Genomic DNA, 57,531 nt, shown 5'->3' on the forward strand with positions numbered 1-57,531 from the left:
CCGCGGTCTCCTCCCACATCCCGTAACCGGCCTGCTCCGCCGAGGCGAGGCCGCCGCGCAGCAGGTCCGCGAGCCGCTGCTCCAGCTCGCTCGCGCCCGCCGTGACCCGCTCGGCTCGGCGCTCGGCCCTGCGGCGCGCTGCCTCGGGATCAGCGGCCGCGCCCCCGGCCGTGTCCGCATCCCGCTTGGTCTGCGCCCGCTTCCTGCGCCCTTCGGCCCACTGCTCCGCCCAGTCCGGAAGGGTCCGCACGTCCGGCACCGAACCGTCCGCCCCCGCCCACAGCAGGAGCAGCCCGAGCGCGTGCTTGCACGGGAACTTACGGCTCGGACAACTGCACTTGTAGGCCGGGCCCGCCGCGTCCGCGACATCCACGACCGTCTGATACGGCTTGCTGCCACTGCCCTTGCAGAGCCCCCACACCATCCCCTCGTCCGAACTTCCCGCCTCCGACCACGGTCCGGCGACGCCGAGTTTGCCGCCCGCCTTGCGTGACGAGACGTCAGGCGCCAGTGCCAGCACCTGGTCCGCCGTCCAGCGCACCCCCTGCTGAGTCATGTCCTCGAAGGTAGGTCCCGCCACTGACAATCACCGGTGGCGCGGGTGTTGGCGCAGGTCAGCGGCGTGCGGCCGGTGATTGTCAGTGGCGTGGTGCACGGTGGAGTCACATCCCGGCCGAGTGCTCGGGATGTGCCGGACGTGCCGGCCGAGCCCGGCCGAAATCGAGGGGGATCGCCATGACCGTGTCCGTCGAACCGACCGAGAAGAGCGCCGCGTCCGCGGGGGATCGGGGAGCCGCGCAGGCGCTGCGGCCGCATGCCGAAGACGCCTTCGCCGCCGAACTCGCGGCGCTGGCAGCTCAGGACGACCGGCCGCGCCCGGAGCGCTGGCGCCTGTCGCCGTGGGCCGTCGCCACGTATCTGCTCGGCGGGACGCTGCCCGACGGGACCGTCATCACGCCGAAGTACGTGGGGCCGCGCCGCATCGTCGAGGTCGCCGTCACCACGCTCGCGACGGACCGCGCCCTGCTGCTGCTCGGTGTGCCGGGCACCGCGAAGACATGGGTCTCCGAACATCTCGCGGCGGCCGTCAGCGGAGACTCGACGCTGCTCGTGCAGGGCACGGCGGGCACTCCCGAGGAGGCGATCCGGTACGGGTGGAACTACGCGCGGCTGCTCGCCCACGGCCCCAGCCGCGACGCCCTCGTGCCCAGCCCCGTCATGCGCGCCATGTCCGAGGGCATGACGGCCCGGGTCGAGGAGCTGACCCGCATCCCGGCCGACGTACAGGACACGCTGATCACGATCCTGTCGGAAAAGACCCTGCCGATACCGGAGTTGGGTCAGGAGGTGCAGGCCGTCAGGGGCTTCAATCTGATCGCCACGGCGAACGACCGGGACCGGGGGGTCAACGACCTGTCGAGCGCGCTGCGCCGCCGCTTCAACACCGTGGTGCTTCCGCTGCCGGAGAGCGCCGAGGCGGAGGTCGACATCGTCTCGCGCCGCGTCGACCAGATCGGCCGCTCCCTCGAACTGCCGGCCGCTCCGGACGGTTCGGACGAGATCCGCCGCATCGTCACGGTGTTCCGCGAGCTGCGCGGCGGCGTCACCGAGGACGGGCGTACGAAGCTGAAGTCACCGAGCGGCACGCTGTCCACGGCCGAGGCGATCTCCGTGGTGACGAGCGGACTCGCGCTGGCAGCCCACTTCGGGGACGGTGTGCTGCGGCCGTCGGACGTCGCGGCGGGCATCCTCGGCGCCGTCGTCCGTGACCCGGCCGCGGACCGGGTGATCTGGCAGGAGTATCTGGAGGCCGTGGTGCGTGAGCGGGACGGCTGGAAGGACTTCTACCGCGCGTGCCGTGAGGTGAGCGTATGAGCGAGCGGGGCAGGGGGCCGCTGCTGCTCGGGGTGCGCCATCACGGCCCCGGTTCGGCCAGGGCCGTGAGGGCCGCGCTCGACGCGGCCGCTCCGGGTGTCGTCCTGGTCGAGGGGCCGCCCGAGGCGGACGCCCTGGTGTCGCTCGCCGCCGACGAGGACATGGTGCCGCCGGTCGCGCTGCTGGCGCATGTCGTGGACGAGCCGGGGCGTTCCGCGTTCTGGCCGATGGCCGAGTTCTCCCCGGAGTGGGTCGCGATCCGCTGGGCCCTGGGGCGGGGCGCGGCGGTCCGTTTCATCGACCTGCCGGCGGCGCACAGTCTGGCCCTGCGCACGCAGGCCGTGACGCCGGACGATCCCGAGGGGGCCGGGGGCCAGGGCGAGGACCAGGGCGAGGACCAGGGCGGCGATGACGTCAGGGAGACGATGCGTGTCGATCCGCTCGCCGTACTCGCCGAGACCGCGGGACACGACGACCCGGAGCGCTGGTGGGAGGACGTCGTCGAGCACCGGGCCGGGGCGGGGGACGTGTTCGCGCCGTTCGAGGCGCTCGGCGAGGCGATGGCGGCGCTGCGGGAGGAGTTCGGCGACGGGGGACACGAGCGGGACCTCGTCCGGGAGGCCTATATGCGCCTTCAACTACGCGCAGCACAGAAGGAGTTCGCGAACGGGATCGCGGTGGTGTGCGGTGCGTGGCACGTTCCGGCGCTGCGCGTGAAGACGACCGTCGCCGCGGACCGGGCCGTTCTCAAGGGACTGCCCAAGGCCAAGGTCGACATGACCTGGGTGCCCTGGACCCACCGCCGTCTCGCGCGGGCCGGGGGATACGGAGCGGGCATCGACTCGCCCGGGTGGTACGGGCATCTGTTCAGTGCCCCTGACCGGCCCGTCGAACGCTGGATGGCCAAGGTCGCCGGGCTGTTCAGGGACGAGGACAAGGTCGTGTCGTCGGCCCACGTCATCGAGGCGGTGCGGCTGGCCGAGACGCTCGCCGCGATGCGGGGCCGTCCGCTGGCCGGGCTGACCGAGACGACGGACGCGATCCGTGCCGTGATGTGCGAGGGGTCGGACGTACCCCTGTCGCTCGTCCACGACAAGCTCGTCGTGGGGGACGCGCTCGGCGAGGTCCCCGACGCGGCGCCCGCCGTGCCGCTGCAGCGCGACCTCACACGGCTCCAGCGCTCCCTGCGGCTCAAACCGGAGGCACTGGAGCGGGAGGTGGAGCTCGACCTGCGCAAGGACACCGACGCGGCGCGCAGCCGGCTTCTGCACCGGCTCCGCCTCCTCGACGTCGGCTGGGGCGAGCCGGCGCGGTGCGCGCGCGCCTCCACCGGTACGTTCCGGGAGACCTGGCGGCTGCGCTGGGAACCCGAGCTGTCCGTGCGCGTGGCCGAGGCGGGCGTCTGGGGCACGACCGTGCTCTCGGCCGCCACCGCCAGAGCCGAGGCGGACGCGATCGGCGCACAGGCCCTCGCCGACATCACGGCCCTCGCCGAGCGCTGCCTCCTCGCCGAACTGCCGCAAGCCCTCCCGGTGGTGATGCGCGTACTGGCCGACCGCGCCGCGATGGACACGGACGTCGGCCATCTCGCCCAGGCCCTGCCCGCCCTCGTCCGATCCTTGCGCTACGGCGACGTACGGGGCACGGACACCCGGGCATTGAGCGAGGTCGCGGCCGGTCTCGCCGAGCGCGTCTTCGTGGGCCTGCCACCCGCGTGCGCGGGGCTCGACGCGGACGCCGCGGCAGAGATGCGCGGACATGTGGACGCGGTCCACGCGGCGGTGGGGCTCCTGGAGGACGACGGGACGGCCGGACACAGACGCCGCTGGCACTCCGTGCTGCGGGTCCTCGCCGCACGTGACAGCGTGGCCGGCGTGATCCGGGGGCGGTGCGCGCGACTCCTCCTCGACGACGGACAGCTGGCCGAGGGCGAGGCCGCGCGGCTGATGGGGCTCGCCCTCTCGCCCGGCACCGGACCCGCCGAGGCCGCCGCCTGGATCGAGGGGTTCGTCGGCGGCGGCTCCGGCGGCGGGCTGCTCCTCGTGCATGACGAGCGGCTGCTCACGCTCGTCGACGACTGGCTGACGGGCGTCTCCGCCGACGCGTTCACGGACGTACTGCCGCTGCTGCGCCGCACCTTCTCCGCCTACGAGTCCGGTGTGCGCCGCACGCTGGGCGAGCTGGTGCGGCGCGGGCCCGCGGGGGCGGGACCCACGGCAGCCGTGGGCACGGCACCGCCGGGGTTCGCGCCCGGGCTCGACGAGCCGCGCGCGGACGCGGTGCTGCCCGTGCTGCGGCTGCTGCTCGGGGCGGACGACGCGGACACCGGCGCCACATCCGGCGCCGGCGCCGGCGCCGGTTTCGGTTTCGGCTCCGGTTCCGGCCGGGGTGACAACGACCTTGTGGGGGTGGCCTGATGGCGGTCGACCAGGTGGACGAGCTCAGCGGGGGAGCCCGGGGCGAGCGGATGCGGCGCTGGCGGCTCGTGCTCGGCGGGGACGAAGCGGACGGCACCGGCTGCGCGCTCGGCGGTCAGGACGCGGCGATGGACGGCGCGCTCACCGCGCTCTACGGCGGAGGGGACAAGAAGAAGGAGGGGCGGGGGCGCGACCGTTCGGCCGGCCTCGGGGCGTCCGCGCCGTCCGTGGCGCGCTGGCTCGGCGACATCCGGACGTACTTCCCGTCCTCCGTCGTCCAGGTCATGCAGCGCGACGCCATCGACCGCCTCGGTCTGTCCGCGCTGCTGCTCGAACCGGAGATGCTGGAGGCGGTCGACGCCGACGTGCACCTCGTCGGCACGCTGCTCTCCCTCAACAAGGCGATGCCGGAGACGACGAAGGAGACCGCACGCGCCGTCGTGCGCAAGGTCGTCGAGGACCTGGAGAAGCGGCTCGCCACGCGGACCCGCGCGACGCTCACCGGCGCGCTCGACCGCAGCGCCCGTATCAACAGGCCCCGCCACCACGACATCGACTGGAACCGCACGATCGCGGCCAACCTCAAGAACTATCTGCCGGAGTACCGAACGGTCGTCCCCGAGCGGCTCATCGGATACGGCCGTGCGTCCCAGTCGGTGAAGAAGGAGGTCATCCTCTGCATCGACCAGTCGGGCTCGATGGCGGCGTCCGTCGTCTACGCCTCCGTGTTCGGCGCCGTGCTGGCCTCGATGCGGTCCATCAACACGCGGCTCGTCGTGTTCGACACGGCCGTCGTCGACCTCACCGACCAGCTCGACGACCCGGTCGACGTCCTGTTCGGCACGCAGCTCGGTGGCGGCACCGACATCAACAGAGCGCTCGCGTACTGCCAGTCGCAGATCACCCGCCCCGCCGAGACCGTCGTCGTCCTCATCAGCGACCTCTACGAAGGCGGCATCCGGAACGAGATGCTGAAGCGGGTCGCCGCGATGAAGGCGTCGGGAGTGCAGTTCGTCACGTTGCTCGCGCTGTCCGACGAGGGGGCTCCCGCTTACGACAGGGAACACGCGGCGGCGCTCGCGGCCTTGGGGGCACCGGCCTTCGCGTGCACTCCGGATCTCTTCCCGGAGGTGATGGCGGCGGCGATCGAGAAGCGGCCGCTGCCGATACCGGACGCCGGACACCCGATGAACGGGACGCCGTAAATCCGGACATGACTACCCATCGGTAACAGGGGGCTTGCGCAACCTCGGGCGTCCCGTGCAAGGATCGGCGCGGCTGTTCTCATCCCCGCGCCCACGCGTCCCGCGTCGCCGCGCCCCCTCGTACGGGAGGGTTCCCCCACCTTGACTTCCCCGATCGCTCTGCCTGGTGCCGCTTCGCGCGTCGTGCGCGCAGCGGCCGGGCGGCGTGCGCTGAACGTGGCGCTGCGGGTGATGTTCCTGGTGGGCGGCCTGATCGTGCTGGGCTTGCTGTGCGGAGGAAGGGCGCATGCGGCGGAGGGAGTCGTGCCGCCGACGGAGGCCGCCGGTGAGCAGACGGTTCACACAGCCGTGCACGCAACCGCTCACGCGGCGGATCACGCATCCGTCCCCGAGCGGGCGGCGCGCCACACGCCTCCCGCCACCGGTTCCCGAGCAGACGGGGCCGTGCGGGAGCAAGCCGTGGAGCCCGTCAGGAAGCGCCTGGTCGAGCCCGTCAGGAAGCGTGTGGCCGAGCCGGTCCGGACCCAGGTCGCCGCACCCGTCGTACGAGAAGTGCGCGAAGTGCGGGGGACGGTCCGGGACGCCGTCCGTGAAGAGGCCCGGGAAGCGGGTGAGTTCGCCACAGGGCTCGTCGGCGAGCTCGCCGACGAGGCTCCGCCGCGGTTCCTGCCCGCGCCGCCGTCGATGCCGGGCCTGCCCGGCGTCCCGGTCCGGCCCGGCCGACCCGGCACCCCCGGCCCGGCAGGGGACGGCGCCCACGCGGCGCCGACTCCGAGCGCGGGAACCCATGCGGCCGCCGGGCACAGCGATGCCGCGCGGCCCGGTGAGCGAGAGGCGGCCGAAGCCGTCGGCGACGTGTTCGCCCCGGCAGGCCTCAACGCGGTACCCGCACGGACCCCGGCCGCAAAGGCGGCCGGAGCCTCGGCTCCCGCCCCCACCCCCGCGTTCCCCAGCGGCAGCGCGGTCGGCCAGTCCGCGGGGGACGGCAGTACGACGCGGCATTCCGACCTCGCGGCGGCGGCCTTCGGCAGCGGCGGGACGGCCCGGCTGCTGCCCGGGGCGACGGCGTCCTCCCACGCCGCACCCACCCGCGACAGGCACCGAGACATCCCCGAATTCCCCGGCTAGGGCAGCCCGTTCCCCGCACGTGACCTGCCGCGCGGGGGCGGCACAGGTCTGCCCGCCGACCGGACCACTCCGGCCGGACGCCGCCGGCCCACCGCTGGACCACTCCAGCGCGGGACCGGACATGAGAATTCGAAGGATCTGACGCAAGCATGAACAAGAACATCCGCCGTTCCATCGTGATAGCCGCCGGCGTCTCCGGTGCGTGGGCGCTCGGCTCCGCCGCCGCCAGCGCCGACGAACTGCCCGCCCACTCCGTGGCGGTGCCGGACCTCGCCGGTGACGTGGTCGCCGATGTGCAGGGCACGGTCTCCCACGTCCAGGCCACCGTCGACGACGTCACCCACGGCACCGTCGGCTCGGTCACCGGCAAGGCCCAGGACACCGTGGCGGGCGTGACCGGCCAGGCCCGGACCACCGCGTCCGGCGCCGCCTCCACCGTCTCCGGAACCGTCCACGGCACGGTCTCCGGCACCGCCGCCAAGGCCGCTCCCCAGGCCGGTCCGGCTGTCACCGGCGCCCAGGGCACCGTCCGGCACACCGACGCCCGGGTCGAGGCGGCCGCCGCGCACGCCAAGCAGCAGGCCCGCACCTACGTCGAGGGCGTCACCGGCATCGCCGACACCGCCCGCAGCGCCGCCGCGCGCGTGGCGCACGCCCACACCGCCGGGGTCCCGCACGTGTCGGCCGACGCCGTCGCGCGGAACGCCGGCGACCGGACCGCGGCCGTCCAGGACGGTGCCACCCAGGAGATCGACTACCTGTTCGGCCCCCTGTCCGCGTTCGCCCCCGACGTCGACCGCACGGTGACCGGCGCGCAGGGCCGGGTCCAGGGCGCCACCGCCCAGGTCCAGGACATCGCCGCCCAGGCGTACGGCACCGCGGCGCAGGTCCCGGGCCACGCCCAGAACGTCCCGGCCACCGCCTCCGGCGCCGTGGGCGGAGTGACGACCGCCGCCGGTCCCGTCGTCGACGAGACCTCGGCCGCGGTGCTTCCCCCCATCGCCGCGACCGCCGTGCACGGCGTGGTCCCGGTCGCCGGACAGGCCGTCGGCGACGTCGGCAGGCTCGCGGGCGGTGCGGTCGGCGACGTGACGCCGTTCGCCGGTGGCGTCGTCGGCCACGTCACGCCGTTCGCGGACGGGGTCGTGGGCCAGGTCCAGCCCTTCGCGCAGTCGGTCGTCGCGGACGACGTGACGCCCTTCACGGGCGGTGTCGTCGGCGCGGTCCAGCCCCTCGTGCAGGCCGTGTACGACCAGGTGCAGCCGGTCGTGCAGGGCGTCGGCGGCAGCGCGGCGTACCTGGCGCAGGGCGTCGTGGGCGACGTCGCGCCGTTCGCCGGTGGTGTGGTCGGCGACGTGACGCCGTTCGCCGGCGGGGTCGTCGGTGAGGTCTCGCCGTTCGCGCAGGACCTGACCGGCACGGTCGGAGCCGACGCCCAGCCGCTCGCCGCGAACGCGGTCCAGGGCGTCCAGGGTGTGGCCGCCTCGGTCGCCCCCAGCTACTTGACGAACGCCACGGACGCCGCCGCCAACGGCTTCGGCATCTGAGGTTCCGCAACTGAGAAGTCCGCCTCCGCAACCGCGGGACGAGTCGGCGGACTGAAGACGTCGTCTGCGGGCAGCCGGGGACCGGAGTGACAGGCCGGGCCCGGCCCGGCAGATGGCGGCGGGTGGTCCCCATTGGGGTGAGGATCACCCGCCCGGGCCCTTCCCGGTCCGGCGGCAGGGCTCTCCAGGTCCTCCCACCGGGTCTTTCAGGGGCTCTCAGGGGCCCCACCGGGCGCACCCCAGGCCGGTGGGGCCCCGCTCTGTGACTGTTATCACCGCTCAGGTGTGATCTGCGATTTAGGGACCCCGGGCGAGCGGCGATAACCTGCGAGACGGACATGCCGCGTACCGGACTCCGTCCTACGCCTCCCCTGTGACAGCGCAGTCACGTTGCCCTTCGCGGCACGCCCACGCAGACAGCTGACCGCAAAGCAGCGAGATCGCAGCGAGATCACGGAAAAGGGACGGACGCGCGTGGACCTGTTCGAGTACCAGGCGAGGGACCTCTTCGCCAAGCACGGTGTACCGGTGCTGGCCGGTGAAGTCATCGACACGCCTGAGGCGGCGCGCGAGGCCACCGAGCGACTGGGCGGCAAGTCGGTCGTCAAGGCGCAGGTGAAGGTCGGCGGCCGCGGCAAGGCCGGCGGCGTCAAGCTCGCCGCCACCCCGGACGAGGCCGTCGCCCGCGCGACGGACATCCTCGGGATGGACATCAAGGGCCACACGGTCCACAAGGTGATGATCGCCGAGACCGCTCCGGAGATCCTCGAGGAGTACTACGTCTCGTACCTCCTCGACCGCACCAACCGCACCTTCCTCGCCATGGCGTCCGTCCAGGGCGGCGTGGAGATCGAGGTCGTCGCGGAGGAGAACCCCGACGCCCTCGCGAAGGTGCCGGTCGACGCCAACGAGGGTGTCTCCAAGGAGAAGGCCCAGGAGATCGTCGCCAAGGCGAAGTTCCCGGCCGAGGTCGCCGACCAGGTCGCCGACATCCTCGTCACCCTGTGGGACACCTTCATCAAGGAGGACGCCCTCCTCGTCGAGGTGAACCCGCTCGCCAAGGTCGCCTCCGGCAAGGTCATCGCCCTTGACGGCAAGGTCTCCCTCGACGAGAACGCGGACTTCCGCCAGCCCGAGCACGAGGCGCTCGAGGACAAGGACGCAGCCAACCCGCTCGAGGCTGCCGCCAAGGCCAAGAACCTCAACTACGTCAAGCTCGACGGCGAGGTCGGCATCATCGGTAACGGTGCCGGTCTGGTCATGTCGACCCTGGACGTCGTCGCGTACGCCGGTGAGAACCACGGCGGCGTGAAGCCGGCCAACTTCCTCGACATCGGTGGCGGCGCGTCCGCCCAGGTGATGGCGAACGGCCTGGAGATCATCCTCGGCGACCCGGACGTCAAGTCCGTGTTCGTCAACGTCTTCGGTGGCATCACCGCCTGCGACGAGGTCGCCAACGGCATCGTGCAGGCCCTGGCGCTCCTCGCCGACAAGGGCGAAGAGGTCACCAAGCCGCTGGTCGTGCGACTCGACGGCAACAACGCGGAGCTGGGTCGCAAGATCCTCAGCGACGCCAACCACCCGCTCGTCCAGCGTGTGGACACCATGGACGGCGCGGCCGACAAGGCCGCCGAGCTCGCCGCGGCTGCGAAGTAAGGAAGAGGGACTCAGACCACCATGGCTATCTTCCTCACCAAGGACAGCAAGGTCATCGTCCAGGGCATGACCGGTGCCACGGGCATGAAGCACACCAAGCTCATGCTCGGTGACGGCACGAACATCGTCGGCGGCGTGAACCCGCGCAAGGCCGGCACCTCCGTCGACTTCGACGGCACCGAGGTCCCGGTCTTCGGGACGGTCAAGGAGGCCATGGAGGCGACGGGCGCCAACGTGTCCGTCCTCTTCGTGCCGCCGGCCTTCTCCAAGGCCGCCGTCGTCGAGGCGATCGACGCCGAGATCCCCCTCGCGGTCGTCATCACCGAGGGCATCGCCGTCCACGACTCCGCCGCCTTCTGGGCGTACGCGAAGTCGAAGGGCAACAAGACCCGCATCATCGGCCCGAACTGCCCCGGTCTCATCACCCCGGGCCAGTCGAACGCCGGCATCATCCCGGGCGACATCACGAAGCCGGGCCGCATCGGTCTGGTCTCGAAGTCCGGCACGCTGACGTACCAGATGATGTACGAGCTCCGTGACATCGGCTTCTCGTCCGCCGTCGGCATCGGTGGCGACCCGGTCATCGGTACGACGCACATCGACGCCCTCGAGGCGTTCGAGGCCGACCCCGACACCGACCTGATCGTCATGATCGGCGAGATCGGCGGCGACGCCGAGGAGCGTGCGGCGGACTACATCGCCAAGCACGTCACCAAGCCGGTCGTCGGCTACGTCGCGGGCTTCACCGCCCCCGAGGGCAAGACGATGGGCCACGCGGGCGCGATCGTGTCCGGCTCTTCTGGCACCGCACAGGCCAAGAAGGAGGCCCTCGAGGCCGCCGGCGTGAAGGTCGGCAAGACGCCGACCGAGACGGCCAAGCTGGCGCGCGAGCTGCTCTCGTAGTTCCGCCACCTGCCTGACGACAGTGGGCCCGCACCCTTTGGGGGTGCGGGCCCACTGTCGTTCGCCCGTACGGAGATCCCATACGCAGATCCCGTACGCAGAGCCCGTAGGGGGAGACCGTACGGAGAGCCCGTGGGGGCTCAGTCGACCTCGGGGACGAGGCGGTGCGGGCCGCTCTTGGCCGACTTGTGCAGCTTGTCGCGCAGCTTCTTGTCCGCGCGGGTGAGCGGTCCGGGCCCCGTCCGAGGCGGTACGCCGCTGATGGTGGCGCCGGGGGCGGGGACGGGTTCGTAGCGGGTCGGGGCGGTGCGCAGCGTGAGGGCCGTCGCGCCGACGATCAGGACGGTGAAGGCGACGGCCGAACGGGTCCAGAACCGGGTCCGGCGCTCGCCGTCCGTGCGGACGTGGGTCGACTTGGGGGCCTGGAGCTTCTCGGCGCCCGCGAGTTCGGTCAGGCGCCGGTGGAGCTGGTCGGGCACGGAGAGGGCGGGCAGCTGCTCGGCGACTGCCTCCCTCGCATGGAGCAGCCGCTGCGCCGCCGCGGGCGTGGTGGCCTCCGTCTCGGCCGCGGTCTCGGGCAGATCGAGCCCGACCCCGTCGTAGAGGAGCAGGGTGCGACGGTACGAGGACGGCAGGCTCAGGAGTGCGTCGAGCAGCGCGCGGTCGTCGGCGTCGGCGGGCGGCGCCTCGGGGTGCCGGTGGCTCGGGCGGAGCCGGTGCCAGGGCGACACGGCGTACTCGTACGCGGCGGCCCTGACCCAGCCGGCGGGATCGCGGTCCACGGCGACCTCGGGCCAGCGCTGCCAGGCGAGTTGGAAGGCGCGCTCCACGGACTCCCTGGCGAGGGTGCGGCGGCCGGTGAGGAGGTAGGCCTGGCGGACCAGGCCGGGGGCCGCATGGGCGTAGAGCCGGTCGAAGGCGTCCGTGGCGTCATTCGAGGACGCGGCGGGGCCGGAGCTCTCGCCCGCCTCGGCCTCGCCCGCGGGCCGCGCCCACAGTCCGCCGCGCTCCTGGCCCCGGTCGAGCGGGGCGGTGTCCCAGTGTCCGACGGATCGTCTGCTCCGGACGGGCGTCGTCGTGGCGAGGGCAGCGGCCTCGGTGGCCGGCGCTTGTTCCTCCGCCTCGAGGCTCGCCAGGAGCTTCGCATACGTCTCCCTCTTGTGGCCTCTCGGGGTGCTGCGGCCGGATTCCCATGCGCGGACCGTTTCGCGGGTGACGCCTACTTTCGCGGCGACCTGAGCCTCGGTCAGGGACTTCGACTCGCGGAGCCTGCGGCGCTCCTTGGGGGCCGGCAGCGGGGAGGCAGGGCTCTGTGTCATAGGGAATTCAACACACCCTTTCGCGTGAAAAACTATATAAACGTATCTTGGGCGACACATCCGGTCTTCGCCTCTTACGCGAATAAAGCGTGTGTCATTGGGAGCATGGCCGCGTGACCCAAATGACCGACCGTGGCCTGTCGTTGCCGCTCCTGCTCTCCCGCGTGCGTGACCGCTCCGGGGGGCCTGCCGCCTGCTTCTTCGGCGGGGTCCTCGCGGCCGGGCTGGGGCTCGGCGCGTCCGCCGTGCTCGTCATGGTGCTGTGGATCAGTTCGCCCTATCCGGACAGCGGTCCCGGCGGTGCTCTGCACGCCGCCTCGGCGCTGTGGCTGCTCGCACACGGCGCCGAGGTCATCAGGACGGACACGCTCTCCGGGACCCCGGCGCCGATCGGTGTCGCGCCACTGCTCCTTCTGGTGGTTCCGGTGTGGCTGCTGCACCGTGCGGCGCGTGACGCGGTGGAGGGCGAGGACGACGGGGACGCCCCGCGGATGGTCTGGTGGACAGCGTGGTGCGGGGTCGTGGCCGGGTATCTGCTGGTGGGCGGCGGCGCCGCGTTCTACGCGTCGGGCGGTGAGCTGCGGCCGTCCTGGCCGAGCGTCACCGCGCATCTGACGGTCGTCGCCCTGGCCGCCGCGGGTGCCGGGATCTGGACGGCCCACGGCCGCCCGCCCGCCCCGCTGCCCGCACGCCTGCGCCATCGCCTCGACGCCCTGCCGTACGGCAGGCGCGAGGCATTCGTACGACGTCTGCTGCCGGCGGCCGCGCGGGCGGCGGCGGCCGGGGTGCTCGTACTGGTGGCGGGCGGCGCGCTGGTCGTGGCGGCGTCGACGGTGTGGCACATGGAGTCGGTGCGGCAATCGTTCGAGCAGATGACGAACGTGTGGTCGGGCCGGCTGGCGGTGCTCCTGCTGGCCGCCGCGCTGGTGCCCAACGCGGCGGTGTGGGGCGCCGCGTACGCGCTCGGGCCCGGCGTCGTGCTCGGCGGGGGCAGTGTCGCCGGGCCGCTCGGGGTGTCGTCGGGGCCGCTGCTGCCCGCGTTCCCGCTGCTCGCGGTGGTGCCGGAGCCGGGCCCCGGGTCGCCGCTCACCTGGTCGGTGGGCGCGGTGCCGGTCGTGGCCGGGCTGACGGTCGCGTGGTTCGTGGCGGGGGCGGCGGCGCCCCGGCACGGGGAGCGGGACGAGGCGTGGTCGCGGGGGAGCACGGCGTTGGCGGTGGTCCTCGCGGCGGTGCTGTGCGGGCTGTCCTTCGCAGGGCTCGCGAGGGCGGCCGGCGGGCCGATGGGCGTCGCGGGGCTCGCGGAGTTCGGGCCCGTGGGCTGGCTCACCGGGCTCGCGGCGACGGGGTGGACGGCGCTGGTGGCGATGCCGGTGGCGATGGGACTGCGGGCCCGACGGGTCTGGGTGCCGCGCGACGAGCGGGTCGGTGAGCCGCGCGAGAGGCGGTCCGGGGACTCGATCGAGGAGCGGGCCGGGGAGTCGCCGCAGGAGCGGGCCCCGTCGTGGTGGCGGCGCCGGATCCCGTCCCCGAAGAGTCGGCCGCCGCGTCGGAGCCGGGAGGGCGCGGCGCGGGCCGGACAGGCGAAGTCGGTCGACGCCGCGTTCGAGCCGTACGACTTCTTCCCCTCGGACCCGTTCTCCGCGGATCTGTTCCCCGCGGACCCCTTCGCGGGCGGGCCCTGGCCTGCCGATGCCACGAGGGAAGCACGCTGGGCGGCGCTCAAGGAGGCGTCGGACACGAGCAGGGACACGGACACGAGCAAGGACACGGGCACGACCAGGGACACGAGCACGAGCAAGGACACGAGCACGAGCAATGGCCCGGCCCTGGACCGGGACCCGGACGTGGGTGGCGGTGAGGGCGGAGGCGCGGCCCCCGAAGAGCCGCCGAACCCTTCCTAGTCCCGCGTGCCGAGCAGCGTGCGCAGTTCCTTCGGGAGCTTGTCGTTGCACGCCTTCTGGGACGCGCTGGTCAGCGCGTCGTTCACGCACGTGTAGTAGTCGCTGTAGACCAGCTGTGCCGTGAACGTGGCGGCGACCAGTGCCAGCGCGAGGGAGCCGGTGACCAGGCCGCTGACGGCCGCCGTGGTCTGCGGTCTCGATCCGGTGGCGGGACCCGTGGGTGCCGGAGCGTCCGGGTTCGGCTTGCGGGGCTTGGCGCGCAGGGCGCTGATGCCCCAGTACAGAGCGAGCGCGCCGAGCAGCAGCGCCACGTAAGGCCAGCTGAACAGGGCGAAGAAGAAGCCCCACATGCCGGAGAGCAGGGCGTAGCGCGCGCGGCGCTGGGCCGGGTCCGTCGGGTCCCAGCGCATGCCGGAGCCGGGGCCCTGGGGGCCTTCGGGTCCGCCCTGGCCGCCGGGTCCGCCGCCCTGACCGGGGCGGTCGCCGAAGCCGCCGCCCTGGGCGCGGCCCGGCTGCCGGTCGCTCCACTGACCGCCCCACGGGTTCCGGTTCCCGCCCGACCCGTCGCCCTGGCCGTTCTGGCCGCCCTCGGGACGGCGCGGCTGCCACGGGCGGTCGGGCGAGCCCTCGGGCGGCGGCGCGAACGGGTTGTCGTCCTTGGAGGGCTTGGAGAGCTTGGGCGACTCAGGGGACTTCTCGGGGGAATCCGAGGACTTGGGCGGTGTGTCCTGAGGCTGAGGAGGCGTGGGACGGCCTTCGCGCAGCAGGGTCGAGCCGGCGGGCAGCAGCGGCAGGCGGAGGCTTCGGTCCGGCATCAGGTGTGCGTCTTCCCCTAGGTCGATCGTGGCGCGGCTGCGGGCGAGTCCGTCCTGAAGTGAACGTCCCGCGAGCGGGCGGCGTTCCTTCGGTCGGCGAATCCGCCACAGACGCTACCTTCCGGCCGCGCCCCCGTCCCGTGGGGGCCGCTCCATGTGCCGGTATCGTTGCTGACGGTCGACCGCTTCGTAGAGTTCCCCGTATCGGGAACCGTGAAGCCTTTGTGCGACCCTACAAACGCACTCCCGAGAAAGGCCCTCGCTGTGGCCAAGCGGCTCGTCGTGCTGGTCTCCGGATCAGGCACGAATCTGCAGGCTCTGCTCGACGCCCTCGCGGCCGAGGGCGCGGAGGGTTACGGCGCCGAGATCGTGGCGGTCGGCGCCGACCGTGACTCCATCGCCGGGCTCGAGCGCGCCGAGCGCGCCGGGCTGCCCACCTTCGTCTGCCGGGTCAAGGACTTCGCCACCCGCGAGGAGTGGGACCGGGCGCTCGCCGAGGCCACGGCGGCGTACGAGCCGGACCTCGTGGTCTCGGCCGGGTTCATGAAGATCGTGGGCAAGGAGTTCCTCGCCCGGTTCGGCGGGCGGTTCGTGAACACGCACCCCGCCCTGCTCCCCAGTTTTCCCGGAGCCCATGGTGTGCGCGACGCGCTCGCGTACGGCGCCAAGGTCACCGGATGCACCGTCCACTTCGTCGACGACGGCGTCGACACCGGCCCGATCATCGCCCAGGGCGTGGTCGAGGTCCGGGACGAGGACGACGCGAGCGCTCTGCACGAGCGCATCAAGGAAGTCGAGCGCAGGCTGCTCGTCGATGTCGTGGGGCGTCTGGCCCGCAACGGCTATCGCATTGAGGGACGAAAGGTAGTTATCCAGTGACCGCCGAGAGCAACAAGCGGCCCATTCGCCGGGCGCTCGTCAGCGTCTACGACAAGACCGGTCTGGAAGACCTCGCGCGCGGGCTGCACGAGGCGGGCGTGGAGCTGGTGTCGACCGGCTCGACCGCTGCGAAGATCGCCGCCGCCGGGGTTCCCGTCACCAAGGTCGAGGAGCTCACGGGCTTCCCCGAGTGCCTCGACGGGCGCGTCAAGACGCTGCACCCGAAGATCCACGCGGGCATCCTCGCCGACCTGCGCCTGGAGGACCACCAGCGCCAGCTCGCCGAGCTCGGCGTGGAGCCCTTCCAGCTCGTCGTCGTGAACCTGTACCCCTTCAAGGAGACCGTCGCCTCGGGCGCGACTCCCGACGAGTGCGTCGAGCAGATCGACATCGGCGGCCCCTCGATGGTGCGCGCCGCAGCCAAGAACCACCCGTCGGTGGCCGTCGTCACCAGCCCCTCCCGGTACGCCGACGTCCTCGCGGCCGTCCGCGACGGCGGCTTCGACCTGACCGCCCGCAAGCGTCTCGCCGGTGAGGCCTTCCAGCACACGGCGGCGTACGACGTCGCGGTGGCCTCCTGGTTCGCCGACGGCTACGCGGCTGCCGACGAGAGCGGCTTCCCCGAGTTCCTCGGCGCGACGTACGAGCGCAAGAACGTCCTGCGCTACGGCGAGAACCCGCACCAGGGTGCCGCCCTCTACGTCGACGGCACCGGCGGTCTCGCCGAGGCCGAGCAGCTGCACGGCAAGGAGATGTCGTACAACAACTACACGGACACGGACGCCGCGCGCCGTGCCGCGTACGACCACGACGACCCGTGCGTCGCGATCATCAAGCACGCCAACCCGTGCGGCGTCGCGGTCGCGTCGAGCGTCGCCGAGGCGCACCGCAAGGCGCACGCCTGTGACCCGGTCTCCGCGTACGGCGGTGTGATCGCCGTGAACCGTCCGGTCACCAAGGAGATGGCCGAGCAGGTCGCGGAGATCTTCACCGAGGTCATCGTCGCGCCCGAGTACGAGGACGGCGCGCTCGAGGCCCTCACCAAGAAGAAGAACATCCGCGTGCTGCGCGCCCACCGGGGCCCGTCGGCGGTCGTCGAGACGAAGCAGATCGACGGCGGTGCGCTCCTCCAGGTCACCGACCGCGTCCAGGCCGACGGCGACAACCCGGCGAGCTGGACCCTCGCCACGGGCGACGCGCTGTCCCCGGGCGAGCTCGACGAGCTGGCGTTCGCCTGGCGGGCGTGCCGCGCGGTGAAGAGCAACGCGATCCTGCTGGCCAAGGACGGCGCCTCGGTCGGCGTCGGCATGGGCCAGGTCAACCGCGTCGACTCCTGCAAGCTGGCCGTGGAGCGCGCGGGCGCGGAGCGGGCGCGCGGCTCCTTCGCCGCGTCGGACGCGTTCTTCCCGTTCCCGGACGGGCCGCAGATCCTGATCGACGCCGGTGTGAAGGCGATCGTCCAGCCCGGCGGTTCCATCCGTGACGAGCAGGTCATCGAGGCCGCGAAGAAGGCGGGCGTGACGATGTACTTCACCGGCACGCGCCACTTCTTCCACTGAGCGGACCCCTCGCACACGACCGCGGGCCGTGCCTTCCCCTGTGAAGGCACGGCCCGCGGTCGTTCCCGTGGCGCTCAGGCTGTCAGCCGTGGCGAGCCCTGCCGGGCTCGGCAGGGCTCGTAGGCCGTCGACGTCCGGCGGACGCTGCCGTCACCGCGAAGGGCCGCGCTCCCCTTGTGACGGGAGAGAGCGGCCCTTACGGGTCTTACGGGTCTTACGGGTCTTCCGGGTCTTCCGGGTCTTACGGGTGCAGGGTGGGAAACCCCTGCTTCGCCGCGAACTCGATCAGTAGCGCGGGCGGTTGAACCAGGTGGACGCGGCGCTGTTCACCATGGAGCCGAGGATGATGCCGGCGATGGCGAGCGAGATGAGTCCGCCGAAGGTCGCCGAACCGCCGCCGCCGTTGATGGTGTTGACGAGACCACCGATGATCATCAGCGACGCGTAGACGATCGTCGTGATGCGGATGCCGCTTCCGCCGTTCTTGAACTTGACGCCCAGGAAGATCGACAGGGCGCCGAGGGCCACCATGAGGGCCGCGATGAGGAAGCCGAGCCCGGCCAGCGTGTCCGTGGCGTCACCGGACCCGACGCCGTTGGACACGTCCTGGGCCGCACCGATCGCGATGCCCGCGATGATGCCGAAGAGGAGCTGGAAGCCGGCGAGGATGAACAGGAGCACGCGCGCGGTCTTCATCAGGCCGGGCATCTCCATCGGCATGGCATTGCCGCCGGGGAAGCCGGGGTACGCGGGCTGGCCCTGCGGGTAGCCGTAGCCGGGCTGCTGCGGGGGCTGGCCCTGCGGGTAGCCGTAGCCGGGCTGGCCCTGGGGAGCCTGGGGCGCCTGCGGCGGGTAGCCGGGCTGCTGGCCCTGCGGCGGACCGTAGGGGTTGTTCGGGTCGCCGAAACTCATGGCTTTTTCCTCCGTTGCCTTAGTGCGGGGACAACGCGCGGCACCAAGTGGAGGAAAGGTCACAGAGCGGTCGTCCCCCCGGTACTGCCCGCGGCACTGTTGCCGCTCATGGTTCTTTAGGTGCGGCTTATTTGTCCAGCCGCATTCCGTATGCGTTGTGGAAGTGCAACAACGGTGATCAAGCTGGGACGCCCGGATTGGAACCGGGGCGGTGCCATCCGCGAAGATGGGGGCATGACCGCCCAGATTCTCGATGGCAAGGCCACCGCAGCCACGATCAAGTCCGATCTGTCCGCCCGTGTGGCGGCCCTGAGGGAGAAGGGCGTCACGCCCGGCCTCGGCACCGTCCTCGTCGGTGAGGACCCGGGCAGCCAGAAGTACGTCGCGGGCAAGCACCGCGACTGCGCCCAGGTGGGGATCGCCTCCATCCAGCGCCATCTGCCGGCCACCGCCACGCAGGAGGAGATCGAGGCGGTCGTCCGCGAGCTCAACGAGGACCCCGCCTGCACCGGCTACATCGTCCAGCTCCCGCTGCCCAAGGGCATCGACGAGAACCGCATCCTGGAGCTGATGGACCCCGCCAAGGACGCGGACGGCCTGCACCCGATGAACCTCGGCCGCCTCGTCCTGAACGAGCCGGCGCCGCTGCCCTGCACCCCCTTCGGCATCATCACGCTGCTGCGCGAGCACGGCGTGGAGATCAACGGCGCGGAGGTCGTGGTCGTCGGCCGCGGCGTCACCATCGGCCGCCCGATGCCGCTCCTGCTCACCCGCAAGTCCGAGAACGCGACCGTCACCCAGTGCCACACCGGCACCCGTGACCTGGCCGCCCACCTCAGGCGCGCCGACATCGTCGTCGCCGCCGCGGGCGTCCCGCACCTGATCAAGCCCGAGGACATCAAGCCGGGCGCCGCCGTGCTCGACGTCGGTGTCTCGCGCGACGAGAACGGCAAGATCGTCGGCGATGTCCACCCGGGCGTCACCGAGGTCGCCGGATGGATCTCCCCGAACCCGGGCGGCGTCGGCCCCATGACCCGCGCCCAGCTCCTCGTGAACGTCGTCGAGGCCGCGGAACGGAACGCGCACGGTGTCGGCTGACGCCGGCGCCGGCACCCCGGAAGGCGCCGAGGGGGCCGTGAGTGCTCCCGGCGCCGACGGGCAGCCGCGGCGCGCCTCGCGCCGGTTCCCGCTCTTCACCAGGGACACCGCGCGCCCCGAGGGCGGCGGTCGAGCGGCGCCGGGTGACGCCCCGGCCCCGGCGCGGCAGTGGCCGATCCTGGCGGTGATCTCGCTGGTGGGCCTCGGACTGCTGCTCACCGCGTTCGACGCGTTCCGCGTCGGGACGCTGCTGATCGGCGTCGCGCTGATCGGCGGCGCGGTGCTGCGCTGGACACTCCCGTCCGTGGGCATGCTCGCGGTGCGCTCCCGTTTCACCGACATGGTGACGTACGGGTTCCTGGGCGTCGTCATCGTGCTGCTCGCGCTGATGGTGCAGCCGAATCCCTGGCTGGTCATCCCGTTCCTGAACGACACGCTGCACTTCACGATCAGCTGACATCCGCGGCACACACACGAAGACGGCGCCCGTCCTCTCCCCCGAGGGAGGACGGGCGCCGCCGGTCTTTGGGGTCCGGGTCGTCCACGTGGGCCCCGCCCTCGCCGTGGAGATCTCCTCGCCGTGGTCACCAGAGTCATGGACGCGTCAGGTGTCCTTCAAGGTTGAGCGGCCCGCTGTGGCACGGAAGTGACCATTCCGCCACGGTGTGCGAGGGCGGCAACGATCGGTCGCCGGACACTTTCCGTAATGCGCCGTTCCTACTGTGTCGAAGCATGTTGATGTATCGACAAGTTCACGTATTTGCCATCTGTTGCCTCAACAGTGGGGTTAACGTGGGCAATTGGCACGGCCCGGGGCAACCTCGGCGCTGAGCTGGGACGTTCGGGGTTCCACGGGGTGCGGTGGACCCCGATGGGACACTGGACCGTGGGTCTCCGGTTGTGCAACGGTGCACGCCGGTGGGCCGAACGCCGTCGAATGCCCCTGTGCGCCCCCGCCCCCGGAACTGACATCCTGGCTTCGCGCATCCCACTGGGTAGCCAGAGGGGGTCGGCGCAGCTGGCGCCGGCCGGGACCGGCGCGAGGGGTGCGGCGCGGCGCGGGGGATCAGGGCACGTACGGGGGGAATAGGGGGAAGTGATGCCTCGTTGGAGGGCGCTACCGGATGAACTCGACCCGCAGGTCCGGGAGTTCGCAAGCCAGCTCCGCAGGCTCGTCGACCGCAGCGGACTGAGCATCGCCGCGGTCGCGGACCGCACCGGGTACAGCAAGACGTCCTGGGAGCGGTATCTGAACGGCCGGCTGCTCGCGCCGAAGCGGGCGATCGTGACCCTGGCCGAGGTGACGGGCACCAATCCGGTCCATCTGACCACCATGTGGGAGCTCGCGGAGCGCGCCTGGAGCCGCTCCGAGATGCGTCACGACATGACGATGGAGGCGATACGGATATCCCAGGCGCGCGCAGCGCTCGGGGAGTTCGGGCCTACGGCCACGAAGAGCGGCAGGAACGGCAGCGCGGGCGACGGCGGCAGGACGGCGGCCAGGCCGTCCGGCGGCGGCGCGACCGGCGTCGCGGGGCCCGCGGACGTCGCACCGACCGTGCCGCCGCAGGGGAAGGCGCCCCTGGCGGACTCGCTGCCGTACGGGAGCGAGAGGGAGCAGGTGTTCCGTCCACGGGAGCGCGCCGGGGGCGGCGTTGCGTACGCGGACGGGGCGGGGGCCCACGCGGGCGGCGACAGCGGGCCGGCCGGGCAGCCGGGGGCCGGCGGCGGCTCGCCGGACCGGCAGCGGCGCAAGCGCCGGCTGACGATGCTCCTCGCGGGTGTCGTGGGCGCGCTCGTCGTCATCGCCGCGGCGGTGTACCTCACGGGCGCGGGCAGGGGCGACAAGAACGACGACGCGAAGCCGGAGGCGACGCCGACCAGCAGCGCCCCCGAGCTGCCCGTGGGAGTTCAGTGCAGCGGCAAGGACTGCACCGGCAAGGACCCCGAGGCGATGGGCTGTGGAGGCGAGTTCGCGCGGACCACGGACTCCGTGCTCGTCGGCCAGGCCAGGATCGAGGTCCGCTACAGCAAGACGTGCGGGGCCGCGTGGGCGCGCATCACGCAGGCGGCGCCGGGCGACGAGGTCCGGATTCAGCAGGCCGGCGCGACCGGTGCGCAGAAGGGCACGGTCGACGCGGACCTCGACGCGTACACCCCGATGGTGGCCGTCACGAAGGCGAGTGAGGCGAAGGCCTGCGCGTCGCTGAAGGCCGGCCAGAAGGGCTGCACGCGGTAACGGCTCGGGTGTCGCAAAATTCCATGCGCAACGGGGGCATGCCTGCCCCGGTCCGGGGCAGGCGGATCAGTACCCCCACGGGAGCGGTCACCAAGTGGCGCCCCCCACAAGCGGCCGTCTGCCCACCTCTCCCGAGCAGGCGGCCGCTTGCCGTCGCGTCAACCTCTCGCGTCGCGACGCCCCTCCTGTCGCGCCGCCTGCCGCTACGGGGAGTGGGTGTTCTGTGGGGCGGGCCACATGCACCCGGAGGTGCGGGGGGTCCGGGGCGCGATAGCCTGACGGCGGATCTCTTGATGCCGAGAGATCGATCAAAAAAAGCCCTGCTGTCATACGGAGAACGCCATGACCCGCACTCCCGTGAACGTCACCGTCACCGGCGCAGCCGGCCAGATCGGCTACGCACTGCTCTTCCGCATCGCCTCCGGCCAGCTGCTCGGCGCGGACGTGCCGGTCAACCTGCGCCTCCTGGAGATCACCCCGGCGCTCAAGGCCGCCGAGGGCACCGCCATGGAGCTCGACGACTGCGCCTTCCCGCTGCTGCAGAACATCGAGATCTCGGACGACCCGAACGTCGCGTTCGACGGCGCCAACGTCGCCCTCCTCGTCGGCGCCCGCCCCCGCACCAAGGGCATGGAGCGCGGCGACCTGCTCTCCGCCAACGGCGGCATCTTCAAGCCGCAGGGCAAGGCGATCAACGACAACGCCGCGGACGACATCAAGGTCCTCGTCGTCGGCAACCCGGCCAACACGAACGCGCTCATCGCGCAGGCCGCCGCCCCGGACGTACCGGCCGACCGCTTCACGGCCATGACGCGTCTGGACCACAACCGCGCGCTCACGCAGCTCGCGAAGAAGACCGGCACGACGGTCGCGGACATCAAGCGCCTCACCATCTGGGGCAACCACTCCGCCACCCAGTACCCGGACATCTTCCAGGCGTCCGTCGCGGGCAAGCCGGCCATCGAGGCCATCGGCGGCGACGAGCAGTGGCTGGCCGACGACTTCATCCCGACCGTCGCCAAGCGCGGCGCCGCGATCATCGAGGCCCGTGGCGCGTCCTCGGCTGCCTCGGCCGCGAACGCCGCGATCGACCACGTCCACACCTGGGTCAACGGCACCGCCGAGGGCGACTGGACCTCCATGGGCATCCCGTCGGACGGCTCCTACGGCGTCCCGGAGGGCTTGATCTCCTCCTTCCCCGTCACCACCAAGGACGGCAAGTACGAGATCGTCCAGGGCCTGGACATCAACGAGTTCTCCCGCGCCCGCATCGACGCGTCGGTGAAGGAGCTCGAGGAGGAGCGCGCCGCGGTCCGCGAGCTCGGCCTCATCTGATCCACGCGTCCCGCAGGTGCCCGTGGTCACCTGCACGCGGCCTCACCCGCGCCCCCGTCCGTCCGGTCGATCCGGAGGGGCGGGGGCGCGGCGTTCGTACCGGGCGTGTGCGTGCTTGGCGTGCTCGTACCGGACTTCTCGTGCTCGGCGTGTCTGTACGGGGCATGTTTGTACGGGGCATGTACCCCGAGTAGTCGCGTCAGTGGTGACTTTTCGGACTTATTGCTCATGTATGCGGTGACGCAGGCCACTTTCGGCCACGGGTTGTGCATGCTTTCCGATCCCCAGGGCAGGGGCTTCCGACGTCGCAGGCTCTTCGTGAAAAGGGAGTCCCGCGATGTTCAGGGGGACTGTTCGGGAACGGAAGGCAAAACGGGACGTGTCTGAAAACCAGAGCATTTTCGTGGACGGAGAGTGGCGCGGTGCCGTCTCCGGGGCCACGCGCGAGATCCTCGACCCGGCGGATGCCCAGCCGTTCGCACTGATCGCCGAGGGCGGCACGCAGGACGCGGACGCCGCGGTCGCCGCCGCCCGCCGCGCCTTCGACGAAGGAACGTGGCCGGCGACGCCCGTCGCCGAGCGCGCCGCTCTCCTGCGCCGCGTCGCCGACCTCCTCGTACGCGACCGGGAGAAGATCGGTCTGCTCGAGAGCCGCGACGCGGGCAAGACCGTCGAGGAGGGGCGCGTCGACGTCGACTGTGTCGCCGACGCCTTCCGGTACTTCGCCGATCTGGTCGTCGGAGAGGGCGGCGGACGCGTCGTCGACGCCGGGTCAGACGAGATCCACAGCGTGGTCGTGCACGAGCCCGTCGGCGTCTGCTCCCTGATCACGCCGTGGAACTACCCGCTCCTGCAGGCCAGTTGGAAGGTCGCCCCGGCCCTCGCCGCCGGAAACACCTTCGTCATCAAGCCGAGCGAGATCACGCCGCTGACCACCGTGGTCCTCATCGAACTCCTGGCGGAGGCCGGTCTTCCCGCGGGCGTCGCCAACATCGTGACCGGACCCGGCCACACCGTGGGAGCCCGGCTCGCCGAGCACCCGGACGTCGACCTCGTCTCCTTCACCGGCGGCCTGATCAGCGGCACGAAGGTCGCGCAGGCCGCGGCCGCCGACGTGAAGAAGATCGCCCTCGAACTGGGCGGCAAGAACCCGAACGTCGTCTTCGCCGACTCCTGCGAGACCGAGGACGGCTTCGACACCGCCGTCGACCAGGCCCTGAACGCCGCCTTCATCCACAGCGGACAGGTCTGCTCCGCCGGTGCCCGGCTCATCGTCGAGGAGTCCGTGCGCGAGCGCTTCGTCGCCGAACTCGCCCGCCGCGCCGAGAGGATCAGGCTCGGCCGCGGCACCGAGGACGGCGTCGAGTGCGGCCCCCTCGTCTCCGCGCAGCAGCGCGACAAGACCGAGTCGTACGTGGCGTCGGCCCTCGCCGAGGGGGCCGTGCTGCGCAGCGGCGGCAAGCGGCCCGAGCCCAGCGACGTACGGCCCGCCGACGGGTACTTCTACGAGCCGACCGTCCTCGACCAGTGCCACCGCGAGATGCGCGTCGTCCGCGAGGAGGTCTTCGGGCCCGTCCTGACGGTCGAGACGTTCCGCACCGAGGACGAGGCCGTCGCGCTCGCCAACGACACCGAGTACGGACTCGCCGGCGCCGTCTGGACCGCCGACGCGGGCCGCGCACGGCGCGTCGCCGGACGCCTTCGCCACGGCACCGTCTGGATCAACGACTTCCACCCCTACCTCCCGCAGGCGGAGTGGGGCGGCTTCGGCAAGAGCGGCATCGGCCGCGAACTGGGCCCGGCCGGGCTCGCCGAGTACCGCGAGACCAAGCACGTCTACCAGAACCTGGCGCCGAAGCCCGTGCGCTGGTTCGCGGGCTGACCATCGACCCTTCGCACCGGGCTGACCACCCGTTTCTTTCGCGCTGGGCCGGCCGACCGCACTTCGCACTGCCCATTACGCGCAGAACCTTGGAGTTGACGCATGCCTGAGAAGTCCGTGAACACCTACGACTACGTCGTCGTCGGCGGCGGCACCGCCGGATCCGTCATAGCGTCCCGGCTGACCCAGAACCCCGACGTCACCGTCGCCGTCATCGAGGGCGGCCCGAGCGACATCGACCGCGACGACGTCCTGACCCTGCGCCGCTGGCTCGGCCTCCTCGGTGGTGACCTCGACTACGGCTACACCACCACCGAGCAGCCGCGCGGCAACTCGCACATCCTGCACAGCCGCGCCAAGGTGCTCGGCGGCTGCTCGTCGCACAACACGCTCATCTCGTTCAAGCCGCTGCCCGGCGACTGGGACGAGTGGGCCGCGGCCGGTGCCGAGGGCTGGGACCACAAGGCGATGGACCCGTACTTCGACAAGCTGCGCAACAACATCGTGGCGGTCGACGAGAAGGACCGGAACGCGATCGCCCGCGACTTCGTCGACGCCGCGCAGGCCGCCACGGGTGTGCCGCGCGTGGACGGCTTCAACAAGGCGCCGTTCAAGGACGGCGTCGGCTTCTTCGACCTCGCGTACCACCCGGAGAACAACAAGCGCTCCAGCGCCTCCGTCGCCTATCTGCACCCGCACATGGAGGCCGGCGACCGGCCCAACCTGACGCTCCTCCTGGAGACCTGGGCGTACCGGCTGGAGATGGACGGCACGCGGGCGCGGGGCGTCCACGTGCGGACGAAGGACGGCGAGGAACTGCTCGTCGAGGCGCGGCACGAGGTCGTCGTGTGCGCCGGCGCCGTCGACACGCCCCGGCTGCTCATGCACTCCGGCATCGGGCCGAAGGCCGACCTGGAGGAGCTCGGGATCCCGGTCCTGCACGATCTGCCGGGCGTCGGCGAGAACCTGCTCGACCACCCCGAGTCCGTGATCGTGTGGGAGACGGACGGGCCGATCCCCGACAACTCCGCGATGGGCAGCGACGCGGGCCTCTTCGTGCAGCGTGATCCGGAGGCGAGCGGGCCGGACCTGATGTTCCACTTCTACCAAATCCCGTTCACCGACAACCCGGAGCGCCTCGGCTACGTCAGGCCGGAGCACGGGGTGTCGATGACGCCGAACATCCCCAAGCCGCGCAGCCGCGGCCGCCTCTACCTGACCAGCGCGGACCCGAAGGAGAAGCCCGCCCTCGACTTCCGTTACTTCACGGACGAGGACGACTACGACGGCCGCACGCTGGTCGACGGCATCAGGATCGCGCGGGAGATCGCGAAGACCGAGCCGCTCGCCGGCTGGCTCAAGCGCGAGGTGTGCCCCGGGCCCGACGTCGTGGACGACGAGGAACTCGGCGAGTACGCGCGCAAGGTCGCGCACACCGTCTACCACCCCGCCGGGACCTGTCGCATGGGTGCGAAGAATGATGAACTCGCCGTTGTGGACCCGGAGTTGAGGATTCGGGGCCTGGAAGCGATCCGCATTGCCGACGCGTCCGTCTTCCCGACGATGCCGGCGGTGAACCCGATGATCGGGGTGCTCATGGTCGGGGAGAAGTGTGCCGAGCTGCTGGGTGGTGATGCGTGATGAGTACGAACACGACCGCGAACGCCGAGGTGACGGACGCGCAGGCGGGATCGCCGGTGTTCTCCGTGAACAACCTGTGGAAGGTCTTCGGGCCGAAGGCCGACCGGGTGCCGGGTGACGCCGAGCTGGCCGCCCTGAGCGCCGCCGAGCTGCGCGCCCGCACCGGGTGCACCGCCGCGGTCCGCGACGTCAGCTTCGACGTGCGCAAGGGCGAGGTCTTCGTCGTCATGGGCCTTTCCGGCTCCGGCAAGTCCACCCTCGTCCGCTGCCTGACCCGGCTCATCGAGCCGACCTCCGGCGGCATATCCATCGACGGCGAGGACGTCCTCGGCATGGACAAGGGGCGCCTGCGCGAACTGCGCCGGCACCGCGCCGCCATGGTCTTCCAGCACTTCGGGCTCCTTCCGCACCGCACGGTGCTCGACAACGTCGCGTACGGCCTGGAGATCCAGGGTGTGGGCCGCGCCGAGCGGCGCGCCAAGGCGGCGGAGGTCGTCGCGAAGGTCGGCCTCGACGGCCTTGAGCAGCGGCGGCCCGGGCAGCTGTCCGGCGGTCAGCAGCAGCGTGTCGGGCTCGCGCGCGCCCTCGCGGTCGATCCCGAAGTGCTGCTGTTCGACGAGCCGTTCAGCGCTCTCGACCCGCTGATCCGCCGCGACATGCAGGAGGAGGTCATCCGGCTCCACCGCGAGGAGGGCCGGACCATGGTCTTCATCACGCACGACCTCAGCGAGGCGCTGCGGCTCGGCGACCGGATCGCGCTGATGCGCGACGGCCGGATCGTGCAGCTGGGGACGCCCGAGGAGATCGTCGGCTCGCCGGCCGACGACTACGTACGCGAGTTCGTCCGGGACGTGCCGCGCGAGCAGGTCATGACGGTGCGCCGCGCGATGCGGCCCGCCGACGCCGACGAGGAGGGCCGCGGCCCGGCCATCGCGCCCGGCGCGACCGTGTCGGAGGCGATCGAGGCGGTCGCCAGGACCGGGTTCGCGGTGCGGGTCATGGACGACGGGCGCTGCCTGGGCGTCGTGGACCATGCGCGGCTGCTGGATGTGGTGGCGGGGACGGACGGGGCCTCCGGGGAGGGGTTCTTCGGCGAGGCGGGCATGGCCGGGGCCGATGCTTCCGGTTCGGGTTCCGGTTCGGCCAAGGCCGACGCCTCCGGTTCGGGTTCCGGTTCGGCCGTGGCGGGCGCTTCCGGTTCCGCTGCGGCAGGCGCCGACGCCGACGCGCCCGCGCCCGTCACGCCGCCGGGCGAGGAGGTCGCCTGATGGCTGCCGCCAGTACCGCCACCGCCCCCGCGGCGGACACCCCGCGCTTCGGCGCGCTCCTGCGCAACCGCGTCCTCGGCAAGCTCCTGCTGCTCGCCGTCGTCGCGGCCGTACTCGTACCGATCGTGAACGCCAAGTGGGCGAGCGGCAGCTGGCCGCACGCGCTCACCGTCGACCTGACCGGACCGCTGGGGAAGACCAGTGACTGGATCATCGACAACCGGGACAGCCACCCGCTGTTCCTCTACTTCTTCGGCCACATCAGCAACGTCGTCGTCGTGAGCGTGCGCGGCGTCTACCTGGTGCTCCTCGCGGCAGGCTGGGCCGGTGTCACCGCCGCGGCCGGGCTCGTCGCCTGGCGGGTCGCGGGCCTGAAGCTCGCGGCGTCCGCCGTCGCCGCGATCCTCGTGTGCGGCTGGTTCGGCATGTGGGTGCCGACCATGCAGACCCTCGCGCTGATGATCGTCGCGGTCCTCGCCTCGGTCGTGCTCGGCATGCTCCTGGGACTCGCGGCCGGACTCTCCGACCGCACGTACCGGGCGCTGCGGCCCGTCCTCGACACGATGCAGGTCTTTCCCGCGTACGCGTATCTGCTGCCGGTCGTCCTGGTGTTCGGCATCGGCGTGCCCGCGGCCGTCCTCGCGACCGTCGTCTACGCCGCCCCGCCGATGGCCCGTCTGACGGCGCTCGGCCTGCGCGGCGCCGACGGCGGCGTGATGGAGGCCGTCGCCTCGCTCGGCGCGACCGCGCGGCAGCGCCTCCTGACGGCCCGGCTCCCGCTCGCCCGCAAGCAACTCCTCCTCGGCCTCAACCAGACGATCATGATGGCGCTCTCGATGGCCGTCATCGCGTCGGTGATCGGCGCGGGCGGCCTCGGTGACCGCGTGTACCAGGCACTGGCCTCCGTGGACGTCGGCGCGGCCCTCGCCGCCGGCATCCCGATCGTGCTGCTCGCCGTGATCCTGGACCGTACGACGGCCGCGGCGGGGGAGCGGCTCGGCGCCGCCGAACCCGACGGCCGTCGCCTGCAGGGCGCGTACGGCTGGGGCGTCGCCGCTGTCCTCACGGTGGCCGTCGCCCTCGTGGCCCGTCTCGCGGACCGGATCGACTGGCCCGAGGCCTGGACCGTGAACATCGCGGACCCGGTCAACAACGCCGTCGACTGGATGACCGACCACCTCTACTCCGGTGTCCCCTACATCGGCGGCACCGCCGACTGGGCCGGGCACTTCACCACCTGGGTCCTCGACCCGCTGCGCGACGGGCTGCAGTGGCTGCCCTGGTGGTCCGTGCTCCTCATCGTCGCCGCGCTGGCCTGGCTGATCGGCACCTGGCGCACCGCCCTGACGGCCGTGCTCGCCATGGCCGCGATCGGTGTCCTCGGTGTGTGGAAGCCGTCCCTCGACACGCTGTCGCAGGTGCTCGCGGCCGTCGCCGTGACGCTCGTCGTCGGCTTCGCGGTCGGGATAGCGGCGGCGCGCAGCGGACGGCTCGAACGCCTGCTCAGGCCGGTGCTCGACGTCTTCCAGACGATGCCGCAGTTCGTGTATCTGATCCCCGTGGTCGCGCTCTTCGGCGTCGGCCGAGCCCCCGCGGTCGCCGCCGCCGTCGTCTACGCGCTGCCGGCCGTCATCCGCATCACCACGCAGGGGCTCCGCCAGGTCGACGGGGCCGCCATGGAGTCGGCCCGGTCGATGGGCGCGACGAGCGGGCAGCAACTGCGTCAGGTCCAGCTGCCACTGGCCAGGCCCGCGCTGCTCCTGGCCGTGAACCAAGGTGTCGTCCTCGTCCTCGCCGTCGTGATCATCGGCGGTCTGGTGGGCGGTGGCGCGCTCGGCTACGAGGTCGTGTTCGGCCTCGCCCAGGGCGACCTGGCGACCGGGCTCGTCGGCGGCGCGGCGATCGTGTGCCTCGGTCTCATGCTCGACCGGGTCACCCAGCCGACCGAACGCCGCGCGAAGAAGGGAGCGTGATCGCGATGCGAGCACTTCGATCTTTCCGTCCGGCGCGGGCACGAGGGACGACCACGTCGCGCCCCGTGCGGGCGCGCAGGGCGGCCATGGGGCTCGCGGCCGCGGGCACCCTGTTGGTGGCGACCGGTTGTGGCGCCGCCGACATGACCAAGCAGTCCTCTCCGTACGCCAACGCGCAGGGCGCGAAGACGGTGACCCTGTCCGTGCAGTCCTGGGTCGGTGCGCAGGCGAACATCGCCGTGGCCGAGTACCTGCTCAAGCACGAGCTCGGCTACCGCGTCGACACCGTCCAGGTCGACGAGGTCCCCGCGTGGGACGCGCTCAGCCAGGGCCGCGTCGACGCGATCATGGAGGACTGGGGCCACCCCGACCAGGAGCAGCGGTACGTCAAGGACAAGAAGACGATCGTGAACGGCGGCGACCTCGGCGTCACCGGACACATCGGCTGGTTCGTCCCCACGTACTTCGCCAAGCAGCACCCGGACGTCACCGACTGGAAGAACCTCAACAAGTACGCGTCCCAGCTGCGGACCGCGGAGAGCGGCGGCAAGGGCCAGCTCCTCGACGGCTCCCCGAGTTACGTCACCAACGACAAGGCGCTGGTCAACAACCTGAAGCTGAAGTACCAGGTCGTGTTCTCCGGTTCCGAGGCGGCTCAGATCACCCAGATCAAGCAGTTCGCCAAGGCCAAGAAGCCGTTCCTGACGTACTGGTACCAGCCACAGTGGCTGTTCAAGAAGGTGCCCATGACGGAGGTGAAGCTGCCGGCCTACAAGGACGGCTGCGACGCCGACCCGAAGAAGGTGGCCTGCGCCTATCCGAAGACGCCGCTGCAGAAGTACCTCAACGCGGACTTCTCGAAGAACGGCGGCAAGGCGGCGGCCTTCCTGAAGAACTTCAAGTGGACCACCGAGGACCAGAACGAGGTCTCCCTGCTCATCGCCGACCAGAAACTGTCGCCGGACGAGGCGGCGAAGAAGTGGATCGACGAGCACGAGTCGACGTGGCGGTCCTGGCTGCCCAAGTAGCCGTCCGGCTCCTCCCCGCGCGCGTGCCGGGTGCCTTTCCTGACGGGGGCACCCGGCACGTCACCACTGCGGTCCGCCCGGCTCGATCCGGCGGCTCACCATGATCCGGTTCCAGCTGTTGATGACGGTGATCACGCCGAGGAGATGGGCGAGCTCGTCCTCGTCGAAGTGCCTGGCCGCCGCGTCGTACGTCTCGTCCGGCACGAAGCCGTCGGTGAGGACGGTGACGGCCTCGGTGAGTGCGAGCGCGGCCCGCTCACGCTCGGTGAACTGCTCGGGGGCGTCCGCCCACGCGTCGAGCAGCGCGATCCTTCCCCAAGCTCTCGACTTCGCCCGGGCGGGGGATACCCCTTCGGCACTCTCGCCGCTCTTCTCGACGGCGATGTCCACGTGCATGTCCAGGCAGAACGCGCACTCGTTGATCTGCGACGCCCGGATCATCACCAGCTCGGCGAGGACCGGGTCGCCGAGCCCCTTCTTCGCGGCGGCGCCGAGCGCGATCATCGCGTCGCGCACGCCTGCGTCCAGGTGCGTCGTGCGGGCTGTCACTTGAAGTCGCCCGCGGTGTAGTGCCCGGGCACCATCCGCGTCGTCACACCGAACCGGTTCCACGCGTTGATCACCGTGATCGCGGCGATCAACTGCGTCAGCTCCTTCTCGTCGTACAGCTTCGCCGCCTTCTCGTACGTCTCGTCCGGCACGAACCCGTCCGTGAGCACCGTGATCGCCTCGGTCAGCTCGATCGCCGCGATCTCCCTGGGCGTGTAGAAGTGCTGCGACTCCTCCCACGCGGCGAGCTGGATGATCCGCTCCACGCTCTCGCCCGCGGCGAGCGCGTCCTTGGAGTGCATGTCGAGGCAGAACGCGCAGTGGTTGAGCTGCGAAGCGCGGATCTTGACCAGCTCCAGCGTCACCGGATCGACGCCCTTACGGGCCTCCGCGTCGAGCCGGATCATGGCCTTGTAGACCTCCGGAGCGTGCTTGGCCCAGGCAAGCCGGGGCGCGTGCTCGTGGACGTACTCCTTGGTCTCCTCGGCGGTTCGGCCGGTGTTGTCGGTGGTGTTCTCGTTCGTCGTCATGACATCGACCCTACGAGCGGAGTAGCCCACGGGTATGGTCCAGTTCCATGGCAGAATCCTGGGCCACTTCGCCCTCCGGTCAGGCGCTCGGTATCGATCTGCACGTCGAGCCGACCGGCTCCGGCCTGCGCAAAGGCCTCACCGACGCGCTCCGTGAGGCCGTACGCGGCGGACGTCTCGCCCCCGGTGTCCGCCTCCCTTCGTCCCGCACACTCGCCGCCGATCTGGGCATCGCCCGCAACACGGTCGCCGACGCCTACGCAGACCTCGTCGCCGAGGGCTGGCTCACCGCGCGCCAGGGCTCGGGGACGCGCGTCGCGGAGCGACCGGTCGAGGCGCCGCGGCCGGCCTCGCCCCGCGGGCGGCGCGCCCCGGCGGGCCTCCGCCACGACCTGCACCCCGGCACCCCCGACCTCTCCTCGTTCCCCCGCGCCGAATGGCTCAAGGCCTCGCGCCGTGCCCTCAACGCCGCCCCGAACGAAGCGCTCGGCTACGGCGATGCCCGTGGCCGCATCGAACTGCGCACCGCGCTCGCCGGCTACCTCGCCCGCGCCCGAGGCGTTCACGCCGACCCGGACCGCATCGTCGTCTGCTCCGGCTTCGTCCACGGCCTGATGCTGCTCGGCGAGGTGCTGCGCAACAGGGGCGTGCGCGACGTCGCCGTGGAGAGCTACGGGCTCGACGTCCACTGGAACGTCCTGACGCGGTCGGGCCTGCGCACCCACCCCCTTCCCCTCGATCAACTCGGCACCCGCACCGACGAGTTGGCGACCGGCGAACCGGCTGTGGGTGCCGCCCTCCTGACCCCCGCCCACCAGTTCCCGATGGGCGGGGCCCTGCACCCCGACCGCCGCACCGCCGTCGTCGACTGGGCCCGCCGCACCGGCGGACTGATCCTGGAGGACGACTACGACGGCGAGTTCCGCTACGACCGCCAGCCCGTCGGCGCCCTCCAGGGGCTCGACCCCGACCGCGTCGTCTACTTCGGCACGGCTAGCAAATCGCTCGCACCCGGCCTGCGCCTCGGCTGGCTGGTACTGCCGCCCTCCGTCATCGGGGAGGTGATCGAGGCGAAGGGTGTCGCCGACTGGTCGTGCGGCGTCCTCGACCAGTTGACCCTCGCGGAGTTCATCGACTCCGGCGCCTACGACCGCCATGTCCGCGGCGCCCGTCTGCGCTACCGCCGCCGCCGCGACCAGCTCGTCGCCGCCCTCGCCGAACGCGCCCCCGACGTGCGCGCCACCGGAATCGCCGCCGGTCTGCACGCCGTCCTCCAACTCCCGCCCGGCACCGAACAGTCCGTGGTCCGCGCCGCCGCCTGGCAGCGCCTCGGAGTTTCCGGCCTCTCCAGCTTCCGCCACGACGCGGCTACCACCGAACCACCCCTGGACGCCCTGGTGGTCGGCTACGGAACCCCACCGGACCACGCCTGGGCCAGCGCGCTGGAGGCCTTGTGCCGCGCGCTGCCGTAAGGGACCGGCATCGGACGGCCTCCTGGGCCGGGGCGGCCCGAGGTCGGGTCAGACCCGGGCCGGTGCGGACGCGTCCTCCACCGGCGCCTCCCCGAAGCGCGCCAGCGCCAGCGCCCCCGCCACGGCCACCAGGAACCCGAGAACCGCCAGCCAGCCCAGCCCCTCGCGTGTGCGGTCCCCGAGCCAGATCACCCCGACCAGCGCCGGCCCCACCGTCTCGCCCACGACCATCCCCGCGGTGGCCGTGGTCACCGACCCCTTCTGCAACGCCGAGGTCAGCAGCAAAAACGCCGCACCCCCACCGAGCAGCAGTGCGTACGTCGCCGGATTGCTCAGCAGCGCGCCGGGCGACACGTCGTCGATGAGACGTACCGACACCTCCACCACCCCGAACCCGAACCCCGAGCCCAGCCCCAGCGCGAGAGCCCGCCCCCGCCCCGGCAGCCGCCCGGCCACCGCCCCGATCGCCAACACCCCGAGCGCCGTCCCGAGCATCGCGTACCGCAACACGTCCGAACCGGTCTGCTCTCCCTCCGCCCCCGACGCCAGCCCCAACATCGCGAGCCCCGCCACGACCACCCCGACAGCGCCCCACTCGACGCCGCTCAGCGGTACGTCCAGCAGCCGTGTGGAGACCACCGCCGTCACCGCCAGACTCGAGGCGAGCGCCGCCCCGACGGCGTAGATCGGAATGGACCGCAGCGCCACGACCTGCAACGCGAACCCGAGCAGGTCGAGCCCCAGCCCGGCGACATAACGCCACTGCCGCAGCGCCCGCAGCAACAGCGCGGCGTCGACACCCGACCCCGACCCCGGCTCCGCGGCCCGCGCGGCCATCGCCTGAAACACAGAAGCCGTACCGAAACAGACCGCCGCCCCGAGCGCGCAAAGCATTCCAAGAAGCACAAAGCGACTGTAGAGGGTGTGCCTGAGCCGACCGGCCCGTGAGCGGTTCCTCCGCCGGCGGTGCCCCAGTCAGCGGCTCTCCCCCGGCCGTGCCCCCGTGAGCGGCCGGACGACCGCGAGTCGGCCGCCCATGCGTCGGAGGCACACCGCCGTCAGGCCGCCAGGACTGCCCGGAGCTGGTCGAGCCCCCAATCCAGGTCCTCCTTACTGATCACCAGCGGGGGAGCGATCCGGATCGTGCTGCCGTGGGTGTCCTTGACCAGGACGCCCTTGGCCAGCAACTTCTCCGAGATCTCTCTTCCCGTCCCGTACGACGGATCGATGTCGACCCCCGCCCACAGCCCGCGTCCCCGCACCTGCGTCACCTTGCCCGTGCCCGTCAGCAGCCCGAGCTCCGCATGGAGATGCTCGCCCAGCTCGGCCGCCCGCTGCTGGAACTCCCCGGTGCGCAGCATCGCGATGACCTCGAGCGCCACCGCACAGGCCAGCGGATTCCCGCCGAACGTCGACCCGTGCTCACCCGGCTTGAACACCCCGAGCACCTCGCTGCTGGACACCACCGCCGACACCGGCACGACCCCACCGCCGAGCGCCTTGCCCAGCACGTACATGTCGGGCACCACGCCCTCGTGCTCGCAGGCGAACGTCCGCCCGGTCCTCCCGAGCCCGGACTGGATCTCGTCCGCGATGAACAGCACGTTCCGCTCGCGGGTCAACTCCCTTACCGCCGGCAGGTATCCGGCCGGCGGCACGAGGACACCGGCCTCGCCCTGGATCGGTTCGAGCAGCACCGCGACGGTGTTCTCGGTGACAGCGCCGCGCAGCGCCGTCAGATCGCCGTACGGCACGATCTCGAACCCCGGCGTGTAGGGACCGAAGTCCGCGCGCGCCTCATGGTCCGTGGAGAAGCTGACGATGGTCGTGGTGCGCCCGTGGAAGTTGTTGCCCGCCACGACGATCTTCGCTCTTCCGTCGAGCACCCCCTTGACCTGGTACCCCCACTTTCTCGCCGTCTTCACGGCGGTCTCGACCGCCTCCGCCCCCGTGTTCATCGGCAGCACCATGTCCATGCCGCACAGCTCCGCGAGCTGGGTGCAGAACGCGGCGAACCGGTCGTGATAGAAGGCGCGGGACGTCAGCGTCACCCGCTCCAGCTGCGCTTTGGCGGCCTCGATGAGCCGCTGGTTCCCATGGCCGAAGTTGAGGGCCGAGTAGCCGGCGAGCATGTCGAGGTACCGGCGCCCCTCGACGTCCGTCATCCAGGCGCCCTCCGCCGTGGCGACCACGACGGGCAACGGATGGTAGTTGTGCGCACTGTGCGCTTCGGACGCGGTGACGAAGGCTTCCGTTGCGGCATTCGGAGGAGTCGCAGCAGTCACGGGATCTCCGTTCTTACAGCTCTGATGGCGCGAAGACGTGGGCTTGTGACCCCTTCCTATCGTCGCTCGCATCGTGGACCGGGAAACCTCGTCCTGCGGCGCGCCCGGTAGTGTGGCCCGCAGGGCCGTGACTGGCGCGCTGGGATGGGACCGACCATCGGGGAGCGGCCTGTGAACTGTGTGCCGTGCGCCTGGGCCGACCCGTGAACCTCCTGCTCTCGACCTCGATCGAGCGGGGGAGGTCCCATCCGTCCGGAGGTCAGTCATGTCAGAGCCCACCCTCTCCACCGAATCCGTAGCGTTCCGCAGTGCCCTCGACGTGATCCGCGCCGTCGAGCCCCGCGTGGCCGACGCCATCGGCCAGGAGATCGCCGACCAGCGCGAGATGCTCAAGCTGATCGCCAGCGAGAACTACGCGTCCCCGGCCACCCTCCTCGCGATGGGTAACTGGTTCAGCGACAAGTACGCCGAGGGCACCGTCGGCCGCCGCTTCTACGCCGGCTGCCGCAACGTCGACACCGTCGAGGCACTCGCCGCCGAACACGCCCGCGAGCTCTTCGGCGCCCGCCACGCCTATGTACAGCCGCACTCCGGCATCGACGCCAACCTCGTCGCCTTCTGGGCCGTCCTCGCGCAGCGCGTCGAGGCGCCCGCCCTGGAGCTGGCCGGCGTGCGCAACGTGAACGACCTCTCCGACGCCGACTGGGCCGAGCTCCGTCAGGCCTTCGGCAACCAGCGCATGCTCGGCATGTCCCTGGACGCCGGCGGCCACCTCACCCACGGCTTCCGCCCTAACATCTCCGGCAAGATGTTCGACCAGCGCAGCTACGGCACCGATCCGCAGACCGGCCTCGTCGATTACGAAGCCCTGCGCGCCACCGCCCGCGACTTCAAGCCGCTGATCATCGTCGCCGGCTACTCCGCGTACCCCCGCCTGGTGAACTTCCGCATCATGCGCGAGATCGCCGACGAGGTCGGGGCGACCCTCATGGTCGACATGGCGCACTTCGCGGGCTTGGTCGCGGGCAAGGTCCTCACCGGCGACTTCGATCCGGTGCCGCACGCCCAGATCGTCACCACCACGACGCACAAGTCGCTGCGTGGCCCGCGTGGCGGCATGGTGCTCTGCGACGACTCGCTCGCCGACCAGGTGGACCGCGGCTGCCCGATGGTCCTCGGCGGTCCCCTGCCGCACGTCATGGCCGCCAAGGCCGTCGCCCTGGCTGAGGCCCGCCGTCCCGAGTTCCGCGAGTACGCCCAGTCCGTCGTCGACAACGCCCGTGCCCTCGCCGAGGGCCTGACCCGCCGTGGCGCCACCCTCGTCACGGGCGGCACGGACAACCACCTCAACCTGATCGATGTCGCGACCTCCTACGAGCTCACCGGCCGCCAGGCCGAGAACGCGCTCCTCGACTCCGGCATCGTCACCAACCGCAACTCCATCCCCTCCGACCCGAACGGTGCCTGGTACACGTCCGGTATCCGTATCGGCACCCCTGCCCTGACCACCCGTGGCCTGGGCACCGCGGAGATGGACGAGGTCGCGGGCCTCATCGACCGCGTGCTCACCTCCGCCGAAGCGGGCACCACCAGCAAGGGCACGCCCTCCAAGGCGCAGCACGTCCTGGACGAGAAGGTCGCCGACGAGGTCTCCACGCGAGCGTCCGACCTGCTGAGCGGCTTCCCGCTCTACCCGGAGGTCGACCTCACCTGATCGCTTGACCGGCCCGTCATCAACCGCACCGACGGGCCGGTCAGTGCGTTCCCCCAGCCGTGAGAGCTGGAGCGCGCCCCCTCAGGAATCGATCAGCTGCTGCCGCGGCCCCGCGTCGGGTGGGGTCCCGCCCGTCCCGCGACGACCCGGCAGCCTGTCTGCCAGAGGACGCAGCACCAGAGCCAGCGCGGCACCCGCCACCAGCCCCGGTATCGCCCACCACCAGTCCACCTCGCCGTTCGCCCGGGTTGCCACGGCCCGCGCGCCTCCGGAAGGCCCGGCATCGCGGCCGTCGGCTGTCGGAGCCGGAGCTCCACCGAGCGCTCCCTTGGACCGGTCGGGCGACTGCCAGGGCACCGGGAAGATCGGACTCCCGCCCTTTTCGGACCGCGCGCCCATGACTTTGAGGTCCTTCAGCAGCGCGCGCAGCTCACCCGGCTTACGCGCCTTGTGCCAGTACCCGTTGTAGGAGTCAGGCACGTGCGTCGCTGTGTGTATCCAGACGTCCTTCGTGCCCGGCGAGTCCGGATAGACCCGGTCGACCCGCCACGGCAGCACGTCGTGCATCAGCCATGTGACATTGAGCTGACGCCCCGTGCCTATGCCCAAGCCGGGCGGCTCCTCCCGTCGCCCCTGGTCCGGCTCGCCCAGGAGACTCTCCAGCGGCCCGTACTTCTTGTTGCTGAAGTAGAGCGACGCGCTCTGGCCGCTCTCGGGCGAGACCACCAGAACGCTCGTCGGTCCGCCCGCTGACGCCCCCGACGCGCTCAGCAGCATCGCGGCGAGCGCCGCCGTCAGTGCCACCGCCAGCGCGGCCGCCCTTCGTACTGTTCGCATCCGTTCCCCCAGCCGCTCCCGGCACGGCCCGCCCGTGTCGATTCACTTCTGGTACACCGCTCGATGCGACCGGGTTCCCAACTTCGGTGTGCGAGTTCTCGGTTGTGTGAATTCGCCTGCCCAGCACGCGAACATCAGCGCAGGGCGTCCGGCTTGCCTACCGACCGTGCGATCTCCGTCGCCCGCTCCTGGGAATCGACTCCCTCCAGGCGGAGCGTCAGCTCCTGACGGCGGGTCCACAGGAGCGTCGGGCCCGCGGTCCGTTCAGAACGGGTCCACCGGTCGCCGTGGCCGTCGAGCATCCAGAAACTGAGCAGATGGGGCTGGGCGAACCACAGCCCCGAATCCCGGCCGAGGTCGACCCAGTGCGGCTGTGTGGGCACCGATTTCGTGTACCCGATGTCGAGCCGCGCCGGGTACTCGTCGAGTCGGATCGTGTGTCCGTCCTCGCGCCAGCACAGTGTGATCAAGAAGCGCGACTTCGGTTCTCGTGTCACCGTCACGGCGTCCGGCATCCCCAGCTCGCCCGGCACCAGCGGCTCGAATCCGGCGTCTCGTCGTGCCTCGCCCAGCGAGAGCGACGTGCCGCACCCGGGGACGCGCACACCTGACGACGGCAGGGCCGAGGGGTCGTACCGGACCTCCACCCCGCCGAAGCCGAACCACTCGGCGACCGCGGCCCGCACCGGGGGCGTGAGCACGAGCACGGCCAGCACACCGCACAGCCCCGCCGTGAGCATCCGCCAACGCTTCCGTATCCAGCGCCGCGCCCGCCGCCCCCGGACAGAGCCCGCCGTCGGCTCGGACACCGGCGCCGGAACCGACTCGGCGAGTATCTGCGCCAGCACTCGCTCGGCCATCGACTCGCCGCCGGGGCCCAGACCGTCCAGGGACCTGCCCAGCGCCCGCAGCTCGGCCGGCAGCCCACGGTCCGCGCCGAGCCCGTGCTCCTTGCCGGGGCGCCGGCTCCCGTCGTCCTCGTGAAGCGGCTCACTCATGCCCGTCACCTCCCTCCCGCGGGTCCAGCTCCGCCGGAAGAATCCGCTTCAGCTTCCGCAGCGCGCGATTGAGCCTCGACTTCACAGTGCCGCGCGGCCAGCCCAGCGCCTCGGCCGTCTCCGTCTCGTCCATCTCGAGCAGATACCGGTACGTGACGACCAGCCGATGCTCCTCGCTCAGCTCCTCCAGCGCGGCAAGCAACGCCGTCCGCCGCTCGTCGTGGACGGCCGCGACCGCCGGATCCGTGGTCTCGGGTATCAGCGGCTCGGCCTCTGCCAATGTCGCTTCCCGCCCCACGACCGAACGCTGTCGTACCGCCGAGCGCACTGTGTTCCTCGTCTCATTGGCGACGATCGCGAGCAGCCACGGCTTGAACGACGAGTCGTCCCGAAACTTCCCCAGGGCGCAGTACGCCTTGAAAAAGGCCTGCTGCACCACGTCCTCCGCGTCCGCTCCTGCCCCTAGGGCCCGGGCCGCCCGCAGCGCCAGTCCGGTGAAGGCGCGCACCAGCACCGCGTACGCCTCCACATCTCCGGCGCGCACGCGAGCAATCACCGCACGCTCGTCGTCGACGACGCGGCCCCCCTCCAGGACCTCCCCCTGTGTCCTCACATGGTTGATACACCGCACCCCGCGCATCGGTTCCCACCCGTCGCACAGGTTTTTCCGAACTCGCTCCGGAGCGCAGATTCGAAGGGAGGCTGTGGCCAGATCCGAGGTCAGGTTCGGTGGCCGGGTTCGGTGGTCAGGGTCCGAGGCCAGGTTGTGTGGCGCGGTTCCGGCGACACGCCGGGCGGGGTGGGCGACAGCGCTCCGTACACGGTTTCAGCACTTGTCGTGCACCCGTCTCCCACCTGTTTCCATCCAATGAGAGACACCTGAGAGAATGAGGAGCATGGCCTCTGATCGTCCCCGCGTGCTCTCCGGAATCCAGCCCACTGCCGGCTCGTTCCACCTCGGCAACTACCTCGGCGCGGTCCGCCAGTGGGTGGCGCTGCAGGAGTCTCACGACGCGTTCTACATGGTTGTGGACCTGCACGCGATCACCGTGCCGCAGGACCCCACGGAGCTCCGGGCCAACACCCGGCTCGCTGCCGCGCAGCTCCTCGCCGCCGGCCTGGACCCGGACCGCTGCACGCTGTTCGTGCAGAGCCACGTCCCCGAGCACGCACAGCTCGGCTGGGTCATGAACTGTCTGACGGGCTTCGGCGAGGCCTCCCGCATGACGCAGTTCAAGGACAAGTCCGCCAAGCAGGGCGCCGACCGCGCGACTGTCGGCCTCTTCACGTACCCGATCCTCCAGGTCGCGGACATTCTGCTCTACCAGGCCGACCAGGTGCCCGTGGGAGAGGACCAGCGCCAGCACATCGAGCTGACGCGTGACCTCGCCGAGCGCTTCAACGGCCGCTTCGGCGAGACCTTCACCGTCCCGGCGCCGTACATCCTCAAGGAAACGGCGAAGATCTACGACCTCCAGGACCCGTCGATCAAGATGAGCAAGTCGGCGTCGACGCCGAAGGGGCTCGTCAACCTTCTCGACGAGCCGAAGATCACCGCCAAGAAGGTCAAGAGCGCGGTCACCGACACCGACACGGTGATCCGGTTCGATCCGGCGGGCAAGCCGGGCGTCAGCAACCTCCTCGCCATCTACTCCACCCTCACCGGCACAGGTATCCCGGAACTGGAGCAGAACTACGAGGGCAAGATGTACGGTGCGCTCAAGACGGACCTGGCAGAGGTCATGGTGGACTTCGTGACACCGTTCCGGACCCGTACGCAGGAGTATCTGGACGACCCGGAGACGCTCGACTCGATCCTGACCAAGGGCGCGGAGAAGGCGCGTGCTGTCGCTGCCGAAACCCTCGCCCAGGCCTACGACAAGGTCGGACTGCTGCCCGCGAAGCACTGAGCCCCAGCCCGGCCCGAACCGCCACCCGCCCACCACACGACGACAGGAGTACGACGTGGGGACCGTAACGATCGGCGTTTCGATCGCGGTCCCGGAGCCACACGGCAGCCAGCTCCAGGAGCGGCGCGCGGGCTTCGGTGATCCCGCTGCGCACGGCATCCCCACGCACGTCACTCTGCTCCCGCCGACCGAGGTGGAGGACAGGTCGCTGCCTTCGGTCGAGGCCCATCTCGAGGCGGTCGCCGCCGCGGGGCGGAACTTCGCGATGCGGCTCGCGGGGACGGGAACCTTCCGTCCCCTGTCTCCCGTTGTGTTCGTACAGGTCGTCGAGGGCGCCGAGGCCTGTACATGGCTGCAGAATCAGGTCCGTGACCCGTCCGGTCCGGTCGCGCGCGAGCTGCAGTTTCCGTATCACCCGCACGTCACGGTGGCGCACGGCATCGCGGAGGAAGCGATGGACCGGGCGTACGCGGAGCTCGCCGGGTACGAGGCGGCCTGGCCGTGCACCGGTTTCGCGTTGTACGAGCAGGGCGCCGACAGTGTCTGGCGCAAGTTGCGTGAGTTCCCCTTCGGCGGCCCGGCGGTTCCCGCGCAGGGCCCCGACCGCTCGAAGCGGGGCCGGCAGCCGGCTCGCTGACGCGAAGCGAGTCGGCCGGTCGCCGTGCGACGCGGCCTACATCGGCAGGCGCCGGAACACCGGACGCGGGACATGCCGCAGCGCCGACATCACCACGCGCAGGGCCCCCGGCACCCACACGGTCTCCGACCGGCGCCTGACTCCCGTCTCGATGGCCTGTGCCACCGCCTCCGGGGTGGTGGCCATGGGTGCCTCCGCCATGCCCGCCGTCATCTTTGACCGTACGAAGCCGGGGCGCACGACCATCACATGCACGCCGGTGCCGTGCAGCGCATCGCCGAGGCCCTGCGCGAAGGCGTCCAGGCCGGCCTTGCTCGACCCGTAGATGAAGTTGGACCGGCGGGCCCGCTCACCCGCGACCGACGAGAGCACCACCAGCGAGCCGTGGCCCTGGGACTGCAGGGCGCGGGCGCAGACGAGGCCCGCCGACACGGCGCCTGTGTAGTTGGTCTGCGCGACGCGCACCGCGGCCAGCGGCTCGTCCTCGTCGCGGGCCTGGTCGCCGAGGATCCCGAACGCCAGCAGCACCATGTCGATGTCGCCCTCGGCGAACACCTTGCCCAGCGTCACCTCGTGCGCCTCGGAGTCGAGCGCGTCGAAGGCGACGGTACGGGCGTCGGCTCCCATGTCGCGGAGTTCGGCAGCCGCACGGTCGAGTGCCGGGGACGGCCGGCCGGCCAGCCACACCGTTCGGGTCCGCCGGGCCACGAGGCGTCGGGCGGTGGCGAGCGCGATCTCGGACGTGCCGCCGAGGACGAGCAAGGACTGGGGGGTGCCGAAGGCGTCCTTCATGAGAACCAAACTCCAAAGGGGCGGGACCGAAATCGGTGAGGGCGGGATGGGAACCCGGACGGCCCGAGCGGTGTACCAAAAGTGAATCGGTGCGGAGGGGCCGTGCCAGGTGAGGGGGATACGACGTGCATGCGATGTGGGGGAGCGGGACTGTCGGTGAGTGCGAGGGCCCCGGTCACGGCACTCGGTCCCGCTCCGGTCAGAGGCCGAGACGCCGGGAAAGATCCGAGCGGAACACGCCTTGTGGATCCAGCTGAGCTCGCAGGGCGCGGAATTCATCGAGATGGGGATACATCGTCGAGAGCAGTTCGGGCCTCAGCCGTGAGTCCTTGGCGAGGTAGACGCGCCCGTCTGCCGCGGCCACCTCCTCGTCGAGTTCGTCGAGGAACACGCCGAGTCCTGGCAGGTTCGCGGGAACGTCGAGGGCCAGCGTCCAGCCGGGCATGGGAAAGGACAACCAGCCGGGATCCGCGTCGCCGAAGCGCTTGAGGACTGCCAGGAAGGAGGGGCACCGGCGCTCGGAGATGCGCCGCACGATGCGGCGAAGTGCTTCCTCGTGGCCGTATCCGACGACGAATTGGTACTGGACGAATCCACCGCGTCCGTAGATGCGATTCCAGTGCGGTACGCCGTCGAGGGGGTGGAAGAAGGAAGAGAGACGCTGGATCTCGCCGACGCGCGACGTGGGGGCCTTGCGGTACCAGAGCTCGTTGAAGAGGCCGACGGTCCTGCGGCTCAGAAGTCCTTCGGGTACGAATCCGGGTGCGGCCGGAAGCTGTCTGGGGCGGAACGTCAGTGGCGCCCTGCGCGCCCGTGCGGGAACGGCATCCAGCGGAGCGTGATCACCGCGGGTCAGTACCGAGCGGCCCATCGAGGCTCCGCGGGCCAGGAGGTCGATCCAGGCGACCGAGTAGCGGTAGAGGTGATCGGTGTCGGTCAGGCGGGCCATCAAGTCGTCGAGGTCAACGGCACGTTCGGTGTCGACCGACATGAACGAGGTTTCGACAGGGAGGAGTTGGATGGTGGCGGTGAGGATGATCCCGGTGAGTCCCATACCGCCGGCCGTCGCGTCGAACAGCTCACTGCCGCGCTCGACGATCCGCACTTCGCCGTCAGCCGTGAGCAGCTCCAGGGCGAGCACGTGGCGGGAGAACGATCCCGAGACGTGGTGGTTCTTGCCGTGGATATCGGCGCCGATCGCGCCGCCCACCGTGACATAGCGCGTGCCGGGCGTCACGGGGACGAACCAGCCCAGGGGGAGAAGGACTTCCATCAGGCGGTGCAGTGAGACGCCCGCGTCGCACAGCACGGTCCCGCCGGACGCGTCGATCGCGTGGATGCGGTCCAGGGCGGTCATGTCCAGGACGCTGCCGCCGGCGTTCTGTGCCGCGTCTCCGTAAGCACGGCCCAGGCCGCGGGCGATGTTGCCCCGGTGGCCCGGCGTCCCGCACGCACGAACCACGGCTGCCGCCTCCGCATAGGAGCGGGGGCGCACGATACGGGCGGCGGTGGGGGCGGTGCGGCCCCAGCCGGTCATGGGGACGGTGTCGAGGATGCCGACGGAGGGGCCGTCGTGGGCGGAGTCGGGGGAAGGCGACGTGGTGTGGGGAGCGCCAGGTGCCGGGACGGCCGGTGAGATGAGCGCGGGCGCGGGCTCAGAGGTGGGCGCAGTTGTGGACGGCGCGGCAGGGGCGGCCGACCCGGTAGGTGTGACGCCGGGGGAGACGGCGGGTGTGTGGGCGGTGGGTGGAGCGGGATCGGCAGCCATGACCGCGACCGTATCGCCCATAGATGGGACCTTCATCCCAAACAAACCAAGCTCTCACCGAAATGGGTGATTGAATGGGTGTCACCCAAAATTGTCTGAATTATACAAGTTTCGGCCCGCAGAGTGAGCCACATGGACGACATGGACCGCCGATTGCTGTCGGCCTTGCGTGACTGCGGTACGGACTGGCGCGTGGCAGCGGCCGCGCGCGCACTGTCCTGGAGCGGGGAGCACGGGGCGCTCTGGCTAAGCGCAGGGCTGTTGGGGGCGGCCCTCGACCGGGAGCGGCGAGGGGCGTGGCTGCGCGGTACGGCGCTGACCGCCGCGGCGCACGTGGCCAGCATGGGGGTCAAGCGGGTCGTCCGGCGGCCGCGGCCGGGGGCACAGAGTGGCGTGGAGCCGCTCGTGCGGACAGCGGGGCGGCATTCCTTCCCCAGTTCGCACGCGGCTTCGGCGGCCGCGGCGGCGGTCGTGTACGGGGCGTTGCGGCCGGCGGGGGCGCGGCTCGTCCCGCCGTTGGCGGCGGCGATGTGCGTCTCGCGCATGGTCGTCGGGGTGCACTACCCGTCGGACGTGGCGGCGGGAGCGGCGCTGGGGGCGGTCGCCGCGTGGCTCGGGGCTCATTGGGTGGCCGGGGGTGCCTGGCGATGACGGACCGGACCGAGCGAAAGGAAGGGGTGGGGAAAGCGATGGACGCGGGGGGAGCGGGAGACGGGGCGCCGTTGGTGCATGCGTCTGCCCCTGGGGGGCGGTGGTCGGCCGCGGCGCTGTTGCACCGGCCGCGAGGGCAGCCGGTGCCGGGGCCGAGCGCGGCGGCGACGGTCGGAGTGCCGGTCGGGCTGTTGCAGACGGCGAGACCGCGGCAATGGGTGAAGAACGTCCTGGTCGTGGCTGCTCCCGCGGCGGCCGGCGAGCTGTTCTCGTGGCACGCGGTGACTCAACTGGCACTGGTTTTCCTGCTGTTCACCGCTGCCGCCTCCGCCGTGTATTTGATCAACGACGCGCGGGACGCGGAGGCCGATCGAGCGCGCCCGGTCAAGCGGAACAGGCCCGTGGCCGCGGGACGGGTTCCGGTGGCGGTGGCCTATGCGGTCGGGGGTGCGCTCGCGGTTCTCGCGCCGCTGGCGGCCGCGACCTTGTGCAATCCGATGACGGCGGCGCTTTTGACCGCCTACGTCGGGATGCAACTGGCGTACTGCATCAGCCTCAAGCACGTTCTCGTCGTCGATCTCGCCGTGGTGACCACCGGGTTTCTGATGCGGGCCATGATCGGCGGGCTCGCGCTGGGGATTCCGCTGTCGCGATGGTTCTTGATCACGACGGGATTCGGGGCGCTGTTCATGGTGTCGGCCAAGCGGTATTCCGAGGCCGTCCAGATGGCCGGGAAGGCGGGGGCGACACGGGCGTTGCTGTCGGAGTACACGACCGGCTGTCTGCGGTTCGTCTGGCAGCTCGCCGCAGGAGTGGCCGTTCTCGCCTATTGCCTGTGGGCCATGGAGGAAGGCGGGGTGGCGAGAACGAGTCTGCTGCCGTGGAGACAACTGTCGATGGTGGCCTTCATCCTCGCCGTCCTGCGCTACGCGGTCTTCGCCGACCGTGGCACGGCGGGTGAGCCGGAGGAGGTCGTTCTGCGGGACAGAGCACTGGCCGTGATCGGCCTGGCGTGGGTGGCGATGTACGGGCTCGCGGTCGCCAACTGGTGAACGTGGGAGGTGAGGGCGTGTCGGATCGAGGTGCGCCGGGGGACGGCCCGTCCAGGGAGGACGCGTCCCGTGGGCGTGCGGGGGAGGAGTGGTCGTGGTGGGTTCGAGGGTGGCGGTGGATGAGGGGGTTCGGGCCCGAGGTGGTGGGGTTCGCGCTTCGTGGGGACCTGCGCGTACGTCGTCGACCTGGGGCTCTTCGTGTGGCTGCGGGGCCGACGGGCTGGGATCCGATCACCGCCAAGTCGCTCTCGTTCCTGGCGGGGTGCACGGTCGCGTATGGGTGGAACGTGCTCGGTACGTATCGGCAGACGGCCATCGAGGTGTCCCGGCTGCGGCGGTACGGGGTGTTCTTCGCGGTCAATGTGGCGGGAGCTTTGGTGCAGTTGCTGTGCATCGCCACGTCGCATTACGGGCTCGGGCTCACGTCGCAGCGCGCGGACACGGTGTCCGGGGCGGGTGCGGGCATGATGCTGGCCACGGTTCTGAGGTTCTGGGGTACTCGGACCCTCGTCTTCCGGGCGGCGATTCCGGCGAGACGTGCGAGAACGGTCAGGGAGGGCAGGCTCGGGTCATGGACTGGCTGAAGAGACTCCCCGGCATCGGGCCGATCGTCGAACGGCTCATGCGTACGCACGCGTGGTCCGCCTACGAGCGGCTCGACGAGGTGCACTGGACGCGGCTCGCGGCGGCGATGACGTTCATCAGCTTCCTGGCACTGTTCCCGCTGCTGACCGTGGCCGCGGCGATCGCGGCCGGCACGCTCAGCGAGGGGCGGCAGAAGACGCTCCAGGACAAGATCGCGGAGCAGGTGCCCGGCATCTCCGACCAGTTGGACCTGGGCGCGCTCGTCGCGAACGCGGCAACGGTGGGTTTGGTGGCGGGCGCGTTGCTGCTCTTCACCGGCATCGGATGGGTCGGCTCGATAAGAGAGTGTCTGCGCGCCGTCTGGGAGCTGGAGGACCCGGAGGAGAACCCGGTCATGCGCAAGGTCACGGACGCCGGGGTGCTGGTGGGGCTGGGCGGGGCCGGACTCGTCTCGTTGGCGGCGTCGATGCTCGCCTCGAGCGCGGTCGGGTGGACGGCGGACGAGCTCGGCATCTCCCATGACGGATGGGGCGGCGCGTTGCTCAGGGCGGTGGCGTTCGCGATCGCCGTGCTCGCGGACTTCCTGCTGCTGCTCTATGTACTGACGCTGCTGCCGGGGGTTCACCCGCATCGACGGCAGCTGTTGACAGCGGCGCTGATCGGGGCGGCGGGGTTCGAGCTGCTGAAGCTTTTGCTGGGCAGCTATATGAAGGGGGTGGCGTCGAAGAGCATGTACGGGGCGTTCGGGACACCGGTGGCTCTGATGCTGTGGATCAACTTCACGGCGAAGCTGCTGTTGTTCTGCGCGGCCTGGACGGCCACGCGGGGACAGCCCGAGGCGGAGGTGCCGGACGAGGCCGGGCCGGGGGCGGAGCCGCCGGGGGCGGCGCGGGCCGGCGCCGCCTGAGACAGACGGCGCCGGTGCACTTGAGCCGGACAGCGGTGCCATCGCCGGACAGCGCTGCCACCGCCGGACAGAGGTGGCGTTCCCGGACGGGGCGCGTCAGCGTCGGGGGAGTCGGCGTACCAGTTCGGGCAGGGGCCAGCGGCGGTTGACGAGGAAGGCGGCCGCGGCCAGGAGGATGAGGGCGCCGCCTGTGATGGCCGCGGCGATACCGATGCCGCTGGAGCCGTTCTGGGCGGAGGCGTGGGCGGTCGAGGCCTTGTCGGGTGCGGGAGCTCCCTTGTCGCCCTTCGGGCTGGCGGAGGAGCCGCCGGCGCCGCCGGTGTCGGCGCTCTTGGGCGGGACGAGCTGTCCCACCGGCGTGACCTTGCCGTCGGCCTGGAAACCCCAGTCGAGGAGACGGGCCGTCTCCTGGTAGACCGCCTGGTTCTCGCCGGAGTCGGGGTTCATGACGGTGACGAGGAGGACTTTGCCGTTGCGTTCGGCGACGCCGGTGAAGGTGGCGCCGGCGTTGGTGGTGTTGCCGTTCTTGACCCCGGCGATGCCCTTGTAGGGGTTGAGGCCTATGTCGCCGGTGATGAGCCGGTTCGTGTTCTGGATCGCGAAGGAGCTGGTGGTCTTGCCCTCCTTCTGTGACTTGGGGAACTTCGCGGTCGCCGTCGCGCAGTACTCGCGGAAGTCCTTCTTCTGCAGGCCCGAGCGGGCGAAGAGGGTGAGGTCGTAGGCGGAGGAGACCTGGCCGGGGGCGTCGTAGCCGTCGGGGCTGATCACGTGGGTGTCGAGGGCCTGGAGCTCGTCGGCGTGGGCCTGCATGTCCTTGACGGTCTGCGGGACACCGCCGTTGAGGGCGGACAGGACGTGGACCGCGTCGTTGCCGGAGCGGAGGAACACGCCGAGCCACAGGTCGTGGACGGTGTAGGTGTAGTTCTCCTTGACGCCGACCATGCTGGAGCCCTCGCCGATGCCGGCCAGGTCGGAGGGGACGACCTTGTGTGTCTGCGTCTTGGGGAACTTGGGGAGGACCGTGTCGGCGAAGAGCATCTTGAGGGTGCTGGCGGGAGGCAGGCGCCAGTGCGCGTTGTGCGAGGCGAGTACCTGGCCCGACTCGGCGTCCGTGACGATCCAGGAGCGTGCGCTCAGATCCTTGGGCAGGACGGGGGCGCCGTTCGCCAGATTCACCTGTGTGCCCGGCTTGCCCAGCTGCGCGCCGCCCACGGTCGACATCGAGGCCGGCGGCTTCGCCTTGCCTTTGGAGGACCCCGGCTTGTCGTCGGCCAATGCGGGTGAGGCGCAGCAGACCGAGAGGAGAGTGGCGGAGGCGGCCACCGTGGCGGCGACGGCGGACCATCGCCCGGCACGCCGAGGACCGGAACGCTTCAGACCGGAACGCGTGAAAAGAGACTCGGTCTTGGCAGAGACGGTCGTGAAATACGACTCATTCGAGGCAGGCACGGTCGTGAACGTACATGGCCGGGGCCCGTAAGTCTCCGCCGAGGTCTTCTGTGTCTCCTGCTCCCCACCCCGGCGGCGGTGCGGACGGAAGACTGGCGATACTGAGGGTATGAAGCTCAGCCGCCCCGTCTCCTGGTTCCTGCTCGCCTTCGGTGTCTGGAGCTGGGTCATCTGGGTCACTTTCGTCAAGAACCTGTGGAAGGACGGGAGCGGGCTTGCCTTCGACGACGCCGGCGACCCGACCGCCTACTTCTGGGTGCATCTGACGCTCGCCGTCGTCTCCTTTGTCTTGGGGACGGTGGTCGGGGGCATCGGGTTCCGCGGACTGCGTGCCCTGCGTCGTGCGTGACGCGATGAACACGGCGATGAACAGCGCTACGCACACCACCAGGCACACCACTACGAGCAGCGCGATGACAACAACGGGGGGAGCGGCGTCGTGATCGCCGTCTTAGTGATCGCAGGGGTCGCCTCGCTCGCGGCCTTCGCCGGTCTGCACTGGTACGCCTGGCGCCGTCTGGTGCGCGACACGACGGCCCGCGCCGGTCTGGCGCGGCGGGCGGGCACGGTCGTGTTCGTGCTGGGGCCGTTGCTGATGTTCGCGGCGGTGGCGAGCGAGCGGGCCGGTGCGCCGTTCTGGTTGCAGCAGGTTCTGTCCTGGCCCGGGTTCTTGTGGATGGCCTTCTCCATCTATCTGGTGCTCGCGGTCCTGGTGGGTGAAGTGGTGCGCCCCCTGCTGCGGCGTCACCTCGACCGCAGGTCCGCGCCGGGCGGCGCGGAGCCGGAGCCGGGGCCCGTGCCGGAGCCCGTGCTGGTGCCGACGCGCGGGCCCGACGAGCCGCCCACGGCAACCACCACCCCGGCCTCAGCTCCGACCCCCACCGCGCCCGAGCCCGTCACGCCGTCGGCCGCGGCAGCCCCCTCGCGTCGTCTCTTCGTCTCTCGCGTCGTCGGCGGTGCCGCCGTGGTCGCGGCCACCGGGATCGTCGGCAACGGCGCGTACGGCGTGCTGCGCGGGCCCAGGGTGAAGCGGGTCACGGTTCCGCTGGCCAGGCTGCCGCGCTCCGCGCACGGGTTCAGGATCGCGGTCGTCAGCGACATCCATCTGGGCCCGGTTCTGGGCCGGGGGTTCGCCCAGCGGGTGGTCGACACGATCAACTCCACGCAGCCCGACCTGATCGCGGTCGTCGGGGACCTCGTGGACGGCAGCGTCGAGGACCTGGCGCCGGCCGTCGCGCCGCTCGCGGGGCTGCGGGCCCGGCACGGGACGTACTTCGTGACGGGCAACCACGAGTACTTCTCGGGCGCCGAGCCGTGGGTCGGGCATGTCCGTGAGATCGGCCTGCGGCCTCTGGAGAACGCGCGCGTGGAGATGGGCGCGTTCGACCTGGCCGGGGTGAACGACGTGACCGGAGAGAACTACGGCGACGGGCCCGACTACGACAAGGCGCTCGGGGACCGCGACCCCGGCCGCGCCGCCGTCCTCCTCGCCCACCAGCCCGTGATGATCCACGAGGCGGTGAAGCACGGAGTCGACCTCCAGCTGTCGGGTCACACCCACGGCGGCCAGCTCTGGCCGGGCAACTTCATCGCCGACGCGGCGAATCCGACGCTCGCGGGCCTGGAGCGGTACGGCGACACGCAGCTGTACGTGAGCCGGGGCGCCGGCGCGTGGGGGCCGCCGGTCCGGGTGGGAGCGCCTTCGGACATCACGGTCGTCGAGCTGGCGTCGAAGCGGGCGTGAGGTGGGCGTGAGGTGGGGCGGGGAGGTGCGAGGCACCTCCCCGCCTCCTGCAAAGAGCCGCCCCGCTTTTCCCGGCTTTTCCCAGAAAAGGCCCACCCCGAAACAGGCTCGAAACCCCCTTGCTCACAAGCTGCTCACAGGATGCCTCTCGGTCTTCGAAACCTCATCACCTTCTCTTCCCACAGCTCAAACTCCTGTGATTCAGTGATCCACGTCACTGGGGAGGGGCGCGATGCGGTCGATTCGCATGCGGGTTTTTGCGATTTTCATGGTGCTTGCCGCCGCCGGAGCCGGCGCATGGCAGCTTCTTCCGGATCGGGACGATCAGGGGAAGACGATCACCGTGGGGACGACCGACGCCGTGACGTCGCTCGATCCGGCCGGTGCGTACGACGGCGGATCATGGGCGCTGTACAGCAACGTGTTCCAGTCACTCCTGACGTTCGAAGCGGGTGGCACCGCGCCCGTGCCGGATGCCGCGAAGCACTGCGGGTTCGTCGGCCAAGGGCTGCGTACCTACCGTTGCGAGCTGCGTGACGGGCTGACGTTCAACAGCGGTCGCGCGGTCACGGCCAAGGACGTGAAGTTCTCGTTCGACCGGGTCAAGGCCATCAACTCTCCGGTGGGCCCCGCGACCTTGCTCGACACCCTCGGCAAGGTCGAGACGAGCGGTGCGCGGACGGTGACGTTCCGGCTGTCCTCGCCCGACGCGACGTTCCCGTTCAAGGTCGCCACGGGCGCCGGGTCCATCGTCGACAGCACCCAGTACCCGGCGCACAGCCTGCGCACCCGTACCCGCGTCGACGGTACCGGCCCCTACAAGCTCAGCTCCTACACGCCCGGCAAGCAGGCCAAGCTCGTCCCCAACTCCCGCTACCGGGGCGCGGTCAAGAACGTCGGGAAGCCCACGACCCTGCGCTACTTCAAGGACTCGGCCGCCCTCGAGTCCGCCTGGAAGGCGCGTTCGATCGACGTCGCCGCTCGGCAGCTGCCGCCCGCGCTGCTCGCTTCGTACGCGCCGAGCGACAAGGGGGAGCGGCTCACCGAGGTCGAGAGCGCGGAGACCCGGAACCTCGTCCTCAACGTGCGGACGGGCCGCCCACTGCACGACCGCCGGGTGCGGCAGGCCCTCGCCGCGCTCCTCGACCGGGACCGGCTCGTGGCCTCGACGTACCAGGGCACCGTCGACGCCCTCTACTCCCTGATCCCGCGTGGCATCACCGGGCACACGACCGCGTTCTTCGACGCGTATCCGAAGCCGGACGCCGCCCGGGCGCGCACGCTGCTCCAGGAGGCCGGGGTGAGTACGCCGGTCCGCTTCGAGTTCGCGTACTCGCGCGGCGCCGCGTCCGCGTCGGAGGCGAAGGAGATCAAGCGGCAGCTGGAGGCGAGCGGGCTGTTCAAGGTGAGCCTGCGCTACTACGAGTGGACCGACTTCCAGAGGCGGTACGCGAGCGGGAAACTCGACGCGTACGCGGTCGGCTGGCTGCCGGACTTCCCCGATCCGGACACGTTCACCGCGCAGCTCGTGCGCACGGGGTCCGGCATGCACAACGGATACAGCAGCAAAGAGGTCGACGGTCTGATCCAGGCCAGTCAGCAGTACGAGGACCGCAGCCGCACCATGGGCGACTTCCGCAAGCTCCAGGAAGCGGTCGCACGCGACGTCCCGCTCATCCCTCTGTGGCAGCGCAAGGAGTACGTGCTCAGCACGGAGGACATCACCGGCGGGCAGTATCTGTCGGACGGGACCGGGGTGTTCCGGTTGTGGCGGCTCGGCTGGATCTGACCGGCTCCGACGAGGAGGCCCCACTCACGCTCACGGGACGCACACCGAAGGGCTTTCACCCGAGGGACTGTCACCTGAGGGTTTCTCACTCGAGGGACTTTCACCTGAGGGGGTAACCACCTCGGCCGCAGCCGAGCCCACAGGCCCTCCGCCTCCTGGCAGCACCACCGTCACCCGCACCCCCGCCCCAGGAGCCGTGCGCACGGACACCTCGCCGCCGTGCGCCGACACCACCCCCTGCACGATCGCCAGGCCCAGCCCGCTGCCGGCACCTCCGCCCGCCCGGAAGAAGCGGTCGAAGATCCGTGCCGCGTCCTCCTCGTCGAGCCCGGGCCCCTCATCGGCCACGCACAGCCGCACCGTCCCGTCCACGCGTTCGAGCGAGACGCTGACCGGGGCGTCCTTCGGAGTGTGGGTGCGCACGTTGGCGAGGAGGTTCCCGAGGATCTGGCGCAGCCCCGACTCGTCGGCGCGGACCAACAGCGCGCCGTCAGCCGCGACCTGGACCGGGCGGTCCGGCTGCTGCACGCGCAGGTCGTCGGCGGCTTCGCGGACCAGCCGGCTCAGGTCGACGTTCCGCAGGCGCAGTTCGGGGCCCTGATCGAGGCGGGCCAGGGTGAGGAGTTCGTCGACGAGGCGGCTCATGCGGTCGGCCTCGGCGTGGACGCGGCCCAGGGCGCGGGTGCGTTCGGCCGGGTCCCGGAGCATCCCCTTGTCGTAGAGCTGGAGATAGCCGCGGATCGCGGCGAGCGGCGTGCGCAGTTCGTGGGAGGCGTCGGCGACGAACCGCCGTAGTTGCGCGGAGCTGCGCTCGCGGGTCTCGAAAGCCGTTTCGACCTGGTGGAGCATGGAGTTGAGGGCGAGCCGCAGCTGCTCCACCTCCAGGGCGGTGTCGTGATGCGGGGGCACGCGGCGTGCGAGGTCTCCGTCGGCGATGGCCGACGCGGTCTCGACCATGTCTTCGAGGGGCCGCATCCGATGGCTGACGCCGATCATCGTGAGGACGGCGAGCAGGGCGAGCAGACCTGTGCCGAGGGTGAAATCGAGCCTGAGCGCCTTGTGGATGCCGGTCTGGACGTTGGCCGTCGAGGTGGCGAGCAGCACGGTCGTACCGTCGGCGAGACGGGCGCCCACCGCGCGGTACGGGTCGCCGTGCACGGTGACGTCGTGCGGCTCGTCGGCGGTGGCGAGCGCTTTCGGGTCGTCGACCGCGGAGGCGAGGTCGCGCTGGCGGGCGGTGGGGCGCAGGGTGCCTACGGTGATGGGCTCGCCGGCCCGGTCGACGGCCACGAACACCGTTTCGTTGCGGGGCAGGGAACTCGCGCCCTCATCAGCCGAGTTGGGGCCGGGAGAAAGCTTGTCGAGGGCGATTCCCAGTTCGCTGAGCGACTCGATCTGTCTGAGGGTGAGGCCGGTGCGCTGGAGCGAGGTGCGTGACGAGGTCAGCTCGGCGTCGATGTTTTCGAGGAGGTAGTGGCGCATCCCGATGAGGCTGACGGCGGTCGCGGCCGCGATGCCGAGGGCGAGCAGCGCGACGTTCACGAGGGTGAGCTTGGCGCGCAGGGAGTGGAACCGCCGGCTCCGGCCTGCCGCCTGCCCGCGTCGGCCATTGATCTGGCCGCGCGAGCCATGGATCTCCGAGGGGAGGCCGAGGATCTTCGAGGGGAGGCCCAGGATCTTCGAGGAGCGGCCGAGGATCTGCCCGGGTCGGCCACGAAGGCCCTCACCCCTGTCCCGCCCGCGGTTCACGCCCCACCCGCAAGCCCGTATCCGACCCCCCGCCGCGTGGTGATCAACGGCGGCCCCAGCGCTTCGAGCTTGCGCCGCAGGTAGCTGATGTACGTCTCGACGACGGTCGACTCGGCGGTGTGCTCGTACTGCCACACGTGCCGCAGGAGCTGTTCCTTGGGTACGACACGGCCGCCGTTGCGCACGAGGAAACGCAGGAGCGCGTACTCCGTGGGCGTGAGCTGGACCGTGTGGCCGGAGCGGTGGACGGTGTAGGCCGTCTCGTCGAGTTCGAGGTCGCCGTAGCGCAGCGGCGGGCGCTCGGGCAGGACGTCGGCCGACCGGGTGCGGCGCAGGACGGCGCCCAGCCGGGCCACGACCTCGTCGATGTTGAACGGCTTGGTGATGTAGTCGTCGCCGAAGCCGAGCGCGCCCACGATCTCGGCGGGCGCGTCGCGTGCCGTCAGGAAGACAAGGGCCAGATCGGGCCTGCGGGAGCGCAGTTCGCGCCCGAGCGCCCGGCCGTCGCCGTCCGGCAGCATCACGTCGAGGAGCGCGGCGTCGGGCCGGGTGCGGGCGGCGAGGGCGAGGCCCTCGCGGACGGTGCCCGCGGTCATGACCTCGAAGCCGTGGTAGCGCAGAGCTATCGCGAGGACGTCGGCGATGCTCGGCTCGTCCTCGACGATGAGCACGGTGGCTCCCACGGGGCGCTCCGCGCTGTGCACGGCCCCAGCGCTCACGGCCCCAGGGTTCACGGCCCCAGCGCTCACGGCCCCAGGGTTCACGGCCCCAGCGCTCAGGGTCTCAGCATGCACCGACCCAGCCCCGACCGACCCAGCCCCGACCGACCCAGCCCCCGCCGACCCAGCCCCCATGGGCTCGGCGTTCGCGTGACCGGCATTCGCCGGCCCGGCATGCACGGAACCTGCGTTCGAGTGACCCGAGTTCACATGCCCGGCACTCATACCCCCAGCGTTCATACGTCCAGTATCGGCGGGCCCGCCCCCGCTCGGACCTGCTCGCCTCCTTGGAGTTCCTTGAGAGTCATGGCCGCGCCGTCACTCCGGGCGCCCGCGTCCCCGGATGCTGAGGCCGAGGAAGGCCCGGGGGAAGACCGAAGGAGTGGCAAACGTGACGGCATTGGCACGGTGGTGCTACCGGCATCGCCTGGTGGTCCTGGTGCTGTGGGTGGCGGCGCTGTTCGGCCTGGGGGCCGCGGGCACCTCGGCGGGGACCGACTACTCGAACGTGTTCTCCCTTCCCGACACGGACTCCAAGCGGGCGTACGACCTGATGGCGAAGGCGTTTCCGCAGCGCTCGGGTGACACGGACACCGTGGTGTGGCGGTCGTCCGGCGGCGTGGGGTCGGTGACGGGCACGGCCGTACGGTCCCGGATCGAGCCCGCGCTGAAGGAGATCGCCGGGATGCGGGGCGTCGGCGAGGTCGTGGGCCCCTACGACGCGCCGAACGCCGCACAGATCAGCCGCGACGGCCGTACCGCCTTCGCGCGGATCACCTTCACCGACCAGGCGAACGGGGTCTCCAAGGACCTCGTCCAGAAAGTCGTCGACACGGCTCGGGGCGCCGAACGTGACGGTCTCCAGGTGGAGTTGGGCGGCCAGGCCATCACTCGTGTCCAGGAGCCGCCCACCGGCGTCTCCGAGGTCGTAGGCATCGCGGCGGCGGCCGTGGTCCTCTTCCTCGCCTTCGGCTCGCTCTTCGCGATGCTGCTTCCGATCGTCGTGGCGATCACGGGTGTCGGCAGCGGAACGATGGCGACGATGCTGCTCAGTCATGTGACGAACGTGCCCGAAGTGGCCCCGCTGCTCGGCTCGTTGATCGGCCTCGGTGTCGGCATCGACTACGCGCTCTTCATCGTCACTCGGCACCGGCGCGGCATCCAGCGGGGGCTCGAACCGGAGGAGTCGGCGGTGCGTGCCCTCAACACATCGGGACGCGCGGTCCTGTTCGCGGGCGGCACCGTGTGCATCGCGCTCGCCGGAATGCTGGTGATGAACCTGCGCTTCCTGGACGGAGTCGTCATCGCCACGTCCCTCACGGTCGTGCTCAGCGTCCTGGCGGCGGTCACGCTTCTGCCCGCGCTCCTCGGTCTGCTCGGTCCGCGCGTCCTCAGCCGCGGGCAGCGGCGGAAGCTCGCGGCGGCGGGGCCCGATCCCGTCGAGGCGAGCGGTCCCGCGGCGCGCTGGTCGGCGTATGTGCAAAAGCGCCCGCGCTCGATCGCGGCGATGGCGCTGGTGGTCATGGCGGTGCTCGCGCTGCCCGTACTGTCACTGCGGCTCGGCGCCACCGACCAGGGCAACAACCAGGAGTCGACGACGACCCGGCAGGCGTACGACCTGCTCGCGGAGGGCTTCGGTGCCGGTTTCAACGGGCCCCTCCAGGTCGTCGTGCCGGGCGGCGCCGACACCAGGGAGCTGGTCAGGACGATCCGCGCGACGGACGACGTCGCGCAGGCCGCCGCGGCCCCGCCCGCCGGGGGCATCACCGTCATCCAGGTCGTGCCGGAGACGTCCCCGCAGTCCGTCGGGACGGACCGGCTCATCGACCGGCTGCGTGACGACGTGATCCCGGAAGCCGGTGTCGAGGCGCATGTCGGCGGGGTCACGGCCGTCTTCAAGGACTTCGCGTCGGTGACCGGGGACCGGCTGCCCTACTTCGTGGGCGCCATCATCGGGCTCGGATTCCTGCTGCTTTTGATCGCGTTCCGCTCGCTCGTCGTGCCGCTCACGGCCGCGCTGATGAACCTGATCGCGGCAGCGGCGTCGTTCGGCGTCCTGGTGGCGGTCTTCCAGTGGGGCTGGGGGGCGGAGTTCCTCGGCATCGGGAAGGAGGGGCCGATCACGGCATTCCTGCCGGTGATCATGCTGTCGCTGCTGTTCGGCCTCTCGATGGACTACCAGGTGTTCCTGGTGAGCCGGATGCACGAGGAGTGGGTGCACACAGGGGACAACGCGCGAGCCGTGCGCGTCGGCCTCGCCGAGACGAGCCGGGTCATCAACTGCGCGGCCCTCATCATGATCTGCGTGTTCTCGGCGTTCGTCCTGAGCGGCGACATGGAGGGCGCGATGGCGGGCATCGGGCTGGCCGCGGCGGTCGCGCTCGACGCGTTCATCCTGCGTACGGCGCTGGTCCCGGCGGCGATGCATCTTCTCGGCCGCTCCAACTGGTGGCTGCCGGGATGGCTGGAGGGGCGGCTCCCGCACCTGGCAGTGGAGCCGGCCGAGCCGCCCGCCGATTCTCCGACCCGGCCCGGCAGGAAGATCAGGCCCGGCAGGAAGATCCGGCCCGACAGGAACACCGGGCACGACAGGAACACTGGACACATCAAGAACACCGGGCACATCAAGAACGCCGAGCCCATCGAGACCGTGGACCCGGACAAGAGCGGTACCGGCGGAGCCACCGTCGTCCACGGATTCCTGCGTACCGCGGACGGCGATCCCTTGGCCGGGGCCTCCGTGACGCTCGTCTCCAGGGGCGGCCGCCAGCTCGACCGTGTCACGTCCATCGCCGACGGCTCGTACATCGTGTC

Annotated in this window: 46 protein-coding genes, 1 pseudogene and 1 riboswitch (2 of these 48 cut by a window edge); of the genes and pseudogenes, 31 read left to right on the forward strand and 16 right to left on the reverse strand. The window is 71.2% G+C overall.

What is annotated here, in order from left to right:
• Positions 1-556, reverse strand: the 5' end (the start) of a protein-coding gene (locus tag ACFC96_RS21695; RefSeq protein WP_376613632.1) for an SWIM zinc finger family protein. Its footprint begins 842 nt before the window's first position; only the first 556 of its 1,398 coding nucleotides appear in the window; the start codon lies at positions 554-556; its stop codon lies beyond the left edge, outside the window.
• Positions 557-735: 179 nt separating this feature from the next.
• Here ACFC96_RS21695 and ACFC96_RS21700 point away from each other — a divergent pair, with 179 nt between their 5' ends.
• The 7 genes from ACFC96_RS21700 (at position 736) to sucD (ending at position 10,731) form a co-directional block, all read left to right on the forward strand.
• Positions 736-1,875, forward strand: coding sequence for an AAA family ATPase (locus tag ACFC96_RS21700; protein ID WP_376260053.1), 1,140 nt, complete (start codon positions 736-738; stop codon positions 1,873-1,875).
• Positions 1,872-4,292, forward strand: a complete 2,421-nt coding sequence (locus tag ACFC96_RS21705) for a DUF5682 family protein (RefSeq protein WP_376613634.1) — start codon at positions 1,872-1,874, stop codon at positions 4,290-4,292. Before ACFC96_RS21700 ends, ACFC96_RS21705 begins: the two co-directional genes overlap by 4 nt.
• Entirely contained in the window at positions 4,292-5,497 is a 1,206-nt protein-coding gene (locus ACFC96_RS21710) for a VWA domain-containing protein (protein ID WP_376260050.1), read from the forward strand. The genes ACFC96_RS21705 and ACFC96_RS21710 overlap by 1 nt, the downstream gene beginning before the upstream one ends.
• 141 nt (positions 5,498-5,638) lie before the next feature.
• Entirely contained in the window at positions 5,639-6,625 is a 987-nt protein-coding gene (locus tag ACFC96_RS21715) for a hypothetical protein (protein ID WP_376613636.1), read from the forward strand.
• A 149-nt stretch (positions 6,626-6,774) separates the two neighbouring features.
• Complete coding sequence (locus ACFC96_RS21720) at positions 6,775-8,172, forward strand: hypothetical protein (protein ID WP_376613637.1); 1,398 nt, start codon at positions 6,775-6,777, stop codon at positions 8,170-8,172.
• A 474-nt stretch (positions 8,173-8,646) separates the two neighbouring features.
• The gene (gene sucC / locus ACFC96_RS21725) at positions 8,647-9,828 is read left to right on the forward strand and encodes an ADP-forming succinate--CoA ligase subunit beta (protein ID WP_116510889.1); all 1,182 of its coding nucleotides are present in this window, start codon (positions 8,647-8,649) and stop codon (positions 9,826-9,828) included.
• A 21-nt stretch (positions 9,829-9,849) separates the two neighbouring features.
• Positions 9,850-10,731 carry a succinate--CoA ligase subunit alpha gene (sucD, locus tag ACFC96_RS21730; RefSeq protein ID WP_116510887.1) on the forward strand — a complete coding sequence of 294 codons (882 nt, stop codon included), beginning with the start codon at positions 9,850-9,852 and terminating at the stop codon, positions 10,729-10,731.
• A gap of 140 nt (positions 10,732-10,871) precedes the next feature.
• Here the strand turns inward: sucD and ACFC96_RS21735 are convergent, their stop codons facing one another.
• On the reverse strand, positions 10,872-12,050 hold the full coding sequence (locus ACFC96_RS21735; protein ID WP_376613639.1) for a helix-turn-helix domain-containing protein: 1,179 nt from the start codon (positions 12,048-12,050) through the stop codon (positions 10,872-10,874).
• A 122-nt stretch (positions 12,051-12,172) separates the two neighbouring features.
• Between ACFC96_RS21735 and ACFC96_RS21740 the strand changes: the two genes are divergently transcribed.
• Positions 12,173-13,951: a DUF6350 family protein gene (locus ACFC96_RS21740; protein WP_376613744.1), complete on the forward strand. Its 1,779-nt coding sequence runs from the start codon at positions 12,173-12,175 to the stop codon at positions 13,949-13,951.
• On the opposite strand, the gene ACFC96_RS21745 is transcribed toward ACFC96_RS21740, so the two are convergent.
• The gene (locus tag ACFC96_RS21745; RefSeq protein WP_376260043.1) at positions 13,948-14,766 is read right to left on the reverse strand and encodes a hypothetical protein; all 819 of its coding nucleotides are present in this window, start codon (positions 14,764-14,766) and stop codon (positions 13,948-13,950) included. The two genes, ACFC96_RS21740 and ACFC96_RS21745, sit on opposite strands and share 4 nt — an antisense overlap.
• Before the next feature lie 213 nt (positions 14,767-14,979).
• On the opposite strand from ACFC96_RS21745, the gene purN reads away from it, so the two are divergent.
• Together purN and purH are read left to right on the forward strand one after the other, a co-directional pair.
• Positions 14,980-15,645, forward strand: coding sequence for a phosphoribosylglycinamide formyltransferase (gene purN, locus ACFC96_RS21750; RefSeq protein ID WP_100594959.1), 666 nt, complete (start codon positions 14,980-14,982; stop codon positions 15,643-15,645).
• A complete protein-coding gene (gene purH / locus ACFC96_RS21755) occupies positions 15,642-17,204 on the forward strand; it encodes a bifunctional phosphoribosylaminoimidazolecarboxamide formyltransferase/IMP cyclohydrolase (protein ID WP_376260041.1) in 1,563 nt (520 codons plus the stop codon). The genes purN and purH overlap by 4 nt, the downstream gene beginning before the upstream one ends.
• A gap of 285 nt (positions 17,205-17,489) precedes the next feature.
• Here the strand turns inward: purH and ACFC96_RS21760 are convergent, their stop codons facing one another.
• Positions 17,490-18,116, reverse strand: a complete 627-nt coding sequence (locus ACFC96_RS21760; RefSeq protein ID WP_376260039.1) for a hypothetical protein — start codon at positions 18,114-18,116, stop codon at positions 17,490-17,492.
• Between the two features lie 234 nt (positions 18,117-18,350).
• Here ACFC96_RS21760 and ACFC96_RS21765 point away from each other — a divergent pair, with 234 nt between their 5' ends.
• The 9 genes from ACFC96_RS21765 (at position 18,351) to ACFC96_RS21805 (ending at position 30,580) form a co-directional block, all read left to right on the forward strand.
• On the forward strand, positions 18,351-19,214 hold the full coding sequence (locus ACFC96_RS21765) for a bifunctional methylenetetrahydrofolate dehydrogenase/methenyltetrahydrofolate cyclohydrolase (RefSeq protein WP_376260037.1): 864 nt from the start codon (positions 18,351-18,353) through the stop codon (positions 19,212-19,214).
• Positions 19,204-19,671, forward strand: a complete 468-nt coding sequence (locus tag ACFC96_RS21770) for a DUF3017 domain-containing protein (RefSeq protein WP_376260035.1) — start codon at positions 19,204-19,206, stop codon at positions 19,669-19,671. The genes ACFC96_RS21765 and ACFC96_RS21770 overlap by 11 nt, the downstream gene beginning before the upstream one ends.
• Positions 19,672-20,313: 642 nt before the next feature.
• The gene (locus ACFC96_RS21775) at positions 20,314-21,453 is read left to right on the forward strand and encodes a DUF2690 domain-containing protein (protein ID WP_376613641.1); all 1,140 of its coding nucleotides are present in this window, start codon (positions 20,314-20,316) and stop codon (positions 21,451-21,453) included.
• A 342-nt stretch (positions 21,454-21,795) separates the two neighbouring features.
• Positions 21,796-22,788 carry a malate dehydrogenase gene (locus ACFC96_RS21780; RefSeq protein WP_116510870.1) on the forward strand — a complete coding sequence of 331 codons (993 nt, stop codon included), beginning with the start codon at positions 21,796-21,798 and terminating at the stop codon, positions 22,786-22,788.
• A 379-nt stretch (positions 22,789-23,167) separates the two neighbouring features.
• Positions 23,168-24,670, forward strand: a complete 1,503-nt coding sequence (locus ACFC96_RS21785) for an aldehyde dehydrogenase family protein (RefSeq protein ID WP_376613643.1) — start codon at positions 23,168-23,170, stop codon at positions 24,668-24,670.
• 102 nt (positions 24,671-24,772) lie between these two features.
• Complete coding sequence (locus tag ACFC96_RS21790) at positions 24,773-26,311, forward strand: GMC family oxidoreductase (protein ID WP_376613645.1); 1,539 nt, start codon at positions 24,773-24,775, stop codon at positions 26,309-26,311.
• On the forward strand, positions 26,311-27,579 hold the full coding sequence (locus ACFC96_RS21795) for a glycine betaine/L-proline ABC transporter ATP-binding protein (RefSeq protein WP_376613647.1): 1,269 nt from the start codon (positions 26,311-26,313) through the stop codon (positions 27,577-27,579). Before ACFC96_RS21790 ends, ACFC96_RS21795 begins: the two co-directional genes overlap by 1 nt.
• Entirely contained in the window at positions 27,579-29,552 is a 1,974-nt protein-coding gene (locus tag ACFC96_RS21800) for an ABC transporter permease (RefSeq protein WP_376613649.1), read from the forward strand. Before ACFC96_RS21795 ends, ACFC96_RS21800 begins: the two co-directional genes overlap by 1 nt.
• Positions 29,553-29,638: 86 nt before the next feature.
• Positions 29,639-30,580 carry an ABC transporter substrate-binding protein gene (locus tag ACFC96_RS21805; protein WP_116513463.1) on the forward strand — a complete coding sequence of 314 codons (942 nt, stop codon included), beginning with the start codon at positions 29,639-29,641 and terminating at the stop codon, positions 30,578-30,580.
• A 60-nt stretch (positions 30,581-30,640) separates the two neighbouring features.
• Here ACFC96_RS21805 and ACFC96_RS21810 read toward each other — a convergent pair whose 3' ends face one another.
• Positions 30,641-31,129: a carboxymuconolactone decarboxylase family protein gene (locus ACFC96_RS21810; protein ID WP_376613651.1), complete on the reverse strand. Its 489-nt coding sequence runs from the start codon at positions 31,127-31,129 to the stop codon at positions 30,641-30,643.
• The gene (locus ACFC96_RS21815) at positions 31,126-31,659 is read right to left on the reverse strand and encodes a carboxymuconolactone decarboxylase family protein (RefSeq protein WP_376260021.1); all 534 of its coding nucleotides are present in this window, start codon (positions 31,657-31,659) and stop codon (positions 31,126-31,128) included. Before ACFC96_RS21815 ends, ACFC96_RS21810 begins: the two co-directional genes overlap by 4 nt.
• Positions 31,660-31,706: 47 nt before the next feature.
• Here ACFC96_RS21815 and ACFC96_RS21820 point away from each other — a divergent pair, with 47 nt between their 5' ends.
• A complete protein-coding gene (locus ACFC96_RS21820) occupies positions 31,707-33,131 on the forward strand; it encodes a PLP-dependent aminotransferase family protein (protein ID WP_376260019.1) in 1,425 nt (474 codons plus the stop codon).
• A gap of 48 nt (positions 33,132-33,179) precedes the next feature.
• On the opposite strand, the gene ACFC96_RS21825 is transcribed toward ACFC96_RS21820, so the two are convergent.
• Together ACFC96_RS21825 and rocD are read right to left on the reverse strand one after the other, a co-directional pair.
• On the reverse strand, positions 33,180-34,025 hold the full coding sequence (locus tag ACFC96_RS21825; RefSeq protein WP_376613746.1) for a hypothetical protein: 846 nt from the start codon (positions 34,023-34,025) through the stop codon (positions 33,180-33,182).
• A 164-nt stretch (positions 34,026-34,189) separates the two neighbouring features.
• Positions 34,190-35,416 (reverse strand): ornithine--oxo-acid transaminase, encoded by a 1,227-nt coding sequence (gene rocD / locus ACFC96_RS21830; protein WP_376613653.1) that lies wholly within the window; start codon positions 35,414-35,416, stop codon positions 34,190-34,192.
• Between the two features lie 117 nt (positions 35,417-35,533).
• Positions 35,534-35,620, forward strand: a riboswitch (ZMP/ZTP riboswitch).
• Between the two features lie 61 nt (positions 35,621-35,681).
• On the opposite strand from rocD, the gene ACFC96_RS21835 reads away from it, so the two are divergent.
• Positions 35,682-37,130, forward strand: coding sequence for a glycine hydroxymethyltransferase (locus ACFC96_RS21835; RefSeq protein WP_376613655.1), 1,449 nt, complete (start codon positions 35,682-35,684; stop codon positions 37,128-37,130).
• Positions 37,131-37,211: 81 nt separating this feature from the next.
• Here ACFC96_RS21835 and ACFC96_RS21840 read toward each other — a convergent pair whose 3' ends face one another.
• From ACFC96_RS21840 to ACFC96_RS21850, 3 genes are all read right to left on the reverse strand, one after another.
• Positions 37,212-37,967 carry a hypothetical protein gene (locus ACFC96_RS21840; protein ID WP_376613657.1) on the reverse strand — a complete coding sequence of 252 codons (756 nt, stop codon included), beginning with the start codon at positions 37,965-37,967 and terminating at the stop codon, positions 37,212-37,214.
• A gap of 134 nt (positions 37,968-38,101) precedes the next feature.
• On the reverse strand, positions 38,102-38,965 hold the full coding sequence (locus tag ACFC96_RS21845) for a hypothetical protein (RefSeq protein WP_376613659.1): 864 nt from the start codon (positions 38,963-38,965) through the stop codon (positions 38,102-38,104).
• Positions 38,958-39,605, reverse strand: coding sequence for an RNA polymerase sigma factor (locus ACFC96_RS21850; protein WP_376613661.1), 648 nt, complete (start codon positions 39,603-39,605; stop codon positions 38,958-38,960). The genes ACFC96_RS21845 and ACFC96_RS21850 overlap by 8 nt, the downstream gene beginning before the upstream one ends.
• 256 nt (positions 39,606-39,861) lie before the next feature.
• On the opposite strand from ACFC96_RS21850, the gene trpS reads away from it, so the two are divergent.
• Both trpS and ACFC96_RS21860 read left to right on the forward strand, forming a co-directional pair.
• Positions 39,862-40,875, forward strand: a complete 1,014-nt coding sequence (gene trpS / locus ACFC96_RS21855; protein WP_376613663.1) for a tryptophan--tRNA ligase — start codon at positions 39,862-39,864, stop codon at positions 40,873-40,875.
• A gap of 55 nt (positions 40,876-40,930) precedes the next feature.
• Positions 40,931-41,512 carry a 2'-5' RNA ligase family protein gene (locus ACFC96_RS21860; RefSeq protein ID WP_376613665.1) on the forward strand — a complete coding sequence of 194 codons (582 nt, stop codon included), beginning with the start codon at positions 40,931-40,933 and terminating at the stop codon, positions 41,510-41,512.
• Between the two features lie 36 nt (positions 41,513-41,548).
• On the opposite strand, the gene ACFC96_RS21865 is transcribed toward ACFC96_RS21860, so the two are convergent.
• Both ACFC96_RS21865 and ACFC96_RS21870 read right to left on the reverse strand, forming a co-directional pair.
• Positions 41,549-42,304: a decaprenylphospho-beta-D-erythro-pentofuranosid-2-ulose 2-reductase gene (locus tag ACFC96_RS21865; protein ID WP_376613667.1), complete on the reverse strand. Its 756-nt coding sequence runs from the start codon at positions 42,302-42,304 to the stop codon at positions 41,549-41,551.
• Positions 42,305-42,503: 199 nt separating this feature from the next.
• Positions 42,504-43,841 (reverse strand): FAD-binding protein, encoded by a 1,338-nt coding sequence (locus ACFC96_RS21870; protein WP_376613748.1) that lies wholly within the window; start codon positions 43,839-43,841, stop codon positions 42,504-42,506.
• A 363-nt stretch (positions 43,842-44,204) separates the two neighbouring features.
• On the opposite strand from ACFC96_RS21870, the gene ACFC96_RS21875 reads away from it, so the two are divergent.
• The 4 genes and pseudogenes from ACFC96_RS21875 (at position 44,205) to ACFC96_RS21890 (ending at position 47,267) form a co-directional block, all read left to right on the forward strand.
• On the forward strand, positions 44,205-44,723 hold the full coding sequence (locus ACFC96_RS21875; protein ID WP_376260004.1) for a phosphatase PAP2 family protein: 519 nt from the start codon (positions 44,205-44,207) through the stop codon (positions 44,721-44,723).
• A 119-nt stretch (positions 44,724-44,842) separates the two neighbouring features.
• A complete protein-coding gene (locus ACFC96_RS21880) occupies positions 44,843-45,775 on the forward strand; it encodes a decaprenyl-phosphate phosphoribosyltransferase (protein WP_376613749.1) in 933 nt (310 codons plus the stop codon).
• Between the two features lie 159 nt (positions 45,776-45,934).
• Positions 45,935-46,359: pseudogene (locus ACFC96_RS21885) on the forward strand (GtrA family protein).
• A complete protein-coding gene (locus tag ACFC96_RS21890) occupies positions 46,347-47,267 on the forward strand; it encodes a YihY/virulence factor BrkB family protein (RefSeq protein ID WP_376613669.1) in 921 nt (306 codons plus the stop codon). Before ACFC96_RS21885 ends, ACFC96_RS21890 begins: the two are co-directional and overlap by 13 nt.
• A gap of 96 nt (positions 47,268-47,363) precedes the next feature.
• Here the strand turns inward: ACFC96_RS21890 and ACFC96_RS21895 are convergent, their stop codons facing one another.
• On the reverse strand, positions 47,364-48,887 hold the full coding sequence (locus ACFC96_RS21895) for a D-alanyl-D-alanine carboxypeptidase (protein ID WP_376613671.1): 1,524 nt from the start codon (positions 48,885-48,887) through the stop codon (positions 47,364-47,366).
• Here ACFC96_RS21895 and ACFC96_RS21900 point away from each other — a divergent pair.
• From ACFC96_RS21900 to ACFC96_RS21910, 3 genes are all read left to right on the forward strand, one after another.
• Complete coding sequence (locus ACFC96_RS21900; protein ID WP_227296876.1) at positions 48,826-49,065, forward strand: SCO4848 family membrane protein; 240 nt, start codon at positions 48,826-48,828, stop codon at positions 49,063-49,065. The two genes, ACFC96_RS21895 and ACFC96_RS21900, sit on opposite strands and share 62 nt — an antisense overlap.
• 90 nt (positions 49,066-49,155) lie before the next feature.
• A complete protein-coding gene (locus tag ACFC96_RS21905) occupies positions 49,156-50,460 on the forward strand; it encodes a metallophosphoesterase (protein WP_376613673.1) in 1,305 nt (434 codons plus the stop codon).
• Between the two features lie 232 nt (positions 50,461-50,692).
• Positions 50,693-52,249, forward strand: a complete 1,557-nt coding sequence (locus ACFC96_RS21910; protein ID WP_376613675.1) for an ABC transporter substrate-binding protein — start codon at positions 50,693-50,695, stop codon at positions 52,247-52,249.
• A 30-nt stretch (positions 52,250-52,279) separates the two neighbouring features.
• On the opposite strand, the gene ACFC96_RS21915 is transcribed toward ACFC96_RS21910, so the two are convergent.
• Together ACFC96_RS21915 and ACFC96_RS21920 are read right to left on the reverse strand one after the other, a co-directional pair.
• Positions 52,280-53,863: an ATP-binding protein gene (locus tag ACFC96_RS21915; RefSeq protein WP_376260270.1), complete on the reverse strand. Its 1,584-nt coding sequence runs from the start codon at positions 53,861-53,863 to the stop codon at positions 52,280-52,282.
• Positions 53,864-53,994: 131 nt separating this feature from the next.
• A complete protein-coding gene (locus ACFC96_RS21920) occupies positions 53,995-54,669 on the reverse strand; it encodes a response regulator transcription factor (protein WP_376613751.1) in 675 nt (224 codons plus the stop codon).
• A gap of 448 nt (positions 54,670-55,117) precedes the next feature.
• On the opposite strand from ACFC96_RS21920, the gene ACFC96_RS21925 reads away from it, so the two are divergent.
• Positions 55,118-57,531, forward strand: the 5' portion of a protein-coding gene (locus ACFC96_RS21925) for an MMPL family transporter (RefSeq protein WP_376613753.1). Its footprint extends 139 nt past the window's final position; only the first 2,414 of its 2,553 coding nucleotides appear in the window; its start codon is at positions 55,118-55,120; its stop codon lies beyond the right edge, outside the window.

Origin of the sequence: Streptomyces sp. NPDC055955 (assembly GCF_042270245.1) — a bacterium.
Classification (GTDB): domain Bacteria; phylum Actinomycetota; class Actinomycetes; order Streptomycetales; family Streptomycetaceae; genus Streptomyces.

Coding starts and splice junctions, on each gene's coding strand:
- ACFC96_RS21800 (WP_376613649.1), top strand. CDS start 27,579: ATGGCTGCCGCCAGTACCGCCACCGCCCCCGCGGCGGACACCCCGCGC.
- ACFC96_RS21745 (WP_376260043.1), bottom strand. CDS start 14,766: ATGCCGGACCGAAGCCTCCGCCTGCCGCTGCTGCCCGCCGGCTCGACC.
- trpS (WP_376613663.1), top strand. CDS start 39,862: ATGGCCTCTGATCGTCCCCGCGTGCTCTCCGGAATCCAGCCCACTGCC.
- ACFC96_RS21740 (WP_376613744.1), top strand. CDS start 12,173: ATGACCGACCGTGGCCTGTCGTTGCCGCTCCTGCTCTCCCGCGTGCGT.
- ACFC96_RS21705 (WP_376613634.1), top strand. CDS start 1,872: ATGAGCGAGCGGGGCAGGGGGCCGCTGCTGCTCGGGGTGCGCCATCAC.
- ACFC96_RS21700 (WP_376260053.1), top strand. CDS start 736: ATGACCGTGTCCGTCGAACCGACCGAGAAGAGCGCCGCGTCCGCGGGG.
- ACFC96_RS21710 (WP_376260050.1), top strand. CDS start 4,292: ATGGCGGTCGACCAGGTGGACGAGCTCAGCGGGGGAGCCCGGGGCGAG.
- ACFC96_RS21890 (WP_376613669.1), top strand. CDS start 46,347: ATGGACTGGCTGAAGAGACTCCCCGGCATCGGGCCGATCGTCGAACGG.
- ACFC96_RS21765 (WP_376260037.1), top strand. CDS start 18,351: ATGACCGCCCAGATTCTCGATGGCAAGGCCACCGCAGCCACGATCAAG.
- ACFC96_RS21825 (WP_376613746.1), bottom strand. CDS start 34,025: ATGCTTTGCGCGCTCGGGGCGGCGGTCTGTTTCGGTACGGCTTCTGTG.
- ACFC96_RS21795 (WP_376613647.1), top strand. CDS start 26,311: ATGAGTACGAACACGACCGCGAACGCCGAGGTGACGGACGCGCAGGCG.
- ACFC96_RS21790 (WP_376613645.1), top strand. CDS start 24,773: ATGCCTGAGAAGTCCGTGAACACCTACGACTACGTCGTCGTCGGCGGC.
- ACFC96_RS21840 (WP_376613657.1), bottom strand. CDS start 37,967: ATGCGAACAGTACGAAGGGCGGCCGCGCTGGCGGTGGCACTGACGGCG.
- ACFC96_RS21875 (WP_376260004.1), top strand. CDS start 44,205: ATGGACGACATGGACCGCCGATTGCTGTCGGCCTTGCGTGACTGCGGT.
- ACFC96_RS21910 (WP_376613675.1), top strand. CDS start 50,693: ATGCGGTCGATTCGCATGCGGGTTTTTGCGATTTTCATGGTGCTTGCC.
- ACFC96_RS21780 (WP_116510870.1), top strand. CDS start 21,796: ATGACCCGCACTCCCGTGAACGTCACCGTCACCGGCGCAGCCGGCCAG.
- ACFC96_RS21895 (WP_376613671.1), bottom strand. CDS start 48,887: ATGACCCAGCTCCAGACACCGAAGGCGAGCAGGAACCAGGAGACGGGG.
- ACFC96_RS21760 (WP_376260039.1), bottom strand. CDS start 18,116: ATGAGTTTCGGCGACCCGAACAACCCCTACGGTCCGCCGCAGGGCCAG.
- ACFC96_RS21870 (WP_376613748.1), bottom strand. CDS start 43,841: ATGACCGGCTGGGGCCGCACCGCCCCCACCGCCGCCCGTATCGTGCGC.
- ACFC96_RS21815 (WP_376260021.1), bottom strand. CDS start 31,659: ATGACGACGAACGAGAACACCACCGACAACACCGGCCGAACCGCCGAG.
- ACFC96_RS21845 (WP_376613659.1), bottom strand. CDS start 38,965: ATGAGTGAGCCGCTTCACGAGGACGACGGGAGCCGGCGCCCCGGCAAG.
- ACFC96_RS21820 (WP_376260019.1), top strand. CDS start 31,707: ATGGCAGAATCCTGGGCCACTTCGCCCTCCGGTCAGGCGCTCGGTATC.
- ACFC96_RS21865 (WP_376613667.1), bottom strand. CDS start 42,304: ATGAAGGACGCCTTCGGCACCCCCCAGTCCTTGCTCGTCCTCGGCGGC.
- ACFC96_RS21805 (WP_116513463.1), top strand. CDS start 29,639: ATGGGGCTCGCGGCCGCGGGCACCCTGTTGGTGGCGACCGGTTGTGGC.
- ACFC96_RS21720 (WP_376613637.1), top strand. CDS start 6,775: ATGAACAAGAACATCCGCCGTTCCATCGTGATAGCCGCCGGCGTCTCC.
- ACFC96_RS21900 (WP_227296876.1), top strand. CDS start 48,826: ATGAAGCTCAGCCGCCCCGTCTCCTGGTTCCTGCTCGCCTTCGGTGTC.
- ACFC96_RS21775 (WP_376613641.1), top strand. CDS start 20,314: ATGCCTCGTTGGAGGGCGCTACCGGATGAACTCGACCCGCAGGTCCGG.
- ACFC96_RS21835 (WP_376613655.1), top strand. CDS start 35,682: ATGTCAGAGCCCACCCTCTCCACCGAATCCGTAGCGTTCCGCAGTGCC.
- ACFC96_RS21850 (WP_376613661.1), bottom strand. CDS start 39,605: ATGCGCGGGGTGCGGTGTATCAACCATGTGAGGACACAGGGGGAGGTC.
- ACFC96_RS21735 (WP_376613639.1), bottom strand. CDS start 12,050: ATGACACAGAGCCCTGCCTCCCCGCTGCCGGCCCCCAAGGAGCGCCGC.
- sucD (WP_116510887.1), top strand. CDS start 9,850: ATGGCTATCTTCCTCACCAAGGACAGCAAGGTCATCGTCCAGGGCATG.